This window comes from Pseudomonas sp. B8(2017) (assembly GCF_002113575.1).
Lineage (GTDB): Bacteria > Pseudomonadota > Gammaproteobacteria > Pseudomonadales > Pseudomonadaceae > Aquipseudomonas > Aquipseudomonas putida_Z.
Genome location: NZ_NEIO01000006.1, coordinates 284,817 through 326,806 on the forward strand (window position 1 = coordinate 284,817; position 41,990 = coordinate 326,806).

At 63.7% G+C, this 41,990-nt stretch carries 39 protein-coding genes (1 of these 39 only partly in view); 20 read left to right on the forward strand and 19 right to left on the reverse strand.

Annotation, left to right across the window (positions count from 1 at the left end; all coding sequences use genetic code 11):
- The 8 genes from CAG22_RS12470 to CAG22_RS12505 form a co-directional block, all read right to left on the reverse strand.
- Window positions 1-1,158, reverse strand: the 5' portion of a protein-coding gene (locus tag CAG22_RS12470; RefSeq protein ID WP_015268718.1) for a PrkA family serine protein kinase. Its footprint begins 765 nt before the window's first position; only the first 1,158 of its 1,923 coding nucleotides appear in the window; the start codon lies at window positions 1,156-1,158; its stop codon lies beyond the left edge, outside the window.
- 283 nt (window positions 1,159-1,441) lie between these two features.
- Window positions 1,442-1,771, reverse strand: coding sequence for a thiosulfate sulfurtransferase GlpE (gene glpE / locus CAG22_RS12475; RefSeq protein WP_085692029.1), 330 nt, complete (start codon window positions 1,769-1,771; stop codon window positions 1,442-1,444).
- Between the two features lie 14 nt (window positions 1,772-1,785).
- The gene (locus CAG22_RS12480) at window positions 1,786-2,652 is read right to left on the reverse strand and encodes a symmetrical bis(5'-nucleosyl)-tetraphosphatase (protein WP_085705553.1); all 867 of its coding nucleotides are present in this window, start codon (window positions 2,650-2,652) and stop codon (window positions 1,786-1,788) included.
- The gene (apaG, locus tag CAG22_RS12485; RefSeq protein WP_012270198.1) at window positions 2,652-3,032 is read right to left on the reverse strand and encodes a Co2+/Mg2+ efflux protein ApaG; all 381 of its coding nucleotides are present in this window, start codon (window positions 3,030-3,032) and stop codon (window positions 2,652-2,654) included. Before apaG ends, CAG22_RS12480 begins: the two co-directional genes overlap by 1 nt.
- A gap of 334 nt (window positions 3,033-3,366) precedes the next feature.
- Complete coding sequence (gene rsmA / locus CAG22_RS12490) at window positions 3,367-4,167, reverse strand: 16S rRNA (adenine(1518)-N(6)/adenine(1519)-N(6))-dimethyltransferase RsmA (protein WP_085705554.1); 801 nt, start codon at window positions 4,165-4,167, stop codon at window positions 3,367-3,369.
- Window positions 4,164-5,153 (reverse strand): 4-hydroxythreonine-4-phosphate dehydrogenase PdxA, encoded by a 990-nt coding sequence (gene pdxA, locus CAG22_RS12495; protein ID WP_075044408.1) that lies wholly within the window; start codon window positions 5,151-5,153, stop codon window positions 4,164-4,166. The genes rsmA and pdxA overlap by 4 nt, the downstream gene beginning before the upstream one ends.
- Entirely contained in the window at window positions 5,150-6,469 is a 1,320-nt protein-coding gene (locus CAG22_RS12500) for a peptidylprolyl isomerase (protein WP_085591413.1), read from the reverse strand. Before CAG22_RS12500 ends, pdxA begins: the two co-directional genes overlap by 4 nt.
- The gene (locus CAG22_RS12505) at window positions 6,450-9,251 is read right to left on the reverse strand and encodes an LPS-assembly protein LptD (RefSeq protein WP_085591385.1); all 2,802 of its coding nucleotides are present in this window, start codon (window positions 9,249-9,251) and stop codon (window positions 6,450-6,452) included. Before CAG22_RS12505 ends, CAG22_RS12500 begins: the two co-directional genes overlap by 20 nt.
- Before the next feature lie 130 nt (window positions 9,252-9,381).
- Between CAG22_RS12505 and CAG22_RS12510 the strand changes: the two genes are divergently transcribed.
- The 3 genes from CAG22_RS12510 to CAG22_RS12520 are packed head-to-tail and all read left to right on the forward strand — an operon-like array spanning window position 9,382 to window position 11,838.
- Window positions 9,382-10,401, forward strand: coding sequence for an aminoglycoside phosphotransferase family protein (locus tag CAG22_RS12510; protein WP_085705555.1), 1,020 nt, complete (start codon window positions 9,382-9,384; stop codon window positions 10,399-10,401).
- Window positions 10,398-11,069: an N-acetylmuramate alpha-1-phosphate uridylyltransferase MurU gene (gene murU / locus CAG22_RS12515; RefSeq protein WP_085705556.1), complete on the forward strand. Its 672-nt coding sequence runs from the start codon at window positions 10,398-10,400 to the stop codon at window positions 11,067-11,069. Before CAG22_RS12510 ends, murU begins: the two co-directional genes overlap by 4 nt.
- Before the next feature lies 1 nt (window position 11,070).
- Window positions 11,071-11,838, forward strand: a complete 768-nt coding sequence (locus CAG22_RS12520; protein ID WP_085664076.1) for a TerB family tellurite resistance protein — start codon at window positions 11,071-11,073, stop codon at window positions 11,836-11,838.
- Between the two features lie 108 nt (window positions 11,839-11,946).
- Here CAG22_RS12520 and CAG22_RS12525 read toward each other — a convergent pair whose 3' ends face one another.
- The gene (locus CAG22_RS12525; protein ID WP_085591391.1) at window positions 11,947-12,945 is read right to left on the reverse strand and encodes an alpha/beta hydrolase family protein; all 999 of its coding nucleotides are present in this window, start codon (window positions 12,943-12,945) and stop codon (window positions 11,947-11,949) included.
- 94 nt (window positions 12,946-13,039) lie between these two features.
- On the opposite strand from CAG22_RS12525, the gene CAG22_RS12530 reads away from it, so the two are divergent.
- The 9 genes from CAG22_RS12530 (at window position 13,040) to trpE (ending at window position 24,300) form a co-directional block, all read left to right on the forward strand.
- Complete coding sequence (locus CAG22_RS12530) at window positions 13,040-15,427, forward strand: PAS domain S-box protein (RefSeq protein WP_085705557.1); 2,388 nt, start codon at window positions 13,040-13,042, stop codon at window positions 15,425-15,427.
- A 7-nt stretch (window positions 15,428-15,434) separates the two neighbouring features.
- The gene (locus CAG22_RS12535) at window positions 15,435-16,067 is read left to right on the forward strand and encodes a response regulator transcription factor (RefSeq protein ID WP_170929296.1); all 633 of its coding nucleotides are present in this window, start codon (window positions 15,435-15,437) and stop codon (window positions 16,065-16,067) included.
- Window positions 16,068-16,361: 294 nt separating this feature from the next.
- Window positions 16,362-17,486: an ABC transporter ATP-binding protein gene (locus tag CAG22_RS12540; protein WP_012270208.1), complete on the forward strand. Its 1,125-nt coding sequence runs from the start codon at window positions 16,362-16,364 to the stop codon at window positions 17,484-17,486.
- A gap of 40 nt (window positions 17,487-17,526) precedes the next feature.
- On the forward strand, window positions 17,527-18,561 hold the full coding sequence (locus tag CAG22_RS12545) for an ABC transporter substrate-binding protein (RefSeq protein WP_085692034.1): 1,035 nt from the start codon (window positions 17,527-17,529) through the stop codon (window positions 18,559-18,561).
- Between the two features lie 417 nt (window positions 18,562-18,978).
- The gene (locus CAG22_RS12550; protein WP_013970602.1) at window positions 18,979-20,226 is read left to right on the forward strand and encodes an ABC transporter permease; all 1,248 of its coding nucleotides are present in this window, start codon (window positions 18,979-18,981) and stop codon (window positions 20,224-20,226) included.
- 11 nt (window positions 20,227-20,237) lie between these two features.
- Window positions 20,238-21,065: an ABC transporter permease gene (locus CAG22_RS12555; RefSeq protein WP_013970603.1), complete on the forward strand. Its 828-nt coding sequence runs from the start codon at window positions 20,238-20,240 to the stop codon at window positions 21,063-21,065.
- 194 nt (window positions 21,066-21,259) lie between these two features.
- A complete protein-coding gene (gene rpe / locus CAG22_RS12560; protein ID WP_038408593.1) occupies window positions 21,260-21,934 on the forward strand; it encodes a ribulose-phosphate 3-epimerase in 675 nt (224 codons plus the stop codon).
- Window positions 21,931-22,749, forward strand: a complete 819-nt coding sequence (locus CAG22_RS12565; protein ID WP_085693429.1) for a phosphoglycolate phosphatase — start codon at window positions 21,931-21,933, stop codon at window positions 22,747-22,749. Before rpe ends, CAG22_RS12565 begins: the two co-directional genes overlap by 4 nt.
- A gap of 69 nt (window positions 22,750-22,818) precedes the next feature.
- Window positions 22,819-24,300 (forward strand): anthranilate synthase component I, encoded by a 1,482-nt coding sequence (trpE, locus tag CAG22_RS12570; protein ID WP_085693431.1) that lies wholly within the window; start codon window positions 22,819-22,821, stop codon window positions 24,298-24,300.
- A gap of 132 nt (window positions 24,301-24,432) precedes the next feature.
- On the opposite strand, the gene estP is transcribed toward trpE, so the two are convergent.
- Window positions 24,433-26,313 carry an esterase EstP gene (gene estP, locus CAG22_RS12575; RefSeq protein WP_085693433.1) on the reverse strand — a complete coding sequence of 627 codons (1,881 nt, stop codon included), beginning with the start codon at window positions 26,311-26,313 and terminating at the stop codon, window positions 24,433-24,435.
- Window positions 26,314-26,681: 368 nt separating this feature from the next.
- Here estP and CAG22_RS12580 point away from each other — a divergent pair, with 368 nt between their 5' ends.
- From CAG22_RS12580 to CAG22_RS12595, 4 genes are all read left to right on the forward strand, one after another.
- Entirely contained in the window at window positions 26,682-27,275 is a 594-nt protein-coding gene (locus CAG22_RS12580; protein ID WP_003259809.1) for an aminodeoxychorismate/anthranilate synthase component II, read from the forward strand.
- Between the two features lie 9 nt (window positions 27,276-27,284).
- Window positions 27,285-28,334 carry an anthranilate phosphoribosyltransferase gene (trpD, locus tag CAG22_RS12585; protein ID WP_013970609.1) on the forward strand — a complete coding sequence of 350 codons (1,050 nt, stop codon included), beginning with the start codon at window positions 27,285-27,287 and terminating at the stop codon, window positions 28,332-28,334.
- Entirely contained in the window at window positions 28,331-29,164 is an 834-nt protein-coding gene (gene trpC, locus CAG22_RS12590; protein WP_085705558.1) for an indole-3-glycerol phosphate synthase TrpC, read from the forward strand. Before trpD ends, trpC begins: the two co-directional genes overlap by 4 nt.
- A gap of 183 nt (window positions 29,165-29,347) precedes the next feature.
- Window positions 29,348-30,052, forward strand: a complete 705-nt coding sequence (locus CAG22_RS12595) for a lipoate--protein ligase family protein (protein ID WP_085705559.1) — start codon at window positions 29,348-29,350, stop codon at window positions 30,050-30,052.
- On the opposite strand, the gene crp is transcribed toward CAG22_RS12595, so the two are convergent.
- The gene (crp, locus tag CAG22_RS12600; RefSeq protein ID WP_012270218.1) at window positions 30,049-30,693 is read right to left on the reverse strand and encodes a cAMP-activated global transcriptional regulator CRP; all 645 of its coding nucleotides are present in this window, start codon (window positions 30,691-30,693) and stop codon (window positions 30,049-30,051) included. The two genes, CAG22_RS12595 and crp, sit on opposite strands and share 4 nt — an antisense overlap.
- A 191-nt stretch (window positions 30,694-30,884) precedes the next feature.
- Here crp and CAG22_RS12605 point away from each other — a divergent pair, with 191 nt between their 5' ends.
- Window positions 30,885-31,307, forward strand: coding sequence for an OsmC family protein (locus CAG22_RS12605; RefSeq protein WP_004376171.1), 423 nt, complete (start codon window positions 30,885-30,887; stop codon window positions 31,305-31,307).
- Between the two features lie 138 nt (window positions 31,308-31,445).
- On the opposite strand, the gene CAG22_RS12610 is transcribed toward CAG22_RS12605, so the two are convergent.
- The 6 genes from CAG22_RS12610 to hemJ all read right to left on the reverse strand — a co-directional run bounded on the left by CAG22_RS12610 (window position 31,446) and on the right by hemJ (window position 35,872).
- The gene (locus tag CAG22_RS12610; RefSeq protein ID WP_085705560.1) at window positions 31,446-32,486 is read right to left on the reverse strand and encodes a DUF2157 domain-containing protein; all 1,041 of its coding nucleotides are present in this window, start codon (window positions 32,484-32,486) and stop codon (window positions 31,446-31,448) included.
- Window positions 32,487-32,496: 10 nt separating this feature from the next.
- On the reverse strand, window positions 32,497-33,144 hold the full coding sequence (gene coq7 / locus CAG22_RS12615; RefSeq protein WP_003258825.1) for a 2-polyprenyl-3-methyl-6-methoxy-1,4-benzoquinone monooxygenase: 648 nt from the start codon (window positions 33,142-33,144) through the stop codon (window positions 32,497-32,499).
- Between the two features lie 65 nt (window positions 33,145-33,209).
- Window positions 33,210-33,548, reverse strand: a complete 339-nt coding sequence (locus tag CAG22_RS12620; protein WP_085705561.1) for a histidine triad nucleotide-binding protein — start codon at window positions 33,546-33,548, stop codon at window positions 33,210-33,212.
- A gap of 63 nt (window positions 33,549-33,611) precedes the next feature.
- A complete protein-coding gene (locus CAG22_RS12625; protein ID WP_085591401.1) occupies window positions 33,612-34,394 on the reverse strand; it encodes an SDR family oxidoreductase in 783 nt (260 codons plus the stop codon).
- Window positions 34,395-34,461: 67 nt separating this feature from the next.
- Window positions 34,462-35,418, reverse strand: a complete 957-nt coding sequence (locus CAG22_RS12630) for a nitronate monooxygenase family protein (protein ID WP_085591403.1) — start codon at window positions 35,416-35,418, stop codon at window positions 34,462-34,464.
- A 28-nt stretch (window positions 35,419-35,446) separates the two neighbouring features.
- Window positions 35,447-35,872 (reverse strand): protoporphyrinogen oxidase HemJ, encoded by a 426-nt coding sequence (gene hemJ / locus CAG22_RS12635; protein ID WP_003258833.1) that lies wholly within the window; start codon window positions 35,870-35,872, stop codon window positions 35,447-35,449.
- A gap of 141 nt (window positions 35,873-36,013) precedes the next feature.
- On the opposite strand from hemJ, the gene argC reads away from it, so the two are divergent.
- Entirely contained in the window at window positions 36,014-37,048 is a 1,035-nt protein-coding gene (argC, locus tag CAG22_RS12640; protein WP_013970618.1) for an N-acetyl-gamma-glutamyl-phosphate reductase, read from the forward strand.
- A gap of 146 nt (window positions 37,049-37,194) precedes the next feature.
- Window positions 37,195-37,545 (forward strand): iron-sulfur cluster insertion protein ErpA, encoded by a 351-nt coding sequence (gene erpA, locus CAG22_RS12645; protein WP_015268740.1) that lies wholly within the window; start codon window positions 37,195-37,197, stop codon window positions 37,543-37,545.
- 59 nt (window positions 37,546-37,604) lie between these two features.
- Here erpA and CAG22_RS12650 read toward each other — a convergent pair whose 3' ends face one another.
- On the reverse strand, window positions 37,605-38,696 hold the full coding sequence (locus CAG22_RS12650; protein ID WP_085591407.1) for an anhydro-N-acetylmuramic acid kinase: 1,092 nt from the start codon (window positions 38,694-38,696) through the stop codon (window positions 37,605-37,607).
- A 4-nt stretch (window positions 38,697-38,700) separates the two neighbouring features.
- Complete coding sequence (locus tag CAG22_RS12655) at window positions 38,701-40,122, reverse strand: peptidoglycan DD-metalloendopeptidase family protein (RefSeq protein WP_085705562.1); 1,422 nt, start codon at window positions 40,120-40,122, stop codon at window positions 38,701-38,703.
- Between the two features lie 213 nt (window positions 40,123-40,335).
- On the opposite strand from CAG22_RS12655, the gene tyrS reads away from it, so the two are divergent.
- Window positions 40,336-41,535, forward strand: coding sequence for a tyrosine--tRNA ligase (tyrS, locus tag CAG22_RS12660; protein WP_085705563.1), 1,200 nt, complete (start codon window positions 40,336-40,338; stop codon window positions 41,533-41,535).
- Window positions 41,536-41,990 lie beyond the last annotated feature (455 nt).

The following is a 41,990-nucleotide window of genomic DNA, read 5'->3' on the forward strand; positions in this document are numbered from 1 at the left end:
CCCATCGTACACCCGCATCTTCGAATAGATGTTGGAGTTTTCCGGCTCTTTCAGGCGCGACAGTACGGTGAACTGGGCGAGCATCTTCAGCGTGTCTGGCGCGCAGTGGGCCTTGGCCAGCGAACTGTTGATCAGCAGCTTGTCGTAGATCTTGATTTCGTCGCTGACGCGCAGGCAGTACGGCACCTTGACGATGTAGATCCGGTCGATGAACGCCTCGTTGTTCTTGTTGTTACGGAAGGTGTGCCATTCCGACTCGTTGGAGTGGGCCAGCAGAATCCCGGAGTAGGGGATGGCGCCGAGGCCTTCGGTACTGTTGTAGTTGCCTTCCTGGGTGGCGGTGAGCAACGGGTGCAGGACCTTGATCGGTGCCTTGAACATCTCGACGAATTCCATCAGGCCCTGGTTGGCCCGGCACAGCGCGCCCGAATAGGCATAGGCGTCGGCGTCGTTCTGCGGGAATTCCTCGAGCTTGCGGATATCCACCTTGCCGACCAGCGCCGAAATATCCTGGTTGTTTTCGTCACCGGGTTCGGTCTTGGCGATGGCGATCTGGTTGAGGATCGACGGGTACAGCTTCACCACCTTGAACTTGCTGATGTCGCCGCCGAACTCCTGCAGGCGCTTGGTGGCCCAGGGCGACATGATGGTGTTCAGGTAGCGCCGCGGGATGCCGAACTCTTCCTCGAGAATGGCCCCGTCTTCGGTGGCGTTGAACAGGCCCAGGGGCGACTCGAATACCGGCGAGCCCTTGATGGCGTAGAACGGTACCTTTTCCATCAGCTGCTTGAGTTTTTCGGCCAGCGACGACTTACCGCCGCCCACCGGGCCCAGCAGATAGAGGATCTGTTTCTTTTCCTCCAGGCCTTGGGCGGCGTGGCGGAAGTAGGACACGATCTGGTCGATGCACTCTTCCATGCCATGGAAGTCGGCAAAGGCCGGATAGCGGCGGATAACCTTGTTGGAGAAGATTCGCGACAGTCTGGAGTTGGTTGAGGTGTCGATCAGCTCCGGCTCACCGATGGCCAGCAACAGCCGTTCGGCCGCCGATGCGTAGGCACTGCGATCCTCTTTGCACAGCTCGAGGTACTCCTGCAGCGAGAGTTCTTCCTGGCGCGTAGACTCGAAACGTTGTTGGAAGTGGCTAAAAATACTCATGACGTCACCTCGCTCGATACGTGGAGACGACGCCGGATCAGTCAGCTGATGCTGGCATGCAACCGGGGTTGCCGATTGCTGTATACCCCCCAGAACACCCTGTAACGCTACCGATGACCCGCACGCCGGTGTACCGGCTCTCCCCTTTTTCTGGATGGCCTGCGCTTAAGAATAGTTGGTTATCCGCAAGGTCAAGGGCGAGGGGCGGAGAAGTTGCGAACGACCGTTCGTCAGATAAGCCGCAAGCCCGCATGGGGCGCGGGCTGCAGTAAAAATGAAAAAATTATTCGGTAGTGCCCTGGGCGGTTTCGGCCGGGTAGGTGGCGCGCCACAGCTCAAAGCCGCCGTCCACGCTGTATACGTCCGAGAAGCCCTGGTTCACCAGATAGGCCGCGGCGCTTTGGCTGGAATTGCCGTGGTAGCACACCACCAGGGTTGGGGCATCGAGGTCGGCATTGCGGATGAACTCGGCGACCGAATGGTTATCCAGATGCTTGGCACCGGTGATGTGGCCGGCGGCAAAGGCCTGCGGGTCGCGAATGTCGACGACTACCGCACCTTGCGCGCGCAGGGCCAGGGCCTGTTCGGGAGGGATGCGCTTGAATTCGCTCATGGGTACGGCTTCCTTCAGGATTGATCGTTCAGTGTAGGCGTTTGGGTGGGGAGGCGTAAGTTGCCGTCGTCGCTGCAGTCACAGCGGTGGTATTCGCCGCTGTCGACGTTGTACAGGGTCATGGCACCGCCCCACACGCAACCGGTGTCCAGGGCGATGATGCCGGGCTCGTCGACCTGCCCCTGCAGGGCGGCCCAGTGGCCGAAGATTATCTTCACGTGGCGTGAGCGGCGGCCTTTGTGTGCGTACCAGGGCTTGTAGCCCTTGGGGGCGGTATTCAGGCCTTCCTTGCTCTTGAGGTCGAGCTTGCCCTCGGCGGTGCAGAAGCGCATGCGCGTGAGGCAGTTGGTGATGACCCGCAGGCGTTCGATGCCGCTGAGGTTCTTGCTCCACTTGTTCGGCTCGTTGCCGTACATGCCGTCCAGGTACAGCTTCAGGCGCTCGTCGTCGCGCAGCACTTCCTCGACCTCGGCGGCCAGCTCCAGGGCTTTGCCCAAGGTCCATTGCGGTGGAATGCCGGCGTGAACCAGGGCAATGCCACGGGGTTCGTCGTAATGCAGCAGCTTTTGCTGGCGCAGCCAGTCGAACAGCTGGTCGGCGTCCGGCGCTTCGATGATCTCGTGCAGGGTGTCGCTTTTCTTCAGGCGTTCGACGTTGTGCCAGGCGGCCAGCAGGTGCAGGTCATGGTTGCCCAGCACGCACACCAGCGACTGGCGGATCGAATAAAGGAAGCGCAGGGTTTCCAGTGACTCGGGGCCGCGGTTGACCAGGTCGCCGACCAGCCACAGGCGGTCGACGGCGGGGTTGAAGTTGACCCGTTCGAGCAGGCACTTGAGTGGCTGCAGGCAGCCCTGCAGGTCACCGACGGCGTAGGTAGCCATCAGTGCAGCGCCCCGGGCACCGCCAGGCGGAAGGGGGCGATCTCGGCATCGAAGCGTTTGCCGTCTTCGGCGAACATCTGGTAGCTGCCCTGCATGGTGCCCACGCGGGTGCTGATGACCGCGCCGCTGCTGTAGGTATGGCTCTGGCCCGGGTCAATGTTGGGCTGCTGGCCGACCACGCCGGCGCCACGCACCTCCTCGACCTCGCCGTCACCGTTGGTGATCAGCCAGTGGCGCGACAGCAGCTTGGCCTTGAGCGAGCCATTGTTCTGCACGGTGATGGTGTAGGCGAAAGCGAAACGACTGTTTTCGGGGTCGGATTGTTCTTTGAGGTAGCGGGTCACGACGCTGACGTCGATCTGATAGCGGGGGTCGGACATGCAAGGGCCTTGGGCGAACTGACGCAATAATGCAGTCTAGGCCATTGGGAGGGGGGAGGGCCAGCGGTGAGGGGCTTGGGGATTTGTGTTGTCTGTCCCGGCCCTTTCGCGGGTAAACCCGCTCCCACCTGGCCGGCATGGGTTTCAAGGCATGCACAGCACCTGTAGGAGCAGCCTTGGGCTGCGAAGAGGCCATTACTGTCGAAGAAAATCTTTCTCCCTACTGGCTTCTTCGCAGCACAAGGCTGCTCCTACAAGGTACTGCGCAGATTTTGAGGGCTGTGGAGTACCTGTGGGAGCCGGCTTGCCGGCGATAGGACCGGTACAGGAGATATCAGGCTTGTTGTTCAGCCAACTGGTCAGCCAGGCGCACGAAGGCGGCCAGGTCCAGCTGTTCAGGGCGCAGGCTGCCGTCCACACCGGCAGCTTCGATGGCCGCGCTGTCGAGCAGGCCTTTCATGGTGTTGCGCAGGGTCTTGCGGCGCTGGTTGAAGGCTTCGCGTACCACCTGCTCCAGCAGCTTTGCGTCCTTGGCCGGGTACGGCAGCACTTCGTGCGGCACCAGGCGGACGATGGCCGAGTCCACTTTCGGCGGCGGGTTGAAGGCGCCAGGGCCAACGTTGAACAGGTGCTCGACCCGGCAGTGGTACTGCACCATGATCGACAGACGCCCCCAGTCACCACCGCCAGGGCCGGCGGCCATGCGCTCGACCACTTCCTTCTGCAACATGAAGTGCATGTCGCGGATCAGCCCGGCATGGCTGAGCAGGTGGAAGATCAGTGGGGTGGAGATGTTGTAGGGCAGGTTGCCCACCACCTTGAGGCTGCGCGGTGGCACGCCCAGCTGGTTGAAGTCGAACTTCAGGGCGTCGCCCTGGTGCAGGCGGAAATTGCTGCGACCGGCAAACTTGTGCTGCAGGATCGGCACCAGGTCCTTGTCCAGTTCCACCACGTCCAGCTGTGCCCCGCTGCCCAGCAGGCCTTCGGTCAGGGCGCCCTGGCCGGGGCCGATTTCCAGCAGATGTTCGCCGGCCTTGGCGTTGATGGCACGCAGGATGCGGTCGATGATGCCGGCGTCGTGCAGGAAGTTCTGGCCGAAGCGCTTGCGCGCCCGGTGTTGGTATTGCTCGTTCATGGTCGGTTCTCGGCCATCTGGTAGGCGGTTTCCAGCGCGACGCGCAGGCTGCCGGTGTCGACCTTGCCGGTGCCGGCAAGGTCCAGGGCGGTGCCGTGGTCGACTGACGTGCGGATGATCGGCAGGCCCAGGGTCACGTTGACTGCAGCGCCGAAGCCTTTGTACTTGAGTACAGGCAGGCCCTGGTCGTGGTACATCGCCAGCACCGCGTCGCAGTGCTCCAGATATTTGGGGGTAAACAGGGTATCGGCCGGCAGCGGCCCGCGCAGGTCCATGCCTTCGGTGCGCAGGCGGGCCAGGGTCGGCTCGATGATGTCGATTTCCTCGCGGCCCAGGTGGCCGCCCTCGCCCGCGTGCGGGTTGAGGCCGCACACCAGGATGCGCGGGTTGGCAATGCCGAACTTGTCGCGCATGTCGGCATGCAGGATACGGGTTACACGCTCGACGCGCTCGGCAGTGATGGCGTCGGCAATGTCGCGCAGCGGAAGGTGTGTGGTCACCAGGGCCACGCGCAGGCCACGGGTGGCCAGCATCATCACCACTTGCGCGGTGTGGGTCAGCTCGGCAAGGAATTCGGTATGCCCGGAGAAGGCGATACCGCTTTCGTTGATCACGCCCTTGTGTACAGGGGCGGTGATCATCCCGGCGAAGTGCCCGTCCAGGCAGCCTTGCCCGGCACGGGTCAGGGTTTCCAGCACGAACGCGGCATTGGCCTTGTCGAGCTGGCCCGGCACTACCGGGGCCGCCAGGGGGGTATCCCAGACGTACAGGCTACCCGCTGGCGCCGGCTGCTCGGGCCACAGGCCCGGCGCTACCGGCAGCAGGTTGACGGCCAGCCCCAGCTGCGTGGCCCGCTCGGCGAGCAGGTCACGGCTGGTGATGGCGATCAGGGGGTGGGGCTGGGCGTCTGCGGCGAGCAGCAGGCACAGGTCGGGGCCTATGCCGGCCGGCTCGCCGGGGGTGACGGCGAAGCGCAGGGGCTTCACTGGGCGGCCTGGTCAGCGCCAGGCAGCTTGATTTCAACGTAGGCCTCGTCGCGGATCTGGCGCAGCCAGGTCTGCAGCTCTTCGTCGTACTTGCGGTTGCGCAGTACGTTCATGGCCTGTTGCTCACGAGCCTGCTCGGTGCTGTCGGTGGCGCGACGGCCCAGCACTTCCAGGACATGCCAGCCGTACTGGGTCTTGAACGGACGGGTGACTTCGCCTTGGGCGGCGTTGGCCATCTGCTCGCGGAACTCCGGTACCAGGCTGTTCGGGTCAACCCAGTTGAGGTCGCCGCCGTTGAGCGCCGAACCCGGGTCTTCCGAGAAGCTCTTGGCCAGCTCGCCGAAGTCTTCGCCGTTCTTGATGCGCTCGTACAGGCGTTCGGCCAGTTGCTCGGTGGCCGCCTCGCTGCGGATCTCGCTAGGCTTGATCAGGATGTGGCGAACGTGCACTTCGTCACGCAGCACGTTCTCGCTGCCGCCACGCTTCTCCTCGAGCTTGAGGATGATGAAGCCGTTGGGGATGCGGATAGGCTGGGTAATTTCGCCAACCGGCATGCTGCTGAGCATCTTGGCGAAGTCCGGTGGCAGCTGGCCAGCTTTACGCCAGCCCATCTCGCCGCCTTCCAGGGCGTTTTCGCTGGCGGAGCGGGCAATGGCCATCTGGCCGAAGTCCGCGCCCTGCTTGAGCTGCTGGTACACATCGCCAACCTGGCGCGCGGCGGCCTGGATAGCTTCCGAGTTGGCCGCTTCCGGGGTCGGAATCAGGATGTTGGCCAGGCGGTACTCTTCCGACATCTGCATCTTGCCAAGGTCGGAGTTGAGGAAGTTCTTCACTTCCTGCTCGGAGACCTGGATACGCTCGGCCACGCGGCGCTGGCGCACGCGGCTGATGATCATCTCGCGCTTGACCTGCTCGCGGGCGTCGTCGAACGACATGCCGTCACGGGCCAGGGCGGCGCGGAACTGCTCCAGCGACATGCCGTTGCGCTGGGCAATGGTGCCCATGGCCTGGTTCAGTTCTTCGTCGGTGATGCGGATGCCGGAGCGTTCGCCGATCTGCAGCTGCAGGTTCTCGACGATCAGGCGTTCCAGTACCTGCTGGTCCAGCGCACCGGCAGGCGGCATGCCGCCGCCACGCTTGGCGATGGTTTGCTGGACCTCGCGGACACGCTGGTCCAGCTGGCTTTGCATGACCACGTCGTTGTCGACGATGGCCACCACGCGATCAAGAGGTTGCACCGCGGCATGCACCGCGCCACTCAGCAATGCAACGCCCAGCAACGCCGGGCGCAGTCGATCAATAAGCTTGGTCTTCACGTTCACGATAACCTTGAATGCCTTGGTCGAGGAAAGATTCGACCTTGTTGCCGACTACACCACCGAGGCCTTTCAGGACGATCTGAAGGAAGATGCCGTGGTCGCCTTTTTCGTTCGCCGGGAGGGCTTGGCTGAAGTCGTCGTAGTCGATCCAGTAACGGTTGATCAGACGCAGCTTCCAGCAGCAGTTGTCGTACTCGAAACCGCCCATGGCTTCCAGGGTGCGATTGCGGTTGTAGTCATGCTGCCAGCGAGCGATGACGCTCCACTGCGGAACGATCGGCCAGATGACCGAGAAGTCATGCTGCTGGATCTTGTAGTAGTCCTTGATGTAGTTCTCGCTGCCTGGGACGCCGTAGTCGCCACCGCCCACTTTCCAGGTACCGGTCGTGGAGTCGTAGGAGATGGTGTCGTTACGGTAGCGATAACCGAGGTTGACCACTTTGTTCGGGTTGTCTTCAGGCTGGTAATGGAACATCGCGCTGCCCGAGCGGGTGCTGCGGCTGTCCGGGTCCCAGTTGAAGTCCGAATTGAAGCGCCAGTCGCGGTTGAAGTAGTAGTTGTACACCAACGCGTATGGCGACACATCGGACTGCGAGTCGCTGCGGGTACGGTAATCGATACCAGGGAGCTGAACTTTGCGGTCCTTGAAGTAGAAGGCCTGACCGATGCTGAAGTTCTGGCGTTCGAAACCGTTTTCTTCGATCCAGCGGGTGGTTACGCCCAGCGACAGCTTGTTCTCGTCACCGATACGGTCGGTGCCGCTGAAGCGGTTGTCGCGGAATAGCGAATCGTAGCTGAACAGGGTTTCACCCGAGTCGAACAGCGGGATGTCCTTCTGGTCCTTGTACGGGACGTAGAGGTAGTACATACGCGGTTCGAGGGTTTGCTTGTAGTTGGTGCCGAACAGCGAAGTTTTGCGGTCGAAGTACAGGCCGCTGTCCACGCTGAAGATCGGTACGTCGCGGTTCAGCGAGCTGTTGTAGCTGCCGTACGCCGGGTTGGCCGATTGCGCGATAGCCTGGGTTTTACCCTGGCTGTCCAAGTCCAGATCGTAGTGGGTATACGCATACTTCAGCTTGGGGGTCAGGAAGCCGTAGCTGGCTTCCATCGGCAGGCTGATCGATGGTGCGACGTTGAAACGGTTGCCGTTGGCGCGAGCGATGCCGCTGACGTTCTGGTCCAGGCGGCGACCAGGCGCACCCGCCGAAGTGTCGGGAAGGCCATCTTCGTTCAATACGAAGTCGTCTTTCAGGTCACGATCGAAACGGACTGCCTCGGTTTCGTAGGCAATATTGAGCCCACCTGGCTCGTACGGCAGCTTACCGTTGAAGGTAATCTGCGGCAGGCGATCATACGGGGTGATCTTCGAAATGGTCGCCATCTCGTAGGCATGTACATTCAACCGCGCGGTGTAGTTGTCACCACGGTAGGTCAATGCACCCTGCTGGTTCAGCAGGTCCTGGGTTTCAATACCGATCTGGTCGGATTCCAGGTCCTGGAAGTAGAACGGATCGCTGATGTCGGTGTAGTCCACCTCGGTCATCAGGCGCTCGTCCAGCCCGCCCTTGTGCTGCCAGTTGACCATCCAGCGCTGCTCTTTGTAGTCAGTCTGGTCTTTGCGGTCGTCGTTCTTGTCGTTGAGATACGCGCCACCGAACTGGCCTTCGCTGGAAGGCGTCAGGTAGCGGAACTCGCCTTCCATCAGCAGGCCGCGCTTGGTCATGTAGCGCGGGTACAACGTGGCGTCGTAGTTCGGCGCCAGGTTGAAGTAGTACGGCGTGACCAGCATGAAGCCGGTGTCGCTGGTGCTGCTGAACGATGGCGGCAGGAAGCCGGACTGGCGACGGTCGTCGATCGGGAAGTAGATGTACGGTGTGTAGAACACCGGGAAATCCTTGACCCGCAGCGTAACGTTGGTCGCGGTACCGAAACCGGTGGCCGGGTTCAGGGTGATGTTGTTGCCCTTCAGCTGCCAGGCGTTGCTGCCCGGTTCGCAGGTGGTGTACGTACCGTCCTTGAGGCGGATGATGGCGTTCTCGCCACGCTTGGCGTACAGGGCACTGCCGCGGATGTGCGACTTGTGCATCACGTATTCGGCGTTGTCGACCTGGGCTTCGCCCGTGTCGAGCTGGATCTGTGCCTCGTCACCGACCACCAGCGAACCGTTGTCACGGATCTTGACGTTGCCCTTGAGCTCGCCACGGTTTTCGGTCTGGTAGAGGTTGGCCTCGTCGGCCTCGGCCTGCATGCTGCCCTGGCGCATCACCACGTCACCGGCGAGGGTAGCGATCTGCTGCTCCTGCTGGTACTTGGATACCTTGGCGTTGATGTAGGTCGGCGACTCGTCCTTCGGCGTGGTGTCGGCCATGCCCGGGCGGGTTGGCTCGATGTAGGCGCCACCGCAGTACGGGCCGGTTTCGGCCAGCTGTGCGGCAGTGAGCTTTTCACGCGGAACCCAGTCCAGGTGGCTGTAGTCTTCGCTACGCGACTTCAGGCCACGGCCTTTGGCCTCGGTGACCAGCATCGGCCGGTCCGCGGTTTCGCCTTCGCTCGCGGCTTCGGTGCCGGTGCTGACGGCAGCACCCTCGTGCACCGGGCGCGGCGGCAGGTTGTTGGCTGGGGTCTTGGGCTTGCAGTCCCAACCACCGGAGGCGGACACTTGGCAGTCGAACTGTTCGGCTGCCACCACGTAAGACGTGGCCAGAGGTTGCAGGGCCAGCAAACCGCCGGTTACCAGCAACGGAAACTTTCTACGAAACGCGGGGGATTTCAATGCCATCTTATTAGTCCGGGCTTCCTGCGTGCCATCTGCCCGCGTGTGGGGCCGCACGCCTCTCGATGGTCTGAAAAAGATGCTGGATAATAAAGCATGACCCGCTTGACGGCTAGGGCCGTCGGAGACCCTTGTAATGCCTGAACACGATGTACGCCTGCAACAACTGACGGTCTGGCTCGATGAGCAGCTCAATGATCTTTTCCGGAAAAACGCCTGGGGCGAAGTGCCCGCAGGCAGCCTGACCGCGGCCAGCAGCGATGCCAGCTTCCGTCGTTACTTTCGCTGGCAGGGCGCCGGCCACAGCTTCGTGATCATGGATGCACCACCTCCGCAGGAAAACTGCCGACCGTTCGTCGCCATCGACCACTTGCTGGCCAGCGCCGGCGTGCATGTGCCGCTGATCCATGCCCAGGACCTGGAGCGTGGCTTCCTGCTACTGGGTGACCTGGGCCACCAGACATACCTTGATATCATTGATGCCGACAACGCCGACGGCCTGTTCGCCGATGCCATCGACGCGTTGCTGGCGTTCCAGCGCCTGCCGATGGACGCGCCGCTGCCCAGCTACGACGATGCGCTGCTGCGCCGTGAAGTCGAGTTGTTCCCGGAGTGGTACGTGGGCCGTGAGCTTGGCCTGGCCTTCAGCGATGCCCAGAAAGCCACCTGGCAACGAATCAGCCAGCTGCTGATCGACAGCGCATTGGCCCAGCCCAAGGTACTGGTGCACCGCGACTACATGCCGCGCAACCTGATGCAGAGCACGCCCAACCCCGGCGTGCTGGACTTCCAGGATGCCGTGTACGGCCCGGTCACCTACGACATCACCTGCCTGTTCAAGGACGCCTTCCTCAGTTGGCCGCAGGCGCGGGTCGAAGGCTGGCTGCGCGACTACTGGCAGAAGGCGCAGGCTGCCGGCATCCCGGTGCAGGCCGACTTCGAGACGTTCCAGCGTGCCAGCGACCTGATGGGTGTGCAGCGCCACCTGAAGGTGATCGGCATCTTCGCCCGTATCTGCCACCGCGACGGCAAACCCCGTTACCTGGGCGACGTGCCGCGCTTCTTCGCCTATATAGAAGAAGTGATCAGCCGCCGGCCCGAATTGGCGGAGCTGGGTGAGCTGATTGCCGAGTTGCAGGCCGGAGCGCGTGCATGAAGGCAATGATTTTGGCAGCGGGCAAAGGCGAGCGCATGCGCCCGCTGACCCTGCACACCCCCAAGCCGCTGGTCCCGGTCGCCGGTCAGCCACTGATCGAGTATCACCTGCGGGCCCTGGCTGCGGCGGGCGTCACCGAGGTGGTGATCAACCATGCCTGGCTCGGCCAGCAGATCGAGGACCACCTGGGTGACGGCAGCCGTTTCGGCCTGAGCATCCGCTATTCGCCCGAAGGCGAGCCGCTGGAAACCGGCGGTGGCATCTTCAAGGCCCTGCCATTGCTGGGTGACGCGCCGTTCCTGTTGGTGAACGGCGATGTCTGGACCGACTACGACTTCGCGCACCTGCAGGGCCCCCTGCAAGGCCTGGCTCACCTGGTACTGGTCGACAACCCTGGCCATCACGGCCGCGGCGACTTCCGCCTGGTGGGCGAGCGGGTGGTCGATGGTGACGATGCGCCTGGCACGCTGACCTTCAGCGGCCTTTCGGTGCTGCACCCGGCGCTGTTCGAAGGCTGCCAGCCTGGCGCCTTCAAGCTGGCGCCGTTGCTGCGCCAGGCCATGGCTGCGGGCCAGGTCAGTGGCGAGCACTACCGTGGGCACTGGGTTGATGTCGGTACGCTCGAGCGCCTGGCCGAGGCCGAGCGCCTGATCGGCGAGCGCGCCTGACATGTGGTGGCCAAGCACGGTGATTGGTGCCGGTGCCGGCTTTGCCGTTGCCAGCATCCCCGGGGCCTTGCTCGGCGCGTTGCTCGGCCAGGCCATGGACCGCCGCCTGCGTTTGCAAGGCTGGGAGGACATGCGTGAACGCCTGGGCGGGCGTCCGGCCTTGCAGGACGATGAGTTGCTGTTCGTGATGCTCGGGCGCCTGGCCAAGTGCGATGGCCGGGTGGGCGAGCAGCATATCCAGCAGGCGCGCCAGGAGATGGTGCGCCTGGACCTGGCCGAAGCGGCCCGGCTGCGTGCGATTGCCGCGTTCAACCGTGGCAAGGCGGGCAAGGACCGGCTGGGTGGGCACCTGCGGCGCATTCGCCAGCAGCCGCATGCGGCCGAGGGCACCCTGCGTGCCTGTTGGCGCATGGTCTGGGCCGACGGTAAGATGGGCAACAAGGAGCGTGAACTGCTGCTGGATTGGGGGCAGAAACTGGGCCTGAGCCGGCGGCAGGTGCAAGCCATGTCGCTGGAGTACGAACCACGCAAGGCGGCGGGTCCGGAAGGGGTCGCCATGACCTATGCGGCGGCGTTGCGCTTGCTGGCGGTCGAGGCGGATACCGATGCCGACAAGGTCAAGCAGGCGTATCGTCGGCTGGTCAGCCGGCACCACCCGGACAAGCTGGCTGGCACTGGTGCCAGTGAGGCGCAGGTGCGTGAAGCGACCGAGCGGACCCGGGAGCTGCATCAGGCTTATGCCATGATCCGCAAGCGGCGCGGGCTTTGATGGCCCTATCGTCGGCAAGCCAGCTCCCACAGGTATTGCACAGACCCTGAACACTGTGGGGTACCTGTGGGAGCTGGCTTGCCGGCGATGGGGCCATCATGGCAAACCTTAACCCTGCGGGTTCATCCACCCCCGCACCCGGCGGAACAGTTGCTCCTGCTCGGCCACCTTGTTCCCCGGCATGGCAATCAGCGACAACTGCCGGTACTGGCTGTCCTTCTGCCGCTTGCTGGCCTGCAGGCGCTGCCCGGCAGCATTGCGGTCAGCGCTGCGGGTGGCGTAGTAGATGTCGGCAGTCGGCACTTTCAAGGTCGGCGCCAGGCTTTCCAGATCATGCTCCACGCGCGCCGGTGTCTGCGCGGCAACCATCACCAGTTTCTGCACCTGCGGTGGCTGTTTCTCGCTCAGGTAGCGGGCCGCCCAATACGCGCCGCTGCCATGACCGATCAGCACGATGCTGCGGGCGTTGTGCTGCTGGGCAAAGGCCACCGCAGCATCCAGGCGGGCGAAAATGCGCTCGGCATCGGCCGGGTCGGTTTGCTCGCTGGCCTGTTTGGCGTCAGTGCTCTCCGCGGTGTCGGCATCGGCTGCGGTAGCCTGGGCAACGTTGGCATTGGCATCGGCCGGCACGTCCTTGGCCGGGGCGCTTTCGCCGTTGTCTGGCTGCGGCTCGGCAGCCGGCTTGGCCTCGACCCGCGCCTGCGGGCTGTCGGCAAGCAGGTCGGGCAGGCTGATGCTCAGGCTGTGCCAGCCGATATCGGGGAACTTCTGCCGCAGCGGGCCGACCGCATTTGGCCAGTCAGCGGTTTCGCCAGCCCCCGGGACGATGATGACCGCCCCCTGCGGGTCGCTGTCGTTGGCCGGTTTCCACAGGGCCAGGAAGCTGTCGGCACCGGCCTGCAGGGTCTGCTGTTCGGCCTTGGGCACCAGCCGCTCCAGCGCCTGGGCGTCCTCCTGGCTGCGCTCCAGCAGCGGCGGGCGAGGGGCTTGGGCAGCGGGTGCCTCGGTGGTGGTGGATGGTTTTTCGGCATCGGCGGCCAGGGCGCCGAGTGGAAGGATCGAGGCCAGGCAGCACATTGCCAGCGTCGTGCGATAAAGTGTGGACATGAGTCAACCCAGGGCCAGAATGATACCGGCAGCCTAATAGTATTTGCCCGTGACGGCCATGCTGCATGGCCGCCTTGCCAAGACGAGCGTGTAGATGAAGCGAGTGCGTCGCCTGTTGGTTATCGGCTGCTTTTGGCTGCCCTTGATTGCATTGGCCAGTCCCGAAGCGGTGCCCACGGTTGCCTTGGAACCGGCCCAGCAGCAATGGCTGGATACACACCGCAGCCTGCGCGTCGGCCTGGTGTTGCAGGCGCCCTACGCTCAGTTCGACCGGCGCCTGCAGCAGCTGTACGGGGCCAACGTGGAACTGGTGAGCAGCCTGGCGCAGGCGCTGCGGCTGGACCTTACCTGGCGCAACTTCGCCGACCAGGCCAGCCTCGAGCATGCCCTGCAGGCCGGCGAAATCGACTTTGCCCCGGGGCTTACCCAGACCCCTGCCAGCCTGCGTCTGTGGCTGTTCAGCGACCCTTACATGCGCGTGCCGCAACTGGTGGTTGGGCCGCGCACCGGGACCATGGCCGTGGAACTGGAAACGCTCGAGGCCGAGCAGCGGGTGGCGGTGCGCATGCCCAGCCAGCTGGCGGACTACCTGCGTGGCAACTACAGCAACCTCAACCTGCAAGGGGTGCCCAACGAGCGCGAGGCCCTGCAACTGGTGGTGGGCGGCCAGGCCAGTTTCGCAGTGCTGGATGAAGCCCAGCTCAGCCGCCTGTCGCGCGAGAGCGAGTTCGGCGAACTGGCGGTGGTCGGCGATATCGGCCTGCCGCAACTGTTGCGCATCGGTTCGCGGCGCGACTGGCCGCTGCTGGCCGATGTGCTCGAGCGTGGCCTGCAGGCACTGCCGGCCAAGGAACTGGAGCAACTGCACCAGCGTTGGCTGCAGCCAAAGTACCCACGCCTGAGCGAGTCGACAGGGTTCTGGAAGAACCTGGCCCTGCTGTTCGGCTTGCTGCTGTTGTGCGCGCTGGCCACCCTGGTGTGGCAGCGTCGGCAACAGCGCCAGCTGGAGCGCAGCCTGCTGGCCACGCGCGAAAGCCTGGTAGAGCGGCAGGTGCGCGAAGAAGCGTTGCGCCTGAGCCAGTTCGCCATCGACCAGAGCACGGTGGGCATCCTCTGGGTCAACTGGGACAGCCACGTACGCTACGCCAACCATGCCGCCGAGCGCATGCTGGGCTATGGCGAAGGCGCGCTGCTGGAGCGGCCGCTGAGCGACTTTGAACCCAGCCTGACCATGGACCGCTGGCTGGAGCTGTGGAAGGGCGCGCGCACCGGGGCGGGCGGTGTCGGCCAGTTCGAGACGCAGTGCCGCCGGGCTGACCACAGCCTGCTGCCGGTCGAGCTGTCGCTGAGTTTTCTGCGCTTTCGTGACTCCGAGTACCTGGTGGTTTACCTCGCCGATGTCACCGAGCGCCACCGCGCCCTTGCGGCCCTGCGCGAAAGCGAGGCGCGGCTCAAGGGCATTGCCGGCAACGTGCCGGGGTTGGTGTTCCGCCTGGAGCGCGACCCGGCCGAGGGCGACCTGGAATTCCCCTACATCAGCGAGGGCAGCGAGGCCTTGGTGGGCTATTCGCCCAGCGAGATCCAGCACCCGCAGATGGGCCTGCGCAACCTGGTACATCCCGAGGACCGCGCCGATTACCACCGAGTGCAGGACCTGGCCCTGGCCAGTGACCAGGACTGGTCCTGGCAGGGGCGCATCCTCACCCGCCAGGGTGAACAGCGCTGGGCCGACATCAAGGCCAGCACCCGGCGCCTGGGCAACGGCCAGGTGGTGTGGGACGGCGTGGTGTGGGACATCACCCAGGGCAAGCGGGCCGAGTTGGCGCTGGCCAGGTCCCAGGAGCAGCTGCGCGAACTGTCGGCCCACCTGGAGAGCGTGCGTGAGGAAGAAAAGGCCCGCATTGCCCGGGAAGTGCACGATGAACTGGGGCAGATGCTGACCGTGCTCAAGCTGGAGGTGTCGATGTGCGAGCTGGCCTTCGCCGAGCTGGACCCGGGCCTGAACGAGCGCCTGACCAGCATGAAGCGCCTGATCGCCCAACTGTTCCAGCTGGTGCGCGACGTGGCCACCGCCTTGCGCCCGCCGATTCTCGATGCCGGCATCGCCTCGGCCATCGAATGGCAGGCGCGGCGTTTTGAAGCACGCACGCAGATCCCCTGCCTCGTGCAAGTACCGGATAATCTGCCAGCATTGAGCGACGCCAAGGCCACCGGGCTGTTCCGTATCCTCCAGGAGGCGCTGACCAACGTGATGCGCCATGCCCAGGCGCACAGCGTGGAGATCGAACTGGTGCGTGAGCACGGGCAATTGCGCATGACTGTCAGCGATGACGGCCAGGGCTTTTGCCGCGACCAGCCCCGGCCCACCTCGTTCGGCCTGGTAGGGGTGCGTGAGCGGGTGCTGATGCTGGGCGGCAGCATGGCGCTGGACAGTGAACCGGGCGAAGGCACCAGCCTGAGCGTGGCCATACCGTTGGAGTAGGAGAGCGATCGTGATTCGAGTGCTGGTGGCCGAAGACCACACCATTGTCCGCGAGGGCATCAAGCAGTTGATTGGCCTGGCCAAGGACATGCAGGTGGCGGGGGAGGCCGGTAACGGTGAGCAGTTGCTGGAAACCCTGCGCCACACGCCGTGCGAGGTGGTGCTGCTGGATATCTCGATGCCGGGTGTGAATGGCCTGGAGGCGATCCCGCGGATCCGCGCGTTGCACGACGCCCCGGCGATCCTGATGCTGTCGATGCACGATGAAGCGCAGATGGCGGCGCGGGCGCTGAAGGCCGGGGCGGCGGGCTATGCCACCAAGGACAGCGACCCGGCGCTGTTGCTGACCGCAATTCGCCGGGTTGCCGCTGGCGGGCGTTATATCGACCCGGCGCTGGCCGACCGCATGGTCTTCGAAGTGGGCCTGACGGAGTCGCGGCCGTTGCACACGCTGCTGTCCGAGCGGGAGTTTTCGGTGTTCGAACGCCTGGCCCAGGGCGCCAACGTCAACGACATTGCCCAGCAGCTGGCGCTGTCGAGCAAGACCATCAGCACCCACAAGGCGCGCCTGATGCAGAAGCTGAAAGTGAACTCGCTGGCTGAACTGGTGAAGTACGCGATGGAGCACAAGCTGGTCTGAATGCGACATGCCTGTTCTCGGAGCTTGCCGAGGTCCCTGTGGGAGCGGGCGTGCCCGCGAAAGGGCCTGCCCTGCCGATCTTTATGGCTGAACCGGCCCCTTCGCGGGCATGCCCGCTCCCACAGGTTTGACGGGTGGCTCGGATGAGCATTCCAAACCCGCCATCTTTGTAGGGGAATCCCTACAGCAAATCTTCCATCCGGATGATGGCATTCTCTCAGCACCCCCGATTTTCCGGCGCTTGCCGCTTGTCTAGTCTTTGCCTACGCAGTCATCCAACAAGAAGGTGCAGGCATGAGCGAGGCGAAGTCGAACGCTGCAACCAGCGAAACGCTGGTCAGCTTCCGTGGTGTGCAGAAGAGCTACGACGGCGAGTCGCTGATCGTCAAAGACCTCAACCTGGATATTCGCAAGGGCGAGTTCCTCACCCTGCTTGGCCCGTCCGGCTCGGGCAAGACCACCAGCCTGATGATGCTGGCCGGCTTCGAAACCCCCACCGCCGGTGAAATCCAGCTGGCCGGGCGCTCGATCAACAACGTGCCGCCGCACAAGCGCGACATCGGCATGGTGTTCCAGAACTACGCGCTGTTTCCGCACATGACCGTGGCCGAGAACCTGGCCTTCCCGCTGACCGTGCGCAACCTGAGCAAGACCGACATCAGCGAGCGGGTCAAGCGGGTGCTGAACATGGTCCAGCTCGATGCCTTCGCCAAGCGTTACCCCGGCCAGCTGTCCGGCGGCCAGCAGCAGCGTGTGGCCCTGGCCCGGGCACTGGTGTTCGAGCCGCAGCTGGTGCTGATGGACGAACCGCTGGGCGCGCTGGACAAGCAGCTGCGCGAGCACATGCAGATGGAGATCAAGCACATCCACCAGCGCCTGGGCGTGACCGTGGTGTACGTGACCCACGACCAGGGCGAAGCGCTGACCATGTCCGACCGGGTGGCCGTGTTCCACCAGGGTGAAATCCAGCAGATCGCCGACCCGCGCACGCTGTACGAAGAACCCTGCAACACCTTCGTCGCCAACTTCATCGGCGAGAACAACCGCATCAACGGCACCTTGCTGGCCAGTGATGGCAAGCGCTGCCAGGTGCAGTTGCCGCGTGGCGAGCGGGTCGAGGCGCTGGCGGTGAATGTCGGCCAGGCCGGCGAGCCGGTGACCCTGTCGATCCGCCCGGAGCGCGTGCGCCTGAACGGCCACAGCGAAAGCTGCGTGAACCGCTTCTCGGGCCGGGTGGCCGAATTCATTTACCTGGGCGACCACGTGCGGGTGCGCCTGGAAGTTTGCGGCAAGGGCGACTTCTTCGTGAAACAGCCGATTGCCGAGCTCGACCCGGCCTTGGCCGTGGGCGATGTGGTACCGCTGGGCTGGGAGGTGGAGCACGCCCGCGCGCTCGATCCGATTGCCGAAGCCCATTGATGGATTGCTTCACCAACCCTGTACTGTGGAGAGAATAATAATGCGCAAGCAGTTGAAACTGACCGCCCTGGCCCTGGGGCTGTTCGCCGCTGGCCAGGCCATGGCCGCAGACCTCACCGTGGTCTCGTTCGGCGGTGCCAACAAGGCGGCCCAGGTCAAGGCGTTCTACGAACCGTGGGAGAAGGCCGGCAAGGGCAAGATCGTCGCAGGCGAGTACAACGGCGAGATGGCCAAGGTCAAAGCCATGGTCGACACCAAGAGCGTGTCCTGGAACCTGGTGGAAGTTGAGTCGCCAGAACTGGCCCGCGGCTGTGACGAGGGCATGTTCGAAGAACTCGACCCGGCCCTGTTCGGTAATGAGGCCGACTATGTGCCGGGTGCCATCCAGCCATGCGGCGTCGGCTTCTTCGTATGGTCCACGGTGCTGGCCTACAACGCCGACAAGCTGAAGACCGCACCGACCAGCTGGGCCGATTTCTGGGATACCAAGAAATTCCCGGGCAAGCGCGGCCTGCGCAAGGGCGCCAAGTACACCCTGGAATTCGCCCTGATGGCCGACGGTGTGGCGCCGAAGGACGTGTACCAGGTGCTGGGCACCAAAGAGGGCGTGGACCGCGCCTTCAAGAAGCTCGACGAACTCAAGCCAAGCATCCAGTGGTGGGAAGCTGGCGCCCAGCCGCCGCAGTACCTGGCCTCGGGTGACGTAGTCATGAGCTCTGCCTACAACGGCCGCATCGCTGCGGTGCAGAAAGAGAGCAACCTGAAGGTGGTGTGGAACGGCGGCATCTACGACTTCGACGCCTGGGCCATCCCGAAAGGCGCCAAGGATGCCGAGGAAGCGAAGAAATTCATCGCCTTCAGCGTGCAGCCCGAGCAGCAGAAGACCTACTCCGAGAACATCGCCTACGGCCCGGCCAATTCCAAGGCCGTGAGCCTGCTGTCGGACACGGTGAAGAAGGACATGCCGACCACGCCTGAAAACATCGCCAACCAGGTGCAGATCGACGTGGCCTTCTGGGCTGACAACAGCGAGCAGCTGGAGCAACGCTTCAACGCCTGGGCGGCGAAGAAGTAAACGACCAGCGTAGGGGGCCGCTTTGCGGCCCATCGCCGGCAAGCCAGCTCCCACAGGGACCGCGCTATCCCCGATGTCAGCGCAGTACCTGTAGGGGCAGCTCCCACAGGGATCAGAAGCCCCGAGGCCAGTGCAGTACCTGTGGGGAAAGCTCTCACAGGGATCACAAGCCCCGAAGCCAGTGCAGTACCTGTAGGAGGTAGCTCCCACAGGGATCAGAAGCCCCCGAGGCCAGTGCAGTACCTGTGGGGAAAGCTCTCACAGGGATCACAAGCCCCGAAGCCAGTGCAGTACCTGTAGGAGGTAGATCCCACAGGGATCAGAAGCCTCGAAGCCAGTGCAGTACCTGTGGGAGCTGGCTTGCCGGCGATGGGCTGCGCAGCAGCCCCATTTTCAGTTCGTATCGCGGAGTTCGCCATGGCCATTGCAGTGCCCCTCAAAGAAGGCGCAGGTCCAAGTCTCAAGCAGCGCCTCAAGCACGCCGAGCGGGTCAACCGCTGGAAGGCGCAGGCGTTGATCGCGCCGCTGGCGCTGTTTCTCCTGCTGGTGTTCCTGGTGCCGATCGCGGCGCTGCTGTACAAGAGCGTCGGCAACCCGGAAGTGGTTGGCGGCCTGCCGCGCACCGTGGGCGTCATCACCCAGTGGGATGGCAAGAGCCTGCCGGGCGAGGACGTGTACAAGGCGTTGAGCCAGGACCTGGCCGAGTCGCGCAAGAACCAGACCCTGGGCGACCTTTCCAAGCGCTTGAACATGGAGCTGGCCGGTTACCGCAGCCTGTTGGCCAAGACCGCGCGGGCGCTGCCGTTCAAGAGCGAACCCGCTTCCTATAAAGATGCTTTGCAGGCCCTCGACGAGCGTTGGGGCGACCCGGCCTACTGGCAGGCGATACGCCGCAACACCAGTACGGTCACCTCGTTCTACCTGCTGGCTTCGCTCGACCACCGTATCGATGACCTTGGCGAACTGGCCAAGGCCACCCCGGACCAGGCCATCTACCTGGATATCTTCGCCCGCACCCTGTGGATGGGTGTGGTGATTACCGCCATCTGCCTGGTGCTGGCCTACCCGCTGGCCTACCTGCTGGCCAACCTGCCGACCCGGCAGAGCAACCTGCTGATGATCCTGGTGCTGCTGCCGTTCTGGACCTCGATCCTGGTGCGGGTGGCGGCGTGGATCGTGCTGCTGCAGTCGGGTGGCCTGATCAACAGCGCGCTGATGGCCATGGGCATCATCGACCAGCCGCTGGAACTGGTGTTCAACCGCACCGGCGTGTACATCTCGATGGTGCACATCCTGTTGCCGTTCATGATCCTGCCGCTGTACAGCGTGATGAAGGGCATTTCGCCAAGTTACATGCGTGCGGCGATCTCGCTGGGCTGCCATCCGTTCGCCAGTTTCTGGCGGGTCTACTTCCCGCAGACCTACGCCGGGGTTGGCGCTGGTTGCCTGCTGGTGTTCATCCTGGCCATCGGCTACTACATCACCCCGGCACTGCTGGGCAGCCCGAATGACCAGATGGTCAGCTACTTCGTGGCCTTCTACACCAATACCAGCATCAACTGGGGCATGGCCACCGCGCTGGGCGGGCTGTTGCTGCTGGCGACCGTGCTGTTGTACCTGATCTATAGCTGGCTGGTCGGCGCAAGCCGCCTGCGCCTGAGCTGAGGAGCCTTGTCATGCTGAGCCCTTACATGTCGCCCGTGGAGCGGGTGTGGTTCTACAGCCTGCGCATTCTTTGCGGCTTGATCCTGCTGTTCCTCATACTGCCGGTGCTGGTGATCGTGCCGCTGTCGTTCAACAGTGGCAGTTTCCTGGTGTACCCGCTGCAGGGCTTCTCGCTGCAGTGGTACCAGGACTTCTTCGGCTCGGCCGAGTGGATGCGGGCCTTGAAGAACAGCATCATCGTCGCCCCGGCAGCCACAGTGCTGGCCATGGTGTTCGGCACCCTGGCGGCCATCGGCCTGACCCGTGGCGACTTCCCGGGCAAGTCGCTGGTGATGGCGCTGGTGATTTCGCCGATGGTGGTGCCGGTGGTGATCATCGGTGTGGCCAGCTACCTGTTCTTCGCCCCGCTGGGCATGGGCAACAGCTTCACCTCGCTGATTCTGGTGCATGCGGTACTGGGCGTGCCGTTCGTCATCATTACCGTGTCGGCGACCTTGCAGGGCTTCAACTACAACCTGGTGCGCGCGGCAGCCAGCCTGGGCGCCTCGCCCCTGCTGACTTTCCGCCGGGTGACCCTGCCGCTGATCGCGCCTGGGGTGATTTCGGGGGCATTGTTCGCCTTTGCCACGTCGTTTGACGAAGTAGTGGTGACCCTGTTCCTGGCCGGGCCGGAGCAGGCGACCCTGCCGCGGCAGATGTTCAGTGGTATTCGCGAGAACCTGAGCCCGACCATTGCCGCGGCGGCGACCTTGCTGATTGCCTTCTCGGTGGTGTTGCTGCTGACCCTGGAGTGGTTGCGTGGGCGTAGCGAGAAGCTGAGAACTCAGCAGCCTGGTTGAAGGTATGTTGCCTGTGCGGGCCTCTTCGCGGCTAAAGCCGCTCCCACAGGATTTGTGCAGCTTTCGATGCCTGCGCGGTCCCTGTGGGAGCGGCTTTAGCCGCGAAGAGGCCGGAACAGGTTGATGCTAATCAGCCTTCATCCGCTTCCCTGGGTTACAATGCGCGCCACCGTGATTCTGCCAACAGGTGCGCCATGCAGCCCTACGCTATTGCCCCCTCCATTCTCTCCGCCGATTTCGCCCGACTGGGCGAGGACGTCGACAAGGTATTGGCCGCGGGTGCCGACATCGTCCACTTCGATGTCATGGACAACCACTACGTCCCCAACCTGACCATCGGCCCGATGGTCTGCACCGCCCTGCGCAAGTACGGTGTCACCGCCCCGATCGACGTGCACCTGATGGTCAGCCCGGTCGACCGCATCATCGGCGACTTCATCGAAGCTGGTGCCACCTACATCACCTTCCACCCGGAAGCCTCGCAGCACATCGACCGTTCGCTGCAGCTGATCAAGGACGGTGGCTGCAAGGCCGGCCTGGTGTTCAACCCGGCCACCAGCCTGGACGCGCTGAAGTACGTGATGGACAAGGTCGACATGGTGCTGCTGATGAGCGTCAACCCAGGCTTCGGCGGGCAGAAGTTCATCCCTGGCACCCTCGACAAGCTGCGCGAGGCGCGTGCGCTGATCGACGCCAGCGGCCGTGATATCCGCCTGGAAATCGACGGTGGCGTCAACGTCAACAACATCCGCGAGATCGCTGCCGCTGGCGCCGACACCTTCGTGGCCGGCTCGGCAATCTTCAACGCCCCGGACTACCAGGAAGTCATCGCCAGGATGCGTGCCGAACTGGCTCAGGCCCGCCCATGAGCGGCTTCGAGCAGCTGTTCCCGGGGACGCTGCCCAGGCTGGTGATGTTCGATCTGGACGGTACCCTGATCGATTCCGTGCCAGACCTGGCCGCCGCCGTGGACCGCATGCTGCTCGAACTGGGGCGCCCGCCTGCCGGCCTGGAGGCGGTGCGCCACTGGGTGGGCAACGGTGCCCAGGTGCTGGTGCGCCGGGCGCTGGCTGGTGGCATCGACCACGCTGCCGTGGACGATGCGCTGGCCGACCAGGCGCTGGCGCTGTTCATGGAAGCCTATGCCGAAAGCCACGAACTGACCGTGGTCTACCCCGGTGTGCAGGACACCCTGCGCTGGCTGCGCAAGCAGGGCGTGGAAATGGCGCTGATCACCAACAAGCCCGAGCGCTTCGTTGGCCCGCTGCTGGACCAGATGAAGATCGGCAACTACTTCCGCTGGATCATCGGCGGCGACACCCTGCCGCAGAAAAAACCCGACCCTGCGGCGCTGCTGTTCGTCATGCAGATGGCCGGTGTCACCCCGCAGCAGTCGCTGTTTGTCGGCGATTCACGCAGTGACGTGCTGGCGGCCAAGGCGGCTGGCGTGCAGTGCGTGGGCCTGACCTACGGCTACAACCACGGCCGACCGATCCACGACGAAGCCCCCAGCCTGGTGATCGACGACCTGCGCGCATTGCTGCCCGGTTGCGCAGACCCGGCCACTGGGATAACGTTGGCGGACCTTCAAGCCTCACAAGACAGAGAGTCCACCGTGGCGGTTACCGGCAAATTCTGGATGAAAGTCATCAAGGCCCTGGCCCGTTGGCGTTGGCGCGCCTGACTTCAGCCTGCCGGCGCGTGCCGGCCCGTCCGTTTGCCTGACCTATTGCTGCTTGCCACGAGGCTACCCATGACCCGCGAAGAATTCCTGCGCCTGGCCGCTGCCGGCTACAACCGCATTCCCCTGGCCTGCGAAACCCTGGCCGACTTCGACACGCCGCTGTCGATCTACCTGAAACTGGCCGACCAGCCCAACTCGTACCTGCTCGAATCGGTGCAGGGCGGCGAGAAATGGGGCCGTTACTCGATGATCGGCCTGCCGTCGCGCACGGTGATGCGTGTGCACGGCTACCACGTCAGCATCCTGCAGGATGGCGTGGAGGTGGAAAGCCACGATGTCGAAGACCCGCTGGCCTTCGTCGAAACCTTCAAGGACCGTTACAAGGTCGCCGATATCCCTGGCCTGCCGCGCTTCAACGGCGGCCTGGTCGGTTACTTCGGCTACGACTGCGTGCGCTATGTGGAAAAGCGCCTGGGCGCCAGCCCCAACCCGGACCCGCTGGGTGTGCCGGATATCCTGCTGATGGTGTCCGATGCGGTGGTGGTGTTCGACAACCTGGCGGGCAAGATGCACGCGATCGTGCTGGTCGACCCGGCTGAAGAGCAGGCTTTCGAACAGGGCCAGGCACGCCTGCAAGGCCTGCTGGAAACCCTGCGTCAGCCAATCACCCCACGCCGTGGCCTGGACCTGAGTGGCCCACAGGCTGCCGAGCCGGAATTCCGCTCCAGCTATACCCGCGAGGATTACGAGAACGCCGTCGGCCGCATCAAGGAATACATCCTGGCCGGTGACTGCATGCAGGTGGTGCCGTCGCAGCGCATGTCGATCGACTTCAAGGCTGCGCCAATCGACCTGTACCGCGCGCTGCGCTGCTTCAACCCGACGCCGTACATGTACTTCTTCAACTTTGGCGACTTCCATGTGGTCGGCAGCTCGCCCGAGGTGTTGGTGCGCGTCGAGGACAACCTGGTCACCGTACGCCCGATTGCCGGCACCCGCCCGCGTGGCGCTACCGAGGAGGTCGACCGCGCGCTGGAAGACGACCTGCTGTCGGACGACAAGGAAATTGCCGAGCACCTGATGCTGATCGACCTGGGCCGTAACGACGTCGGTCGCGTGTCCTCGACCGGCAGCGTGCGCCTGACCGAGAAGATGGTGATCGAGCGTTACTCCAACGTGATGCACATTGTGTCCAACGTCACTGGCCAGCTGCGCGAAGGGCTGACGGCGATGGACGCACTGCGGGCGATCCTGCCGGCCGGTACGCTTTCGGGTGCGCCGAAGATTCGCGCGATGGAGATCATCGACGAGCTGGAGCCGGTCAAGCGTGGGGTTTACGGTGGTGCCGTCGGTTACTTCGCGTGGAACGGCAACATGGATACCGCCATTGCTATCCGTACCGCGGTAATCAAGGACGGTGAGCTGCATGTGCAGGCCGGGGGCGGCATCGTTGCCGACTCGGTGCCGGCGCTGGAGTGGGAAGAAACCATCAACAAGCGCCGGGCGATGTTCCGCGCGGTGGCGTTGGCTGAGCAGACTTCGGCAAAATAAGTTGATCGGGGGCTGCGTTGCAGCCCTTCGCGGGCATGCCCGCTCCCACAGCGAAATCACATGCTGCAAGGCCTGTGCAATACCTGTGGGAGCGGGCGAGCCCGCGTAGGGCCGCAAAGCGGCCCCATCAATTCAAAAGTCGACGCTGACGCTCAAACTCACCCCCTGCTGCGTCAATTCATCACTCTTGCGCCAGTTGTAGTTGCCGCGCAAATGCACCCCCGCCACCACTTCATGGCTCACCCCCAGGCTCGCCCGGGTCAGGTCGCTGTGCGGCGTATACCCTGTCAGGGTGAAGTCATTCGCCGGCAGGCTGGTCAGGTGCATCGTCACATCCTGCTGGTCATCCTCGAACTCATGCTCCTGCGCCACCTCGGCGAACAGCCGGGTACTCGGCAGCACCTGCACACTGCCCAGCAACCCCACGCCCAAACGGCGTGATGTACGTTCCTGGTCATCGAAGCCCAGCGCCGTCGAGCGCCCGCTTTTCTCGTCATAGCCATCCACCTTCACCCGCGCATAGTCGGCACTGATGAACGGAGCCAGCTGCCAGTTGCTGCTCTCGGCCGCCAGGTTGTAGCCCAGCCGCCCCGACATCGCCCAGGCCTCGCCATCGGTATCGCCCTTTTCGCTGCGGTCGTTCACGCCAAGGGCGAAGGTGCGCTTGAGGTCGCTGTAGTCCAGGTGCCCGGCGGTCAGCGCCGCGTCGGCCCACCAGCGGTCCTGGCGGTATTGGGCGAAGGCGCTGGCAAGGTAGCTGTCCAGCTTGTAGTCCGAATCCTGTGCGCCGGCTTCCAGCTTCTGCCGGTACACGCCGCCGGCCAGGCCCAGGCGCCATGCATCGTTCAGGCGATAGCTGCCGCCCAGGGTCAGGTTGTAGCCGCGGCCATCGCCGCTGGCCGCGCTGCGCTGGCCGTCGAAGTCCAGGTCCTGGGCGCCGGTGGCAACGAAGGCTTGCCACTGGCCAACTGCCTGCCAGGGTGTCTGCCACTGGTTGCGCAGTTCGTCCTGGTGGGCACGCAGGCTGGCGTGGGCCATTTCCGGAAGCAAGGTCAGTTCCCAGGGGGCGGCGATAATCGAATAGGCGTAGTCGGCAATCAGTTGCTGGCCGGCGATGGTCGGGTGCACCGAGTCGTTGAACAGCAGCTTGGTCGGGTCTGGCGTGGCGCCGTTGATGCCATACACCGGGTTTTCCACGCAGCCTTCGCCGCTGTAGCAGGTGCCGACCAGGTTTTGGCCGCTGGCCAGGCCGAACTGCTCGGGGCTGGCCAGCGCTTCGCTCAGCAGCACGGGGATGTTCAGCGGAATGATTTCGGCATCGATCTGCCCCAGCTGGCTGAGCAGGGACTGGTTGAACGCGCCGGATAGCAGCGACAGCGGGTTTTGTTGCGGCGTACCGCTGAAGTTCGGTGTCTGCCCGAGGTCGGGCAGCAGCCAGACCATGATGTAACGGGCACCGCCTTGCTGCAGGGCCTGGGCGCTGGCGGCCAGGCGGGCGCCAGCGGCCACGGCATCGGCCGGGCTGTTGACCAGGCCTTGCAGGAAGTCATTGCCGCCGCCAGTCAGGTAATACAACGCGTTGGGGTCGGCGCGCAGGCCGTTGGCCAGGTAGCCCGGTTTATCACGCAGTACCTGCCCGGCGCCGGGGCGCCCTGGTGGGATGACGGTCTCGGAGGTAGTGGTGATCGAATCCAGGATCTGCTGGGTGGTGTAGCCACCGACTGCCCAGTTGTTGCCGTCGGGAAGGCCCTGCACCGGATTGACCGGGGAGGTGGAAGGGCCAAGCTCGGTCGGGCTCACACCGAGCCGCCCGCCCAGGATCATCGGTGACACTGGCGCATAATTGCCATTGGCATCGCGGTTGGTGAAGCGCACCCCGCCAAACTGCCCGGCGTCGCTGAGGCTGTCACCAAACACGATCATGCTGGAGTAGGGCGAGGGTGCCGCGAAGGCCTGGCTGCAGGCTAACGTCAATGAGGCGAGGGTAAAGCGCAATAACGGTGCTTTTCGCATCAGGGAACATCCTTTTCTTTGTTTTTATCAGGACAACCCCATCGACCTTAGCAAATCGCAGTGCATCCCTCCCAAGTCCATTCGTTTCCCCGTGTTTACAGGCATATTGCGCCCGCCGCCCCGGTAGGCTACTGTGCCGGGACGTATGAGCGAGACCTATCCTGTGTTGATCGTCAGCAAACTCTTGATGCGCGTAATCAAGGCCCACGCCCGTTGGCGTTGGCGCGCCTGACTTTATCCCCTGCCGGCCCGTCCGGCCCGCCCCCGTTTGCCTTCCTGTCTACCGCCCCTTGTGGCAAAGCCGCGCCTGTTGGCTGGTGCAGAAAGGTTCGAATTCTGAAGTCAGTAGATTCAAGAGGTTTAACCCGATGTTACTGATGATCGACAATTACGACTCATTCACTTACAACGTCGTTCAGTACCTTGGCGAGCTGGGTGCCGAGGTAAAGGTCATTCGCAATGACGAAATGACCATCGCCCAGATCGAAGCCCTCAACCCCGAGCGCATCGTCGTATCTCCAGGCCCGTGCACGCCGAGTGAGGCGGGCGTGTCCATCGAGGCCATCCTGCACTTTGCCGGCAAGCTGCCGATCCTTGGCGTATGCCTGGGCCACCAGTCCATCGGCCAGGCCTTTGGTGGTGATGTGGTACGTGCCCGCCAGGTGATGCACGGCAAGACCAGCCCGGTACATCACCGTGACCTGGGCGTGTTCGCCGGCCTCAACAACCCGTTGACCGTGACCCGTTACCACTCGCTGGTGGTAAAGCGCGAAACCTTGCCCGAGTGCCTGGAAGTGACCGCCTGGACCGCCCATGCTGACGGTTCGGTCGACGAGATCATGGGCCTGCGCCACAAGACGCTGAATATCGAAGGGGTGCAGTTCCACCCCGAGTCGATCCTGACCGAACAGGGCCACGAACTGTTCGCCAACTTCCTCAAGCAGACCGGCGGCCGCCGCTAAGGATCGAACATGGATATCAAGAGTGCGTTGAGCCGTATCGTCGGCCAGCTGGACCTTTCCACCGAAGAAATGCGCGACGTCATGCGCCAGATCATGACCGGCCAGTGCAGCGAAGCGCAGATCGGCGCCTTCCTGATGGGCATGCGCATGAAGAGCGAAAGCATCGACGAGATCGTCGGTGCGGTGTCGGTGATGCGCGAGCTGGCCGACAAGGTCGAACTGCAGAGCCTCGATGGCGTGGTCGATATCGTCGGTACCGGCGGTGATGGCGCCAACATCTTCAACGTGTCCACCGCCTCGTCGTTCGTCCTGGCGGCTGCAGGTTGCACCGTGGCCAAGCATGGCAACCGCGCGGTATCGGGCAAAAGCGGCAGTGCCGACCTGCTGGAGGCCGCCGGTATCTACCTGAACCTGACGCCCACCCAGGTGGCCCGCTGCATCGATAGCCTGGGCATCGGCTTCATGTTCGCGCAAAGCCATCATTCGGCCATGAAGCACGCTGCCGGCCCGCGTCGCGACCTGGGGCTGCGCACCCTGTTCAACATGCTCGGCCCGCTTACGAATCCGGCCGGGGTGAAGCACCAGGTGGTCGGTGTATTTGCCCAGACCCTGTGCCGCCCGTTGGCTGAAGTACTGCAGCGCCTGGGCAGCAAGCACGTGCTGGTGGTGCACTCGAAGGATGGCCTGGACGAGTTCAGCCTGGCTGCGCCGACCTTCGTCGCCGAACTGAAGAATGGCGAAATCACCGAATACTGGGTAGAGCCGGAAGACCTCGGCATGAAGAGCCAGAGCCTGCACGGCCTGGCCGTCGAGAACCCGCAGGCGTCGCTGGAGCTGATCCGCGATGCACTGGGCCGACGCAAGACCGAAAACGGCCAGAAGGCCGCCGAGATGATCGTGCTCAATGCGGGCGCGGCGCTGTATGCCGCTGACCATGCCATGAGCCTGAAAGCCGGTGTGGAACTGGCCCACGACGTACTGCACACCGGGCTGGCCTGGGAGAAGCTGCAGGAGCTGGGTGCCTTTACTGCAGTATTCAAGGTGGAGAACGAAGCATGAGTGTGCCGACGGTGCTGGAAAGGATCATTGCCCGCAAGTTTCAGGAAGTGGCCGAGCGCAGCGCGCGCGTCAGCCTCGCCGAACTGGAGGCCCTGGCCAAGGTTGCCGACGCCCCGCGTGGCTTTGCCAAGGCCCTGATCGAGCAAGCCGCGCGCAAGCAGCCGGCGGTGATTGCCGAAATCAAGAAAGCCTCGCCGAGCAAGGGCGTGATTCGCGAGCATTTCGTGCCGGCGGAAATCGCCGTCAGCTACGAGAAGGGCGGGGCGACTTGCCTGTCGGTGCTGACCGATGTGGACTACTTCCAGGGCGCCGACGAGTACCTGCAGCAGGCCCGCGCGGCGGTGTCGCTGCCGGTGATCCGCAAGGACTTCATGGTCGACCCGTACCAGATCGTCGAGGCCCGGGCCCTGGGCGCGGACTGTGTGCTGCTGATCGTGTCGGCGCTGGATGACGTGAAGATGGCCGAACTGGCGGCCACGGCCAAGGATGTCGGCCTCGACGTGCTGGTGGAAGTGCACGACGGCGATGAGCTGGAGCGCGCGTTGAAAACCCTGGATACACCGCTGGTGGGGGTGAACAACCGCAACCTGCACACCTTCGAGGTCAGCCTGGAAACCACCCTCGACCTGCTGCCGCGTATTCCGCGTGATCGCCTGGCGATTACCGAGAGTGGCATCTTTAACCGGGCCGATGTGGAGCTGATGGAGATCAACGAGGTCTACTCCTTCCTGGTCGGTGAGGCGTTCATGCGCGCCGAGCAGCCGGGGCTGGAGCTGCAGCGGTTGTTCTTCCCGGAACAGGTGAAGAAGACTGTTCAGCAACTGGACTGATCAAATGAAGCCGGCGTTATTGCCGGCTTTTTTGTATGCCTGTAATGGCCCCTTCGCGGCGGTCCGACGCTTCGGCTCGCCCGCTCCCACAGGTTCTCCATCACCCTCGGGGTCTGTGGTAATCCCTGTGGGAGCGGGCGTGCCCGCGAAGAGGCCCTGAATAACAACATCAAAGGTGGATCAATGACCGATCAACCCCTGGCCCTGACCGTAGAACAAGGCCTGCACGCCGAACAGGAATTGCTGGCCGCCGTCTGCCGCGGCGAGCGCGACAGTGGCGTGCTGTTCTGGCGCCCGACCGACCACGCCCTGGTCATGCCCCGGCGCATGAGCCGTCTGGACAATTTCGAAGCCGCCTGCTCGGAGCTGACGATTGCCGGCTGGCCGGTGCTGCTGCGCGAAACCGGCGGCGAGCCGGTGCCGCAATCACACGCCACGGTGAACGTTGCCCTGGTCTATGTTGCCCCCCGCAGCGAAGGCGACCACGGCCGTATCGAAAACGCCTACGAGCGCCTGTGCCTGCCGCTGTGTGACGTGCTGCGCGAGTGGGGCGGGGTGGCGTCGGTGGGCGAAATCGACGGCGCTTTCTGCGATGGCCGCTACAACGTCAATCTCAATGGCCGCAAACTGGTGGGCACCGCCCAGCGCTGGCGCCAGGGGCTGGGTGGCAAGCGCCCGGTGGTGCTGGTGCACGGTGCGCTGCTGCTGGACAACGAGCGTGAATCGATGGTGGCGGCGGTCAACCGCTTCAACGAGTGCTGCGAGCTGGAACAGCGCTGCCGCGCCGATGCGCACATCGCCCTGCACGAAGTGGCGCCTGCGGCCCCATGGTTCGAGCGGCTGTCGCAGGCCTATGCCAAGGTGCTGGCCGACCTGCCCAGGGACTAACGGGTACCGTAGACCACCATGGTCTTGCCTTTGACCTGCACCAGGCTGCGTTCTTCAAGGTCCTTGAGGACGCGGCCGACCATTTCCCGCGAGCAACCGACGATGCGGCCGATTTCCTGACGAGTGATCTTGATCTGCATGCCATCGGGGTGGGTCATGGCGTCGGGTTGCTTGCACAGCTCCAGCAGGCAGCGGGCGACACGCCCGGTAACGTCGAAGAACGCCAGGTCGCCGACCTTGCGCGTGGTGTTGCGCAGGCGCTGGGCCATCTGGCTGCCCAGGGCATAGAGGATTTCCGGGTCCTGGCGCGCCAGTTCGCGAAACTTCTCATAACTGATTTCGGCTACTTCGCATTCGGTCTTGGCGCGCACCCAGGCACTGCGCTGCTGTTCACCCTCGACCGGTTCGAACAGGCCCAACTCGCCGAAGAAGTCGCCATTGTTGAGGTAGGCGATGATCATTTCATGGCCGTCATCGTCCTCGATGAGGATGGTGACCGAACCCTTGATGATGAACGACAGTGTCTCGGCCCGGTCGCCGGCGCAGATGATGTTGCTTTTGGCGGTATAGCGACGGCGCTGGCAGTGCACCAGCAGCTTGTCGATGTTCTTGATCTTGGCGGGTAGGGCGGAAGCAACCATCACGAAATCCTGTTCGATATGACGCATAGGCTTTTTATAAAGGTCGGCTGGCGGAACGCGCCAGTCATTTGGCGCCAGCTTATCAGACACTACAGGATGTTTCGGTACTAAACCGACACGACTCGTGCTTTTCCCACAGCCGTACAAGGTCTAAGCTGACACCCTTTTCCGAAAATCAGGAGTCCGGGTAGATGAAGGCACGTATCCAGTGGGCCGGTGAGGCGATGTTCCTCGGCGAATCGGGGAGCGGCCATGTCGTCGTGATGGACGGCCCGCCCGAGGCCGGCGGCCGTAACCTGGGCGTGCGCCCGATGGAAATGCTGTTGCTGGGCCTGGGTGGCTGCAGCAGCTTTGACGTGGTCAGCATTCTGAAGAAGTCGCGCCAGGCGGTGGAAAGCTGCGAGGCGTTTCTGGAGGCCGAGCGTGCCAGCGAAGACCCGAAGGTGTTTACCAAGATCCACATGAACTTCGTGGTCAAGGGGCGTGGGCTGAAGGAGGCCCAGGTCAAGCGTGCGGTAGAGCTGTCGGCGGAGAAGTATTGCTCAGCTTCGATCATGCTCGAGCGTGCCGGGGTTGAGATTACCCACGGGTACGAGATTGTAGAGCTGGGCTGAACCGCAGACTTCCGGGGCTGCGTTGCAGCCCATCGCCGGCAAGCCAGCTCCCACAGGGATAGCACCTGGCTTGAGGTCAATGCGGTCGAGGTGGGAGCTGGCTTGCCGGCGATGGGGCGCGGAGCGGCCCCGACAATTTCAGCTGCGAAGCGCCGGCAGCGCAGCCCGCACCCATCCCGGCAAACAACCGCGCATCACCCGGCTCAACCGCTCCCGCCGCTTCTGGTAAACCAGCCCCAGCCCGATAACCCCCAGCCCGATCAAGGTCACCACCACCGGGAACAGCAGCGAGTCGGCAAACACCTCGTATGACAGGTACCCCAGGTAAGCCGCCACGCCCAACGCCCCGAACACCATGAACACCGACCGACGCAACAGCACTGCGATACCCATCAGGGCGATATTGATCAGGCAGTACAGGGCCTTGCCCAGCTCGCTGCCACTGTCTACCAGCGTCAGCCCACCCCAGAATGCCGCCAGCCCGGCCAGGTAGCCCCAGTGGGCGTAGTCTTCGCGGGTGCGGCCGTCCACCCCGACGAACACCACCAGCAACCCGAGCCCGAACCACAGCGAAACCTCGCGGCGCTGTTCCCAGTTGAATGGCGAGCCGAAGAACCATTCGCTCAGGTCCATAGACATGAACCACAGGGCCACGGCAATCGGCATGACGATGAACGGGTAGGGGATCAGCCTCAGCATCAACAGCCCGGCAAGCACCGTGGCTGCTTCCATTGCCAGCCAGCCGCCCTGCACGTAGGTGTAGTACTGGTGATAGTTAGCCTGCGCATCATCCATTGGCCACCACCCGGCCAGCCGCTCGATGGCGAACACCGCCAATGGCACGATGCTGACCGCGACTGCCGCCAGCACCCCGGCCGCGACGGGCTGTACGCGCCGTTGCAGGTTAACGGCGAACAGCGTGAGCAGCAGGATATAGAGGCTGGCGATGACCAGCAGTGCCCAGTCGCCGATGCGCATCCAGGCTTCGGTGAGCAGCCAGCCCATGGCTGCCATGATCAGCATGGCGCCGAAGTAGAAAGCCACATGGGCCAGCTGGAAGCTGCCGCGCTGTGCCGGCTGCTGGCGCAGGAAGGCCAGCAGGGCCTGGTCCTGGCCCGGCTGGAGAATGCCGGCTTGCACGGCGCGCGCCAGGTCCTTGGCGTCGAAACGGTCCGTCATGGTGATGCCTTCAGATACGGTAGGTGCTCTTGGTCATGACCTTGGCCAACAGGCTCATGCCAAAGCGAACAGGGGCGGGGAAGCGATAACCGCCGGCTTCCAGTGCAGACTCGGCATGCTGTTCCTCATCGACGCGCATCTGTTCGAGGATGGCCCGGGACTTTTCGTCTTCCTGCGGGATCTGCTCCAGGTGCTCGTCGAGGTGCTTGCACACCTGGTGCTCGGTGGCGGCGACGAAGCCCAGGCTGACCTTGTCGCTGACCAGCCCGGCGAGCGCGCCGATACCGAACGACATGCCGTAGAACAACGGGTTGAGCACGCTGGGGTGGCTGTTCAGCTGGCGAATGCGCTGTTCGCACCAGGCCAGGTGGTCCACTTCTTCCTCGGCGGCGTGTTCCATGGCCTTGCGCACTTCGGGCAGCTTGGCGGTCAGGGCCTGGCCCTGGTACAGCGCCTGGGCGCACACTTCTCCGGTGTGGTTGATGCGCATCAGCCCGGCAACATGGCGGGCCTGCTGTTCGTCCAGGTCGACGTCCGGCTGGACGATGGCCGGCGATGGGCGGGCGGGTTGGCCGCTGAAGGGCAGCAAGGTGCGCATGGCGGTATCGGCCTGCAGCAACAAGCGGTCGAGCGGCGAGTAGTGACGTTCGGTAGCCATCGGGCACCTCCGCAAGAATGTGCCCGACAGTTTACCGCAATAGTGGCAGGGTCGCTTGCCGTGGATCAGCCCGGTGGCCAGTGCATCTGGCGCTGGCCAAGCACGTGCATGTGGATGTGGTAGACGGTCTGGCCGCCTTTCGGGTTGCAGTTCATGACCACGCGGAAGCCTTCCTCACAGCCTTGCTCGACGGCCAGGCGCTGGGCGGTGAACAGGAGATGGCCAGCCAGGGCCTTGTCCTCTTCGGTCAGGTCATTGAGGGTACGGATGTGCTTTTTCGGGATGACCAGAAAATGTACTGGTGCCGCGGGGGCAATGTCCTTGAAGGCCAGGATCTGGTCATCTTCATAGATGATATCCGCCGGTATTTCCCGGTTGATGATTTTGAGGAATAGATCGTCCACAGCACTAACTCCATGGTGAGGGTCGGGCCGAGTGTACTCAGCCGGGCGCCGCTCGCCCAGTGGCTATTCCATGCCAACCGGGCAATAGCGGCGGTGGATGGCCCCGGCCAGCTTGCGCACCAGCCAGCGCGGCAGCAGGCGCGGGGCGAACGCCAGCCAGCGATTACGCCGGCCGGGCAGTATCAGTGCGCGGTTCTTGTCCAGCGCGCGCACGGTATACAGCGCCACTTCTTCGGGGCTGAGGCAGCGTGGCTTGCCATCCAGCCGTGGAATGCGCCGGCGCGAGGAGTGCACCGGGCCGGGGCACAGTACCGAAACCTTGATGCCGGTGCGCTTGAGCTCTTCACGCAAGGCCTGGGAGAAGCTCAGCACATAGGCCTTGCTGGCGGCATAGGCGGCCATCCACGGGCCTGGCGCCACCCCGGCCAGGCCGGCGACATTGAGGATCTGCCCGCCGCCCTGCACCGCCATCAGGTTACCGATGGCGTGGCACAGGCGGCTCAGGGCCAGCACGTTGACTTCAAGCAGGTCCTGCTCGTCGGCCCACTCATGGGCCAGGAATGGCCCGTAGGTGCGCAGGCCGGCACAATTGACCAGCAGGTCGATGCGCCGCTCGCCTTCCTCCAGCTCCAGCACGAAGCCCGACAGGCGCAACGGCTGGCTGAGGTCGCAGGCACGGAAAAGCACCTCGACACCGAAGCGTTGGGTCAGCTCGATGGCCACCGGCTCCAGCGTTTCACGCTGGCGTGCCACCAGGATCAGATTGCGCCCGCGCCGCGCCAGGGCTTCCGCCAGGGCCAGGCCCAGGCCGCTGGAAGCACCAGTGATCATGGCGTAACGGGTCATGCAAGGCTCCTGGGGGCTGAAGAGGGCGCCTAGTGTACAGCTTGGCCGGGCAAGGTGTTGCCTTTTGCTACAGGGTGCGGGCGCGCAGGGCCTGGCAGCGTTCCAGGGCGTCCCGGTACTCGTCATGCAGCCGTCCGATCAGCGCGCTGGCGCTGGGCAGGTCGTCGATACCGCCGACCCCCTGGCCCGCCGACCACACGGTCTTCCAGGCCTTGGCTTCGTCGTCGATCGGCTTGAGCTTGCCTTGCTCATGGCCGTCCTTGATGGCGTTCATGTCATAGCCGGCCTGTTCCAGGCTCGGGCGCAGGAAGCTGGCGGGAACGCCGGACACCGCCGGGGTGTGGACGATGTCGGCGGCATGGGAATCGAGCAGCATCTGCTTGTAGGCGTCCGGGGCCTGGCTTTCTGCGGTGGCGATGAAGCGGGTGCCCATGTACGCAAGGTCCGCACCCAGCATTTGCGCGGCGAGGATCTCGTGGCCGTGGTTGAGGCAACCGGCCAGCAGCAGGGTCTTGTCGAAGAACTGGCGAATCTCCGCGGCCAGGGCGAACGGGCTCCAGGTGCCCGCATGGCCGCCTGCGCCGGCAGCAACGGCGATCAGGCCATCGACACCGGCTTCGGCGGCTTTCTCGGCATGGCGGCGGGTGGTGACATCGTGGAACACCAGGCCGCCGTAGCCATGCACGGCATCGACCACTTCCTTCACCGCGCCGAGGCTGGTGATGACGATCGGCACGCGGTGTTCCACGCACAACGCCAGGTCGGCCTGCAGGCGCGGGTTGGTCGGGTGGACGATCAGGTTGACGGCATAGGGTGCTGGCGCCTGCAGCTGTGCCAGGCCTGCCTCGATTTCCTCCAGCCAGGCCTTGAAGCCGGCGCTGTCGCGCTGGTTCAGGGCCGGGAAGCTGCCGACCACGCCGCTGGAGCAGCAGGCCAGTACCAGCCTGGGGTTGGAGATCAGGAACATCGGTGCGGCAACCACGGGCAGGCGCAGGCGTTGTTCGAGGGAGGCAGGTAACGACATGGCAAGGCTCCTTGAGCGGGTGGCTATGTCAGAACGGTTTGACCACCACCAGAATCACGATACCCAGCAGGAACAGCACGGGCACTTCGTTGAACCAGCGATAGTAGACGTGGCTGCGGGTGTTGCTGCCGCTGGCGAAGCGCTTGCGCTGGGCGCCGCACATGTGATGGTAGACGGTCAGCAGGATGACCAGGGTCAGTTTGGCATGCAGCCAGCCCTGGCTGAGCCAGCCGGGCGTGAGGTAGAGCATCCACGCGCCGAACACGTAGGTGGCGATCATCGCCGGGTTCATGATGCCGCGAAACAGCTTGCGCTCCATGGTCACGAAGCGTTCCTGGCTGATGCTGTCCTGGCTTTGGGCGTGGTAGACGAACAGCCGCGGCAGGTAGAACAGGCCGGCGAACCAGCAGACCACGCTGACGATATGCAGCGCTTTGATCCATAGGTAAAGCATGGGGGAGTTCCTTCAGGTATTCACGGTCGTCAGATAGTAGTGGTCAAGCGCCCGAAGGGTCACCCGAAGAGTTGTTACAGGCGCCTTGCGCCCCTATTATCGTGCGCTTTCCAGACGGCTCGTTGATAAGGGGCAAGCGTTATGATCAAGGTCGGTATCGTCGGCGGCACGGGTTACACCGGCGTCGAACTGTTGCGTCTGCTGGCACAGCATCCACAGGCCGAAGTGGCGGTCATCACTTCGCGCTCCGAGGCGGGCGTTGCAGTGGCGGACATGTACCCGAACCTGCGCGGCCACTATGACGGGCTGGCGTTCAGCGTGCCGGACAGCAAGACCCTGGCCGCCTGCGACGTGGTGTTCTTCGCCACCCCGCACGGTGTTGCTCACGCCCTGGCTGGCGAACTGCTGGCGGCCGGTACCAAGGTGATCGACCTGTCGGCCGACTTCCGCCTGCAGGACGCCGCCGAGTGGGGCAAGTGGTACGGCCAGCCGCACGGTGCGCCAGAGCTGCTCAAGGACGCGGTATACGGCCTGCCTGAAGTCAACCGCGAGAAGATTCGCCAGGCACGCCTGATCGCTGTGCCGGGTTGCTACCCGACCGCCACCCAACTGGGCTTCCTGCCGCTGCTGGAAGCTGGCCTGGCCGACCCGTCGCGCCTGATCGCCGACTGCAAGTCGGGTGTCAGCGGCGCTGGCCGTGGTGCGGCGGTGGGCTCGCTGTTCTGCGAGGCCGGCGAAAGCATGAAAGCCTACGCAGTGAAGGGCCATCGCCACCTGCCGGAAATCAGCCAGGGCCTGCGCCTGGCCGCTGGCAAGGATATCGGCCTGACTTTCGTGCCGCACCTGACGCCAATGATCCGTGGCATCCACGCCACCCTGTACGCTACCGTCGCCGACACCTCGGTCGACCTGCAGGCGCTGTTCGAGAAGCGTTACGCCAATGAACCGTTCGTCGACGTGATGCCGGCTGGCAGCCACCCGGAAACTCGCAGTGTGCGCGGCGCCAACGTCTGCCGCATTGCCGTTCATCGCCCGCAAGGTGGTGACCTGGTGGTGGTGCTGTCGGTGATCGACAACCTGGTCAAAGGCGCGTCCGGCCAGGCGGTGCAGAACCTCAACATCCTGTTCGGCCTGGACGAGCGCATGGGCTTGTCACACGCGGGCCTGCTGCCGTAAGCCGCCAGCGTTCAAAAAGGCCCGCGTCGTGCGGGCCTTTTTGTAGGTCGCGACTAAAGCCGCACAATTCTTGACCGATTTTCTCGGGAAAGCGGATAATGCGCGTCATCGAGTTTTATGGCGGCTACCACGCCGGGAGAATCAACATGAGCGTCGAAACCTTCACCCCCACCGCTTTGGAATTCACCCACGGCGCTGCGCAAAAGGTGAAGAACCTGGTTTCCGAGGAAGGCAACGATCGTCTGAAGCTGCGCGTGTTCGTCACCGGTGGCGGCTGCTCGGGCTTCCAGTATGGCTTCACCTTCGATGAGGACGTGGCCGAAGACGACACCATCGTCGAGCGCGAAGGTGTTTCCCTTGTGGTCGACCCGATGAGCTTCCAGTACCTGGCCGGCGCCGAGGTGGATTACCAGGAAGGCCTGGAAGGCTCGCGCTTCGTGATCAAGAACCCGAACGCTGCTACCACCTGTGGCTGCGGCTCCTCGTTCTCGATCTGAGGCCTGGCCATACGAAAACGCCGCGCAATTGCGCGGCGTTTTGCTTTCTGGCGTAACGTTCAGGCCGGGTAGATTGCGCCGAGTACGCGCAGGCCCTTGGCCGCTGTCACGCTAGGGCGATTGGCAGCGATGCCTTCCAGGCAACAGTGGGCCAGCCAGGCGAAGGCCATGGCTTCGACCCAGTCTGGGTCCACGCCATGGGCGCCGGTGCTGGCGACACGGGCGTCGGGCAGCAACTGGCCGAGGCGTGCCATCAGGGCGCCGTTGCGCGCACCGCCACCGCAGACCAGCAGCGCTTCAGTGTCTTGCTGGGCGTTGCTCAACGAGTCGATGATGCTGCGTGCGGTCAGTTCCAGCAATGTTGCCTGTACGTCCTCGTCGCGGTATGCGGGCAGGCGGGCCAGGTGACCATCCAGCCAGGGCAGGTTGAATACTTCGCGGCCGGTGCTCTTCGGGCCGCTGCCGGCGAAGAACGGGTCGGCCAGCAGTGCACTGAGCAAGTCGGCCTGCACCACGCCCGAGGCAGCCCAAGCCCCATCCGCATCGTAGGCCTGGCCGCGCTTGCGCTCGATCCAGGCATCCAGCAGCACGTTGCCCGGGCCGCAGTCGAAGCCGTGGACTGGCTTGTCGTGTTCGATCAGGCTGAGGTTGCTGAAACCGCCCACGTTGAGAATGGCCAGGCGCTGGCCCAGGTGGCTGAACAGGGTTTCATGGAAGGCCGGGACCAGTGGCGCACCTTGGCCACCGGCGGCCACATCGCGACGGCGGAAGTCGGCGACCACGCTGATACCGGTAAGCTCGGCCAGCAGCGCCGGGTTGCCGATCTGTACGGTAAAACCGCGTGCAGGTTCGTGGCGGATGGTCTGGCCGTGGCTGCCGATGGCGCGGATGGCTCCGGCCTGCAGCCCTTGCCTGGCCAGCAGTTGGCGGATGCCTTCGCCTGCCAGGCTGGCCCAGCGGTTTTCCGCCAGTGCAGCGCGGGCGATCTCGTCAGGGCCGCTACTGCAAAGGCCCAGCAGCTCCTGGCGCAGGTCGCCGGGCATGGGCAGGTAGTGGGTGGCGAGCAGTGCGAGCTGCTCGCCTTGTTCGATCAAGGCAATGTCCAGGCCATCGAGGCTGGTGCCGGACATCACCCCTAGGTAGAGCGCCATGGGCTTAGCGCTTGTTCGCTGCGAGCAGGGTGGCCTTTTCCTGATCCATGCGGGCGATCAGGGGTTGGCTCTGCTGCAGGAAACGCTGGCGCTCGTTCCTGGCGATCGGGTCGGCCATCGGCACTCTTTGGCTCAGCGGGTCGACATGCACACCGTTGACCTGGAACTCGTAGTGCAGGTGCGGGCCGGTGGACAGGCCGGTGGTGCCGATGTAGCCGATGATCTGGCCCTGCTTGACCGAGCCGCCGGTCTTGATGCCCTTGGCAAAGCCCTGCATGTGGCCGTACAGCGTCTTGTAGCGGTTACCGTGCTGGATGATCACGGTGTTGCCGTAACCACCGCGGCGCCCGGCCAGCTCGATGCGGCCGTCACCGGCTGCCTTGATCGGAGTGCCGCGTGGGGCGGCGTAGTCGACGCCTTTGTGGGCACGGATCTTGTTAAGGATCGGGTGCTTGCGGCCGGCGGAGAAGCGCGAGCTGATGCGGGCGAAGTCGACCGGGGTGCGGATGAAGGCCTTGCGCAGGCTGTTGCCATCAGCGGTGTAGTAGCTGGTGTTGCCCTGCTTGTTGGTATAGCGCACGGCGGTGTAGGTCTTGCCGCGGTTGGTGAAGCGCGCGGACAAGATGTTACCGGTGCCGACGACCTTGCCGTCCATCACCTTCTGCTCGTAGACCACGTCGAATTCATCGCCCGGGCGAATGTCCTGGGCGAAATCGATGTCGTAACCCAGCACGCGGGCCATGTCCATGGTCATGCTGTGGGACAGGCCGGCGCGCTGGGCCGAGGCCGACAGCGAGCTTTTGATCACGCCGTGGGCGTAAGCGGTACGCACTACCGGCTTGCTGATTTCGCGGTTGAAGGTATAGCCCTTGTCGGTCTTGGTCAGGCGAATGGTTTCGAGGTTGCTGACCTTGCTGTGCAGGCTGGCCAGCTGGCCGTCCTTGTCGAGCTCGAACTGCAGCACCTGGCCGTGCTTGAGCTGGCTGAACTGCTTGGCCTGCTTGTTGCTGGCCAGCAGGTCGTGCACCGCATTGGTCGGCAGGCCGACCTTGGCGAACAGGGTGGACAGGGTATCGCCCCGGGCTACGGTGACTTCGCGGTGGCTGGGTTGCTTGGCGGCTTCGACGACCGGTTCGGCGGCAGGGGCTTCCTGCTCGGCCTTCTGGGTCTCGGGGGCGGCCTCTTCGATCTGGGCGAATGGCGAGCCTTGCTCACCTTCTGCCTGCACCAGGGGCGCAGCGCGGGATTCGTCCTTCAACTGCTCGGCAGGGCTCTCCAGCTCGAGGTTGAGGGTGGTTTTCTTGGCTTCCACTTCGCTGGAGGGAAACACCAGCAGGGCCAGGCTGAGCAGGGCGGCGATGCCGCTGGCGGCCAACAGATGGCTTTTCGGATAAAGCGGGGGCGCTTTAGGCGGTTCGTTGGTCATGGGCAAGGTGACTTTGAAAAAGGTGAAATGGAAAAGATGAATGACATGATGAAGATGAAATAACTGTATAAAATATAACCAAATCCATTTTCGCGCAAGGGCGCGTAGACGCCGCAAGCCCGTGTTCGGGTCACATTCCTTTGCGAAACTTGTAATTGACGGCCGATCTTGTATGGTTGGCTCCCCCTGAATCTGAGCCTTGCGGGTTTGTCTATGAAGTCGGTTGAAGAGCAGCTGGCGCTTATCAAGCGCGGTGCGGAAGAAGTACTGGTCGAGTCGGAACTGGTGGAGAAGCTCAAGCGCGGCCAGCCTCTGCGCATCAAGGCCGGCTTCGACCCGACCGCGCCTGACCTGCACCTTGGGCACACGGTGCTGATCAACAAGCTGCGCCAGTTCCAGGACCTGGGGCACCAGGTCATCTTCCTGATCGGTGACTTCACCGGCATGATCGGTGACCCGAGCGGCAAGAGCGCCACGCGCCCACCGCTGACCCGCGAGCAGGTGCTGGAAAACGCCGAGACCTACAAGCAGCAGGTGTTCAAGATCCTTGATCCGGCCAAGACCGAGGTCGCGTTCAACTCCACCTGGATGGACAAGCTGACCCCGGCCGACTTCATTCGCCTGGCGTCGCAGTACACCGTGGCGCGCATGCTCGAGCGCGATGACTTCGACAAGCGCTACACCACCAACCAGCCTATTGCCATCCACGAGTTCCTGTACCCGCTGGTGCAGGGTTATGACTCGGTGGCGCTGAAGGCGGATGTCGAGCTGGGTGGTACTGACCAGAAGTTCAACCTGCTGATGGGGCGTGAGCTGCAGCGCGCCTATGGCCAGGAAGCTCAGAACATCGTGACCATGCCGCTGCTCGAAGGGCTCGACGGCGTGAAGAAGATGTCCAAGTCTCTGGGTAACTATGTAGGTATCCAGGAAGCGCCGGGGGTGATGTACAGCAAGCTGGTATCGATCCCGGATACCCTGATGTGGCGCTACTTCGAACTGCTGAGCTTCCGTTCGATGGAAGAGATCGAGCAGTTCCGTACCGACGTCGCCAACGGTGCCAACCCGCGCGACATCAAGATCAAGCTGGCGGAAGAGATCGTTGCGCGCTTCCATGGCGAGGAGGCTGCGGCCAATGCTCACCGTGCCGCGGGTAACCGTATGAAGGAAGGCGAGCTGCCGGAAGATCTGCCGGAGATCGAAGTGACTGCGGCGGAAAGCCTGCCGATTGCTGCTGTACTGAACCGGGCTGGCCTGGTGAAGAACTCGGCTCAGGCGCGGGACTTGCTGAGTGGTGGTGCGGTGAAGGTCGATGGTGCGGTGGTTGATCGTGACTTCGTGTTTGCGCTGGGTGCTACCCATGTGTGCCAGGCGGGCAAGAAGTCGTTTGCCCGGGTTACCCTCAAGGCTGAGTGATAGTCGGTAGGTGTAGCTATATAGAAGCGGGGAGGCCGATAGGCCTCCCCGCTTTGTTTTTCAGCGATATTCAAGTTTCTTGAAATTAACCCTTGACCCCCTTCTGAATCCCCTTATAATGCGCCCCACTTCCAGCGACAGCGGAACGACAAACTTCTTGAAATTCAATAAGTTAAGTTGTTCGGAAAGAGCTGAAAGGGCTACGATCGAATGATCGGCAGCGGTTGAGATGATGGTTGACAGCGCTTCTAAACGCTGTATGATTCGCCTCCCGCTACGAGAGATCGCAGCGAGTCAAGTGTTTGAAGCTAAACGAGTTTCTCGCAAAAACTTCAAAATAAACGCTTGACAGACCCTGAGGAAAGCGTAGAATCAGCACCTCGGTTGAGGCGATAAGCTCTTAACCAAACGCTCTTTAACAAATCGAATCAAGCAATTCGTGTGGGTGCTTGTGA

Excerpts from the sequence above, each read along its gene's own strand:
- glpE (WP_085692029.1), bottom strand. The coding sequence starts at position 1,771 with ATGAGCGAATTCAAGCGCATCCCTCCCGAACAGGCCCTGGCCCTGCGC.
- CAG22_RS12480 (WP_085705553.1), bottom strand. The coding sequence starts at position 2,652 with ATGGCTACCTACGCCGTCGGTGACCTGCAGGGCTGCCTGCAGCCACTC.
- apaG (WP_012270198.1), bottom strand. The coding sequence starts at position 3,032 with ATGTCCGACCCCCGCTATCAGATCGACGTCAGCGTCGTGACCCGCTAC.
- rsmA (WP_085705554.1), bottom strand. The coding sequence starts at position 4,167 with ATGAACGAGCAATACCAACACCGGGCGCGCAAGCGCTTCGGCCAGAAC.
- CAG22_RS12505 (WP_085591385.1), bottom strand. The coding sequence starts at position 9,251 with ATGGCATTGAAATCCCCCGCGTTTCGTAGAAAGTTTCCGTTGCTGGTA.
- CAG22_RS12510 (WP_085705555.1), top strand. The coding sequence starts at position 9,382 with ATGCCTGAACACGATGTACGCCTGCAACAACTGACGGTCTGGCTCGAT.
- murU (WP_085705556.1), top strand. The coding sequence starts at position 10,398 with ATGAAGGCAATGATTTTGGCAGCGGGCAAAGGCGAGCGCATGCGCCCG.
- CAG22_RS12520 (WP_085664076.1), top strand. The coding sequence starts at position 11,071 with ATGTGGTGGCCAAGCACGGTGATTGGTGCCGGTGCCGGCTTTGCCGTT.
- CAG22_RS12525 (WP_085591391.1), bottom strand. The coding sequence starts at position 12,945 with ATGTCCACACTTTATCGCACGACGCTGGCAATGTGCTGCCTGGCCTCG.
- CAG22_RS12530 (WP_085705557.1), top strand. The coding sequence starts at position 13,040 with ATGAAGCGAGTGCGTCGCCTGTTGGTTATCGGCTGCTTTTGGCTGCCC.
- CAG22_RS12540 (WP_012270208.1), top strand. The coding sequence starts at position 16,362 with ATGAGCGAGGCGAAGTCGAACGCTGCAACCAGCGAAACGCTGGTCAGC.
- CAG22_RS12545 (WP_085692034.1), top strand. The coding sequence starts at position 17,527 with ATGCGCAAGCAGTTGAAACTGACCGCCCTGGCCCTGGGGCTGTTCGCC.
- CAG22_RS12550 (WP_013970602.1), top strand. The coding sequence starts at position 18,979 with ATGGCCATTGCAGTGCCCCTCAAAGAAGGCGCAGGTCCAAGTCTCAAG.
- CAG22_RS12555 (WP_013970603.1), top strand. The coding sequence starts at position 20,238 with ATGCTGAGCCCTTACATGTCGCCCGTGGAGCGGGTGTGGTTCTACAGC.
- rpe (WP_038408593.1), top strand. The coding sequence starts at position 21,260 with ATGCAGCCCTACGCTATTGCCCCCTCCATTCTCTCCGCCGATTTCGCC.
- CAG22_RS12565 (WP_085693429.1), top strand. The coding sequence starts at position 21,931 with ATGAGCGGCTTCGAGCAGCTGTTCCCGGGGACGCTGCCCAGGCTGGTG.
- trpE (WP_085693431.1), top strand. The coding sequence starts at position 22,819 with ATGACCCGCGAAGAATTCCTGCGCCTGGCCGCTGCCGGCTACAACCGC.
- estP (WP_085693433.1), bottom strand. The coding sequence starts at position 26,313 with ATGCGAAAAGCACCGTTATTGCGCTTTACCCTCGCCTCATTGACGTTA.
- CAG22_RS12580 (WP_003259809.1), top strand. The coding sequence starts at position 26,682 with ATGTTACTGATGATCGACAATTACGACTCATTCACTTACAACGTCGTT.
- trpD (WP_013970609.1), top strand. The coding sequence starts at position 27,285 with ATGGATATCAAGAGTGCGTTGAGCCGTATCGTCGGCCAGCTGGACCTT.
- trpC (WP_085705558.1), top strand. The coding sequence starts at position 28,331 with ATGAGTGTGCCGACGGTGCTGGAAAGGATCATTGCCCGCAAGTTTCAG.
- CAG22_RS12595 (WP_085705559.1), top strand. The coding sequence starts at position 29,348 with ATGACCGATCAACCCCTGGCCCTGACCGTAGAACAAGGCCTGCACGCC.
- crp (WP_012270218.1), bottom strand. The coding sequence starts at position 30,693 with ATGGTTGCTTCCGCCCTACCCGCCAAGATCAAGAACATCGACAAGCTG.
- CAG22_RS12605 (WP_004376171.1), top strand. The coding sequence starts at position 30,885 with ATGAAGGCACGTATCCAGTGGGCCGGTGAGGCGATGTTCCTCGGCGAA.
- CAG22_RS12610 (WP_085705560.1), bottom strand. The coding sequence starts at position 32,486 with ATGACGGACCGTTTCGACGCCAAGGACCTGGCGCGCGCCGTGCAAGCC.
- coq7 (WP_003258825.1), bottom strand. The coding sequence starts at position 33,144 with ATGGCTACCGAACGTCACTACTCGCCGCTCGACCGCTTGTTGCTGCAG.
- CAG22_RS12625 (WP_085591401.1), bottom strand. The coding sequence starts at position 34,394 with ATGACCCGTTACGCCATGATCACTGGTGCTTCCAGCGGCCTGGGCCTG.
- CAG22_RS12630 (WP_085591403.1), bottom strand. The coding sequence starts at position 35,418 with ATGTCGTTACCTGCCTCCCTCGAACAACGCCTGCGCCTGCCCGTGGTT.
- hemJ (WP_003258833.1), bottom strand. The coding sequence starts at position 35,872 with ATGCTTTACCTATGGATCAAAGCGCTGCATATCGTCAGCGTGGTCTGC.
- argC (WP_013970618.1), top strand. The coding sequence starts at position 36,014 with ATGATCAAGGTCGGTATCGTCGGCGGCACGGGTTACACCGGCGTCGAA.
- erpA (WP_015268740.1), top strand. The coding sequence starts at position 37,195 with ATGAGCGTCGAAACCTTCACCCCCACCGCTTTGGAATTCACCCACGGC.
- CAG22_RS12650 (WP_085591407.1), bottom strand. The coding sequence starts at position 38,696 with ATGGCGCTCTACCTAGGGGTGATGTCCGGCACCAGCCTCGATGGCCTG.
- CAG22_RS12655 (WP_085705562.1), bottom strand. The coding sequence starts at position 40,122 with ATGACCAACGAACCGCCTAAAGCGCCCCCGCTTTATCCGAAAAGCCAT.
- tyrS (WP_085705563.1), top strand. The coding sequence starts at position 40,336 with ATGAAGTCGGTTGAAGAGCAGCTGGCGCTTATCAAGCGCGGTGCGGAA.